At 68.0% G+C, this 55,982-nt stretch carries 54 protein-coding genes (1 of these 54 running past the window's edge); 24 read left to right on the top strand and 30 right to left on the bottom strand.

Annotated features, from left to right (window positions below; translation table 11 throughout):
- The 10 genes from DXK93_RS04960 to DXK93_RS04915 form a co-directional block, all read right to left on the bottom strand.
- Positions 1-9 carry the 5' end (the start) of a hydantoinase B/oxoprolinase family protein gene (locus DXK93_RS04960; RefSeq protein ID WP_054456622.1) on the bottom strand. The gene continues 1,662 nt to the left of window position 1, outside the view, so the window shows 9 of its 1,671 coding nt (coding positions 1-9); the start codon lies at positions 7-9; its stop codon lies beyond the left edge, outside the window.
- A gap of 10 nt (positions 10-19) precedes the next feature.
- Positions 20-520: a 3-isopropylmalate dehydratase gene (locus DXK93_RS04955; protein WP_054456621.1), complete on the bottom strand. Its 501-nt coding sequence runs from the start codon at positions 518-520 to the stop codon at positions 20-22.
- The gene (locus DXK93_RS04950) at positions 517-1,785 is read right to left on the bottom strand and encodes a 3-isopropylmalate dehydratase large subunit (RefSeq protein ID WP_119449514.1); all 1,269 of its coding nucleotides are present in this window, start codon (positions 1,783-1,785) and stop codon (positions 517-519) included. The genes DXK93_RS04955 and DXK93_RS04950 overlap by 4 nt, the downstream gene beginning before the upstream one ends.
- A 2-nt stretch (positions 1,786-1,787) precedes the next feature.
- Positions 1,788-2,498, bottom strand: a complete 711-nt coding sequence (locus DXK93_RS04945; protein ID WP_119449513.1) for an ABC transporter ATP-binding protein — start codon at positions 2,496-2,498, stop codon at positions 1,788-1,790.
- Entirely contained in the window at positions 2,495-3,250 is a 756-nt protein-coding gene (locus DXK93_RS04940; protein WP_119449512.1) for an ABC transporter ATP-binding protein, read from the bottom strand. Before DXK93_RS04940 ends, DXK93_RS04945 begins: the two co-directional genes overlap by 4 nt.
- Positions 3,243-4,214, bottom strand: coding sequence for a branched-chain amino acid ABC transporter permease (locus DXK93_RS04935; protein ID WP_119449511.1), 972 nt, complete (start codon positions 4,212-4,214; stop codon positions 3,243-3,245). The genes DXK93_RS04940 and DXK93_RS04935 overlap by 8 nt, the downstream gene beginning before the upstream one ends.
- A gap of 2 nt (positions 4,215-4,216) precedes the next feature.
- Entirely contained in the window at positions 4,217-5,089 is an 873-nt protein-coding gene (locus DXK93_RS04930; RefSeq protein ID WP_013393327.1) for a branched-chain amino acid ABC transporter permease, read from the bottom strand.
- Positions 5,090-5,091: 2 nt separating this feature from the next.
- Positions 5,092-6,297 carry an ABC transporter substrate-binding protein gene (locus DXK93_RS04925; RefSeq protein ID WP_119449510.1) on the bottom strand — a complete coding sequence of 402 codons (1,206 nt, stop codon included), beginning with the start codon at positions 6,295-6,297 and terminating at the stop codon, positions 5,092-5,094.
- 17 nt (positions 6,298-6,314) lie between these two features.
- The gene (locus tag DXK93_RS04920) at positions 6,315-7,112 is read right to left on the bottom strand and encodes a GntR family transcriptional regulator (RefSeq protein ID WP_054456615.1); all 798 of its coding nucleotides are present in this window, start codon (positions 7,110-7,112) and stop codon (positions 6,315-6,317) included.
- A 62-nt stretch (positions 7,113-7,174) separates the two neighbouring features.
- Positions 7,175-8,881 (bottom strand): sensor domain-containing diguanylate cyclase, encoded by a 1,707-nt coding sequence (locus DXK93_RS04915; protein ID WP_054456614.1) that lies wholly within the window; start codon positions 8,879-8,881, stop codon positions 7,175-7,177.
- Positions 8,882-8,998: 117 nt separating this feature from the next.
- On the opposite strand from DXK93_RS04915, the gene DXK93_RS04910 reads away from it, so the two are divergent.
- Both DXK93_RS04910 and DXK93_RS04905 read left to right on the top strand, forming a co-directional pair.
- Positions 8,999-9,628, top strand: a complete 630-nt coding sequence (locus tag DXK93_RS04910) for a hypothetical protein (protein WP_119449509.1) — start codon at positions 8,999-9,001, stop codon at positions 9,626-9,628.
- A complete protein-coding gene (locus DXK93_RS04905) occupies positions 9,621-10,727 on the top strand; it encodes a hypothetical protein (RefSeq protein WP_119449508.1) in 1,107 nt (368 codons plus the stop codon). Before DXK93_RS04910 ends, DXK93_RS04905 begins: the two co-directional genes overlap by 8 nt.
- Before the next feature lie 13 nt (positions 10,728-10,740).
- Here DXK93_RS04905 and DXK93_RS04900 read toward each other — a convergent pair whose 3' ends face one another.
- Positions 10,741-11,277: a YaeQ family protein gene (locus DXK93_RS04900; protein WP_119449507.1), complete on the bottom strand. Its 537-nt coding sequence runs from the start codon at positions 11,275-11,277 to the stop codon at positions 10,741-10,743.
- Between the two features lie 151 nt (positions 11,278-11,428).
- Between DXK93_RS04900 and DXK93_RS04895 the strand changes: the two genes are divergently transcribed.
- The gene (locus DXK93_RS04895; protein ID WP_119449506.1) at positions 11,429-12,070 is read left to right on the top strand and encodes a LysE family translocator; all 642 of its coding nucleotides are present in this window, start codon (positions 11,429-11,431) and stop codon (positions 12,068-12,070) included.
- A gap of 66 nt (positions 12,071-12,136) precedes the next feature.
- Here the strand turns inward: DXK93_RS04895 and DXK93_RS04890 are convergent, their stop codons facing one another.
- From DXK93_RS04890 to ggt, 5 genes are all read right to left on the bottom strand, one after another.
- Positions 12,137-13,996: a dipeptide ABC transporter ATP-binding protein gene (locus DXK93_RS04890; protein WP_119449505.1), complete on the bottom strand. Its 1,860-nt coding sequence runs from the start codon at positions 13,994-13,996 to the stop codon at positions 12,137-12,139.
- A 17-nt stretch (positions 13,997-14,013) separates the two neighbouring features.
- Positions 14,014-14,892: an ABC transporter permease gene (locus DXK93_RS04885; protein ID WP_054456608.1), complete on the bottom strand. Its 879-nt coding sequence runs from the start codon at positions 14,890-14,892 to the stop codon at positions 14,014-14,016.
- On the bottom strand, positions 14,889-15,833 hold the full coding sequence (locus tag DXK93_RS04880) for an ABC transporter permease (RefSeq protein ID WP_119449504.1): 945 nt from the start codon (positions 15,831-15,833) through the stop codon (positions 14,889-14,891). The genes DXK93_RS04885 and DXK93_RS04880 overlap by 4 nt, the downstream gene beginning before the upstream one ends.
- Before the next feature lie 126 nt (positions 15,834-15,959).
- Positions 15,960-17,471 (bottom strand): ABC transporter substrate-binding protein, encoded by a 1,512-nt coding sequence (locus DXK93_RS04875; RefSeq protein WP_119449503.1) that lies wholly within the window; start codon positions 17,469-17,471, stop codon positions 15,960-15,962.
- A 35-nt stretch (positions 17,472-17,506) separates the two neighbouring features.
- A complete protein-coding gene (ggt, locus tag DXK93_RS04870; RefSeq protein WP_054456605.1) occupies positions 17,507-19,135 on the bottom strand; it encodes a gamma-glutamyltransferase in 1,629 nt (542 codons plus the stop codon).
- Positions 19,136-19,228: 93 nt separating this feature from the next.
- Here ggt and DXK93_RS04865 point away from each other — a divergent pair, with 93 nt between their 5' ends.
- A complete protein-coding gene (locus DXK93_RS04865; protein ID WP_054456604.1) occupies positions 19,229-20,131 on the top strand; it encodes a LysR family transcriptional regulator in 903 nt (300 codons plus the stop codon).
- A 3-nt stretch (positions 20,132-20,134) separates the two neighbouring features.
- On the opposite strand, the gene DXK93_RS04860 is transcribed toward DXK93_RS04865, so the two are convergent.
- Genes DXK93_RS04860 through DXK93_RS04850 form a run of 3 tightly spaced genes read right to left on the bottom strand, consistent with a single transcriptional unit; the run spans position 20,135 to position 24,549 of the window.
- The gene (locus DXK93_RS04860; protein ID WP_054456603.1) at positions 20,135-22,306 is read right to left on the bottom strand and encodes a phosphocholine-specific phospholipase C; all 2,172 of its coding nucleotides are present in this window, start codon (positions 22,304-22,306) and stop codon (positions 20,135-20,137) included.
- A 35-nt stretch (positions 22,307-22,341) separates the two neighbouring features.
- Positions 22,342-22,524, bottom strand: coding sequence for a hypothetical protein (locus tag DXK93_RS04855; protein ID WP_054456602.1), 183 nt, complete (start codon positions 22,522-22,524; stop codon positions 22,342-22,344).
- Between the two features lie 18 nt (positions 22,525-22,542).
- The gene (locus tag DXK93_RS04850; protein ID WP_119449502.1) at positions 22,543-24,549 is read right to left on the bottom strand and encodes an alkaline phosphatase family protein; all 2,007 of its coding nucleotides are present in this window, start codon (positions 24,547-24,549) and stop codon (positions 22,543-22,545) included.
- 211 nt (positions 24,550-24,760) lie between these two features.
- Here DXK93_RS04850 and DXK93_RS04845 point away from each other — a divergent pair, with 211 nt between their 5' ends.
- The 9 genes from DXK93_RS04845 (at position 24,761) to gspN (ending at position 30,475) form a co-directional block, all read left to right on the top strand.
- Positions 24,761-25,195, top strand: coding sequence for a general secretion pathway protein GspC (locus DXK93_RS04845; protein ID WP_119449501.1), 435 nt, complete (start codon positions 24,761-24,763; stop codon positions 25,193-25,195).
- 133 nt (positions 25,196-25,328) lie between these two features.
- Positions 25,329-25,757, top strand: coding sequence for a type II secretion system major pseudopilin GspG (gene gspG, locus DXK93_RS04840; protein WP_054456600.1), 429 nt, complete (start codon positions 25,329-25,331; stop codon positions 25,755-25,757).
- A complete protein-coding gene (gene gspH / locus DXK93_RS04835; protein ID WP_119449500.1) occupies positions 25,729-26,217 on the top strand; it encodes a type II secretion system minor pseudopilin GspH in 489 nt (162 codons plus the stop codon). The genes gspG and gspH overlap by 29 nt, the downstream gene beginning before the upstream one ends.
- Positions 26,204-26,605: a type II secretion system minor pseudopilin GspI gene (gspI, locus tag DXK93_RS04830; protein ID WP_054456598.1), complete on the top strand. Its 402-nt coding sequence runs from the start codon at positions 26,204-26,206 to the stop codon at positions 26,603-26,605. Before gspH ends, gspI begins: the two co-directional genes overlap by 14 nt.
- A gap of 2 nt (positions 26,606-26,607) precedes the next feature.
- Positions 26,608-27,213, top strand: a complete 606-nt coding sequence (locus tag DXK93_RS04825) for a type II secretion system protein J (RefSeq protein ID WP_119449499.1) — start codon at positions 26,608-26,610, stop codon at positions 27,211-27,213.
- On the top strand, positions 27,210-28,148 hold the full coding sequence (gene gspK / locus DXK93_RS04820) for a type II secretion system minor pseudopilin GspK (protein WP_119449498.1): 939 nt from the start codon (positions 27,210-27,212) through the stop codon (positions 28,146-28,148). The genes DXK93_RS04825 and gspK overlap by 4 nt, the downstream gene beginning before the upstream one ends.
- Positions 28,127-29,137, top strand: coding sequence for a type II secretion system protein GspL (gene gspL, locus DXK93_RS04815; RefSeq protein ID WP_225590235.1), 1,011 nt, complete (start codon positions 28,127-28,129; stop codon positions 29,135-29,137). Before gspK ends, gspL begins: the two co-directional genes overlap by 22 nt.
- Entirely contained in the window at positions 29,134-29,721 is a 588-nt protein-coding gene (gene gspM / locus DXK93_RS04810; protein ID WP_119449496.1) for a type II secretion system protein GspM, read from the top strand. Before gspL ends, gspM begins: the two co-directional genes overlap by 4 nt.
- 1 nt (position 29,722) lies before the next feature.
- Positions 29,723-30,475, top strand: a complete 753-nt coding sequence (gene gspN / locus DXK93_RS04805) for a type II secretion system protein N (protein ID WP_119449495.1) — start codon at positions 29,723-29,725, stop codon at positions 30,473-30,475.
- A 36-nt stretch (positions 30,476-30,511) separates the two neighbouring features.
- Here gspN and gspE read toward each other — a convergent pair whose 3' ends face one another.
- Positions 30,512-31,939 (bottom strand): type II secretion system ATPase GspE, encoded by a 1,428-nt coding sequence (gspE, locus tag DXK93_RS04800; RefSeq protein WP_119449494.1) that lies wholly within the window; start codon positions 31,937-31,939, stop codon positions 30,512-30,514.
- Complete coding sequence (gspD, locus tag DXK93_RS04795) at positions 31,936-34,293, bottom strand: type II secretion system secretin GspD (protein ID WP_054456591.1); 2,358 nt, start codon at positions 34,291-34,293, stop codon at positions 31,936-31,938. Before gspD ends, gspE begins: the two co-directional genes overlap by 4 nt.
- Before the next feature lie 176 nt (positions 34,294-34,469).
- Between gspD and gspF the strand changes: the two genes are divergently transcribed.
- Positions 34,470-35,675, top strand: a complete 1,206-nt coding sequence (gene gspF / locus DXK93_RS04790) for a type II secretion system inner membrane protein GspF (protein WP_059374497.1) — start codon at positions 34,470-34,472, stop codon at positions 35,673-35,675.
- Between the two features lie 117 nt (positions 35,676-35,792).
- On the opposite strand, the gene DXK93_RS04785 is transcribed toward gspF, so the two are convergent.
- From DXK93_RS04785 to DXK93_RS04775, 3 genes are all read right to left on the bottom strand, one after another.
- On the bottom strand, positions 35,793-36,131 hold the full coding sequence (locus DXK93_RS04785; protein ID WP_013393295.1) for a P-II family nitrogen regulator: 339 nt from the start codon (positions 36,129-36,131) through the stop codon (positions 35,793-35,795).
- Between the two features lie 127 nt (positions 36,132-36,258).
- Positions 36,259-38,316 (bottom strand): NAD(+) synthase, encoded by a 2,058-nt coding sequence (locus DXK93_RS04780; protein WP_054456590.1) that lies wholly within the window; start codon positions 38,314-38,316, stop codon positions 36,259-36,261.
- Between the two features lie 90 nt (positions 38,317-38,406).
- A complete protein-coding gene (locus tag DXK93_RS04775; protein ID WP_119449493.1) occupies positions 38,407-39,756 on the bottom strand; it encodes a mechanosensitive ion channel family protein in 1,350 nt (449 codons plus the stop codon).
- Positions 39,757-39,891: 135 nt separating this feature from the next.
- On the opposite strand from DXK93_RS04775, the gene argH reads away from it, so the two are divergent.
- Entirely contained in the window at positions 39,892-41,310 is a 1,419-nt protein-coding gene (argH, locus tag DXK93_RS04770; protein WP_119449492.1) for an argininosuccinate lyase, read from the top strand.
- Positions 41,311-41,393: 83 nt separating this feature from the next.
- Here argH and DXK93_RS04765 read toward each other — a convergent pair whose 3' ends face one another.
- The 3 genes from DXK93_RS04765 to DXK93_RS04755 all read right to left on the bottom strand — a co-directional run bounded on the left by DXK93_RS04765 (position 41,394) and on the right by DXK93_RS04755 (position 43,125).
- A complete protein-coding gene (locus tag DXK93_RS04765; protein ID WP_054456849.1) occupies positions 41,394-41,813 on the bottom strand; it encodes a type II toxin-antitoxin system HicB family antitoxin in 420 nt (139 codons plus the stop codon).
- A 55-nt stretch (positions 41,814-41,868) separates the two neighbouring features.
- A complete protein-coding gene (locus tag DXK93_RS04760; RefSeq protein ID WP_119449491.1) occupies positions 41,869-42,054 on the bottom strand; it encodes a type II toxin-antitoxin system HicA family toxin in 186 nt (61 codons plus the stop codon).
- 162 nt (positions 42,055-42,216) lie between these two features.
- A complete protein-coding gene (locus DXK93_RS04755) occupies positions 42,217-43,125 on the bottom strand; it encodes a LysR family transcriptional regulator (protein ID WP_119449490.1) in 909 nt (302 codons plus the stop codon).
- Positions 43,126-43,233: 108 nt separating this feature from the next.
- Between DXK93_RS04755 and DXK93_RS04750 the strand changes: the two genes are divergently transcribed.
- On the top strand, positions 43,234-44,427 hold the full coding sequence (locus DXK93_RS04750) for an MFS transporter (protein ID WP_119449489.1): 1,194 nt from the start codon (positions 43,234-43,236) through the stop codon (positions 44,425-44,427).
- A gap of 66 nt (positions 44,428-44,493) precedes the next feature.
- Here DXK93_RS04750 and DXK93_RS04745 read toward each other — a convergent pair whose 3' ends face one another.
- Complete coding sequence (locus tag DXK93_RS04745; protein ID WP_119449488.1) at positions 44,494-45,303, bottom strand: helix-turn-helix transcriptional regulator; 810 nt, start codon at positions 45,301-45,303, stop codon at positions 44,494-44,496.
- A 148-nt stretch (positions 45,304-45,451) separates the two neighbouring features.
- On the opposite strand from DXK93_RS04745, the gene DXK93_RS04740 reads away from it, so the two are divergent.
- The 8 genes from DXK93_RS04740 to DXK93_RS04705 all read left to right on the top strand — a co-directional run bounded on the left by DXK93_RS04740 (position 45,452) and on the right by DXK93_RS04705 (position 53,696).
- Positions 45,452-47,152, top strand: a complete 1,701-nt coding sequence (locus tag DXK93_RS04740; RefSeq protein ID WP_119449487.1) for an FAD-dependent oxidoreductase — start codon at positions 45,452-45,454, stop codon at positions 47,150-47,152.
- Positions 47,127-47,333, top strand: coding sequence for a hypothetical protein (locus tag DXK93_RS04735; protein WP_054456585.1), 207 nt, complete (start codon positions 47,127-47,129; stop codon positions 47,331-47,333). The genes DXK93_RS04740 and DXK93_RS04735 overlap by 26 nt, the downstream gene beginning before the upstream one ends.
- A 17-nt stretch (positions 47,334-47,350) precedes the next feature.
- Complete coding sequence (locus tag DXK93_RS04730) at positions 47,351-47,932, top strand: VOC family protein (RefSeq protein WP_119449525.1); 582 nt, start codon at positions 47,351-47,353, stop codon at positions 47,930-47,932.
- A gap of 35 nt (positions 47,933-47,967) precedes the next feature.
- Positions 47,968-48,927 carry an MBL fold metallo-hydrolase gene (locus tag DXK93_RS04725; protein WP_054456584.1) on the top strand — a complete coding sequence of 320 codons (960 nt, stop codon included), beginning with the start codon at positions 47,968-47,970 and terminating at the stop codon, positions 48,925-48,927.
- Positions 48,928-48,983: 56 nt separating this feature from the next.
- Positions 48,984-50,018, top strand: coding sequence for a fumarylacetoacetate hydrolase family protein (locus DXK93_RS04720; protein WP_119449486.1), 1,035 nt, complete (start codon positions 48,984-48,986; stop codon positions 50,016-50,018).
- 12 nt (positions 50,019-50,030) lie between these two features.
- A complete protein-coding gene (gene maiA / locus DXK93_RS04715) occupies positions 50,031-50,699 on the top strand; it encodes a maleylacetoacetate isomerase (protein WP_119449485.1) in 669 nt (222 codons plus the stop codon).
- Between the two features lie 217 nt (positions 50,700-50,916).
- A complete protein-coding gene (locus DXK93_RS04710) occupies positions 50,917-52,104 on the top strand; it encodes an MFS transporter (RefSeq protein ID WP_233564506.1) in 1,188 nt (395 codons plus the stop codon).
- 38 nt (positions 52,105-52,142) lie between these two features.
- Complete coding sequence (locus tag DXK93_RS04705) at positions 52,143-53,696, top strand: fumarate hydratase (protein ID WP_119449483.1); 1,554 nt, start codon at positions 52,143-52,145, stop codon at positions 53,694-53,696.
- 61 nt (positions 53,697-53,757) lie between these two features.
- On the opposite strand, the gene DXK93_RS04700 is transcribed toward DXK93_RS04705, so the two are convergent.
- Positions 53,758-54,576, bottom strand: a complete 819-nt coding sequence (locus tag DXK93_RS04700) for a tRNA U-34 5-methylaminomethyl-2-thiouridine biosynthesis protein (RefSeq protein WP_119449482.1) — start codon at positions 54,574-54,576, stop codon at positions 53,758-53,760.
- Between the two features lie 16 nt (positions 54,577-54,592).
- Complete coding sequence (locus tag DXK93_RS04695) at positions 54,593-55,519, bottom strand: tRNA U-34 5-methylaminomethyl-2-thiouridine biosynthesis protein (RefSeq protein ID WP_119449481.1); 927 nt, start codon at positions 55,517-55,519, stop codon at positions 54,593-54,595.
- Between the last annotated feature and the right edge of the window lie 463 nt (positions 55,520-55,982).

Here is a 55,982-nt window from a genome sequence, read left to right as displayed (position 1 = left end):
GTCAAGCATGATGTGGTTCCTAATGAGTCTTGCGCTGTTTCAGCAAATTCAGCAGTCCGCCGGCCTGCACCATTTCCAGCAGGAAGGCGGGCACGGTGTCGCAATGCAGTTCCGCAGGTTCTCCCGCGGCGCGGCGGATGCGGCCGGCGGCGGGATCCAGGGCGATGCGCTCGCCCTCTTGCAGGGTTTCGGCCTGTGGGCAGGTCAACAGCAGCAGGCCCACGTTGAAGGCGTTGCGGAAATACAGGCCGTTGAAGGACGGCGCGACCACCGCGGCGATGCCCAGGCGCACCAGCGCCGCGGCAGCCTGTTCGCGCGAGGAGCCGATGCCGAAGTTGGGACCGGCCACCAGCACGTCGCCCGGCCGCGCGCCGGCGGCGAACTCGGGCCGAACGCGCTGCAGGCAGTGGCGCGCGATCTCGTCGATGCCGAATTTCATATACGCGCCCGGCGCCAGCGCGTCGGTGTCGATATCTGCGCCCACGCGCCAGACGCGGTGCGTCACGGACTGCTCGGTCATGCCATGAACTCCCGCGGATCGGCGATGCGGCCGGCTATCGCCGATGCCGCCACCGTATAGGGTGAAGCCAGATAGACCTGGGCCGTCTCCGAGCCCATCCGCCCCTTGAAATTGCGCGCCGTGGTGGCGATGACGCTGGCGCCGTCGGGGATGGACCCGCCGTAGCCCGCGCAGGCTCCGCAGGATGTGGCCAGCACGTCCGCGCCGGCATCGCGCAGCGCCTGCATCACCCCTTCCGCCTCGGCCTGGCGCTGGTCCTGCCGGCTGGCCGGCGCCACCATCAGGCGCATGCCGGCGGCCAGCCGGTGGCCGCGCAACACGCTGGCCGCGGCGCGCAGGTCCTCCAGCTTGGCGCCGGTGCAGGCGCCGATATAGGCCACTTGCAGCGGCACGTCGCCATACTGGTCCACGTCGCGCGCATTGGCCGGGCTGTGCGGCGCGGCGACCTGCGGCGCCAGCGCCGCGGCATCGAAATCGTGCCATTCGGCCTGCGCCCCTTCGTCGCTGCGCCAGCGCGCCAGATCGATCTCGTCCGTGACGCCTGCCTCGCGCAGGTAGGCAACGGTGGTGGCATCCGGCGCAATCAGGCCGACCTGCGAGCCCAGCTCCGCGCTCATGTTGGACAGGGTCATGCGTTCCTGCATCGACAAGGCGCGCACCGCTTCGCCGCAGAATTCCACCGCCTGGTAGCGGCCGCCGTTCATGCCGTAGCGGCCTATCATGTGCAGCATCATGTCCTTGGCGGTCACGCCCGGCGCCAGCCGGCCGCTCCAGCGCATCATCAGGGTTTGCGGCACCTTCACCCAGATCTGCCCGGTGACGGCCACGCCCAGCATCTCGGTGCTGCCGATGCCGAACATGTAGGCGCCGAATGCCCCGCCGGTAGGCGAATGCGAGTCCCCGCCCACGCAGAACATGCCGGGGCGGATATGCCCATGCTGCGGCACCACCACGTGGCAGATGCCGAGCGAGTCATAGACGTTGGGCAAGCGCTGTTCGGCCGCCCAATCGCGCGCGATGCGCACGATGCGGCGCGACTCGTCATCGGATTCGGGCACGTAGTGGTCTATGACCAGCACGATCCTGGATGGATCCCACAGCGTGGCGCCCAGTTCCTGCAACATAGGCTGCAGGCGGCGCGGACCGCTGGAATCATGGGACATGGCCAGGTCGACCGCACAGGTGACGATTTCGCCCTCGGCAACGGAAGCACGGCCGCAGGCCGCCGCGATCAGCTTCTGCGCCAGCGTTTGAGGCTCGGCCATGGCTACATCCCGAGATAGGCCCGGCGCACGTCGTCGCTGGCCATCAGTTCCGGACAGGCGCCGCTATAGCGCACCGCCCCGTTTTCCAGCACGTAGGCGCGCTGTCCCGTCTCCAGGGACTGCCCCACGTTCTGCTCCACCAGCAGGATCGCCAGTCCCTCGCCATGGAGACGCGCGATCAGGCCGAACAGCTCTTCGACCATCAGCGGCGACAGGCCCAGCGACGGCTCGTCCAGGATCAGAAGGCGCGGCTCGGCCATCAGGCCGCGGCCGATGGCCAGCATCTGCTGTTCACCGCCGGACATGGTGCCAGCCAGTTGCGCCAGGCGTTCGCGCAGGCGCGGGAAGATGTGCAGCACCTTCTCCAGATTGGCGGCGCGGCGCTCGCGCGCCCGGGTGAATGACCCGAGTTCAAGGTTTTCGCGGACGCTCAGGTTGGGGAACACGCGCCGGCCTTCCGGCACCTGGATCAGCCCGGCCTTGACCACGTCGCGGTAATGGCGGCCGGTCAGGTCCTGGCCCTCGAAGCGGACCGTGCCGCCCCAGGGCCGGCACAGACCGCAGACCGTGTTGTTCAGCGTGGACTTGCCCGCGCCGTTGCTGCCCAGCAGCACCACGATCTCGCCCTGGTCGACCCGCAGGTCGACGCCGCGCAGTACTTCCATGCGGCCGTAACCGGCGCGCAATCCCTGGACTTCCAGCAGCGCGCTCATGCCGGCGCTCCCTGCGCGGCCAGCCTGGCCGCCGCGCCCTGGCCCAGATAGGCCTCGACCACCGCCGGATCGCGCGTGACCTCGCCCGGCGTGCCCGAGGCGATAAGGCGGCCCTGCGCCAGCACCCATACATGTTCGGCCAGGCTCATCACCGCGCGCATCACGTGTTCGATCATCAGCACGGTCACGCCGTCTTCGGCCAGCTTCTTCACCACCGGTATCATCTCGTCGATCTCGCTGGGGTTGAGCCCCGCCAACACTTCGTCCAGCAGCAGCAGGCGCGGCCGCGTGGCCAGCGCGCGCGCCAGCTCCAGGCGCTTGCGGCCGGCCACCGTCAGATCCGCCGCCGGCCGGTCCAGCAAGGCCCCCAGATTGACCCGCGCCGCAACCTCTTCGGCCGCTTGCAGCGCCTCGCGGCGATTGCCCAGGCGCAAATGCGCGCCCACGGCGATGTTCTGGCGCACCGTCTGCGCGCCGAAGGGCTGCACGATCTGGAAGGTGCGGGTCAGCCCGAGCCGCGCCGATTCGTGCGGCGGACGGCCGGTGATGTCGGCGCCGGCGAAATGCACCGAGCCGGAACCGGGTTTGAGAAAGCCCGACAGCAGGCCGAACAGCGTGGTCTTGCCCGCGCCGTTGGGACCGACCAGGGCCGTCAGCGAACCCTGGCGCACGTCCAGGCTCACATCCTGGACCGCCTTCAGGCCGCCGAAAGTGATGGAAAGATTGCGCGCTTGCAGCAGGATCTCAGACACGGGCGCGCTCCTTGGCACTGAACAGCCGGCCCAAAGCCTGGCCGCTGCCGGTGATGCCGCGGGGCAGGAACATCACGATCACGATGAGCACCACGCCGTAGATGACCATGCTGATGCCCGGCAGTTCGCCAAACAGGTTGCGCGTCAGGTCGCTCAGCGCATGCAGCGTGACCGCTCCCAGCACCGGCCCCCACAAGGTGCCCAGGCCGCCGACGATGGCGCCGACCAGGGCCTCCACCGACACGGCCGAGCCGAAGGCGATGCCCGGATCGATGTACTGGAACACCTGCACGTAGAAGGCGCCCGCGGCGCTCATGAAGGCCGCAGACAGCGCGATGCCGCCGAGCTTGACCCGCAGCGGATTCACGCCGATGGCGCGCGCCGCGTCCTCGTTGTCGCGCACGGCTTGCAGGTAGGCGCCGAAGCGCGAATGGCGCAGCCATGCCGTGACCACCAGCGCCAGCAGCACGAAGCCCAGCAGCAGGTAGATGTAGCCGCGGCGCGAACCGAACTGCATGTTCGCCACGCCCTCCTGCAACGGCACCATCAGGCCCACGCCGCCCCCGGTGAACGACACCGACAACGCCAGGATGCGGAACACTTCCGCAAACGCCAGCGTCACCAGCGCGAAGTAAGAGCCCTTCAGGCCATAGCGGAACGTCAGCCCGCCCACCGCCAGCCCGACCAGTGCGCCCAGCGCGATGGCCATCGGCAGCGCCAGCCAGGGATTGATGCCCAGGTTCAGCTGCCCCAGCGCCTGGGCATAGGCGCCCACGCCGAAGAACAGCGCATGGCCGAACGACAGCTGGCCGCCATAGCCGCCCAGGATGTTCCAGGCCTGCGACAACAGGGCCGCGTACAGCGACATCATGACGAACGTCAGCGCCACGCCCGATTCGGTCAGCGTGGCGGCGGCCGCCAGCGCCGCGCCGAACAGCGCGATAGTCAAAAGATCCTTGCCCATGCTCAGCCCCTCGCCCCGAACAGCCCCTGCGGGCGAAACAGCAGCACCGCGATGAAGATCGCGAATATGCCCATCTGGCCCAGCGAGTCGCCCAGGAACAGGCCCCCGATGGACTCCACCACCCCGATCAGCAGGCCGCCGACCAGCGCGCCCACGAAGCTGCCCATGCCGCCGAGCACCACGATGGTGAAGGCCACCAGCACGAAGCCGCCGCCGACCTGCGGATTGACGTAGTAGGCCGGCAGCAGGAAGCAGGCCGCCGCGCCCAGGCAGGCCATGCCGATGCCGAACGACAATGCATAGACCTTTTCCACGTCTATGCCCATGAGCTTGGCGCCTTGCTTTTCCTTGGCCACCGCGCGGATCGCCCGGCCCAGGTCGGTGCTGCGGATGATCCAGAACAGCACCGCCGCCACCGCCAGCGCGCCACAGAAGGCGATGACCTTGGGCAAGGCGATCATGGCCGGCCCGATCTCCACGGTGGACAGCGTGTAGGCCGTGTCGATGGTGCGCGTATCCGACTTGAACCACACCAGCGCCAGGTTCTCCAGCACGATGGCCAGGCCCAGCGTCACCAGCAGGATGTTCTCGTCCTTGCCGTGGCTGGCGCGGTTGATCACGTAACGCTGCAAGGCGTAGCCCAGCGCGAACATGCCCGCCACCACCAGCGGCAAGGCGGCGTACGGGTCGATGCCCAGGCGGTCCTTCAGCAGATACACCGCGTACAGCGCCACCATCAGCGCCGCGCCATGGGCGAAGTTGATGATGTGCAGCACGCCGTAGATCAAGGTCAGGCCCAAGGCGATCAGCGCGTACACCGCGCCCGTGGTCAGGCCGTTGAGCACCGACGAAAAGAGGATGGCGGGATCGAGCACGCTCAGGCCTTCAGCGGAAAGATGGCGTCGGCCTGGCGGTAGTCGGCCGGGATGACGACCTTGATGTCGCCGCCGATGACCTGCGTCAGCAGGGGCTGCGCGCCGGTGTTCTGGCCGTTCACGAACTTGGTCGGGCCGTAGGGCATGATGTGGTCCGAGAAGGTGCTGGAAGCCAGCGCGTCGATGATGGCGGCGCGGTCGGCCGACTTGGCGCGTTCCAGCGCGTCGGCCAGCAGCAGCACCGAGGTGTAGGTCATGAAGACCTCGTAGCTGAAGTAGGCGCCCTTCTCTTCGACGCGCGCCTTCAACGGGGCCACGCGCGCATCCTTGGGGTTGAACCAGTGGTTGCAGTCGAGGATGCCATTGGCGATGTCGGGGAATTCCTTCAGGAACTTGTAGCTGGAGGCCGCGCCGCCCAGCACCGAGTAGATCGCCTTGGGCTGCACCTTCTGCTGCTTCATGGCGCGCAGCAGCAAGGCATATTCGTTGTAGTAGTTGGCCGGGATCACGATGTCCGGATTGAGGGACTTCATGCGCAGCACGATGTTGTTGAAGTCGCGGGTGGGGTTCGGGTGCTTGACCACGTCCTTGACCTCGAAGCCATGCTGCGGCAGCGCCTTGGACAGCAGCGCCGCGGTGCCGGTGCCGAACAGCGAATCCTCGTGCACGATCATCACGGTCTTGGCGGGCTTGCCTGCCGCGTCGTTGAGCGCGGCCAGGTCGGTGATGGCGCGTTCGCTACAGGCGCGATAGCCCGGGCCGAAACGGAAAGTGTTCTTCAGGCCGCGCTCGACGATCTGGTCGGCCACGCCCACGTCCACCACGTGCGGCAGGTTGTACTTGGCGGCGGTCTGCGTGGTGGCCAGGCAGATCGCCGACGCATAGGCCCCGACAATGGCCGACACGCCCGCCTCGTTCATTTTCTCGACCTCGGCCGACCCCGCCTCGGGGCGCGACTGCGCGTCGCCCAGCATGGCTTCCAGCGGCGCGCCGCCCAGCGACTTGATGCCGCCGGCCTTGTTGATGTCCTCGATCGCCAGCAGCGCGCCCAGGCGGCATTGCTGGCCCGAATAGGCCAGCGCCCCCGTCACCGGATGCAGGATGCCGACCTTGACGGGTTTGGCGCCCTGGGCGCGTACCACCCATGGCGCCGACACCAGGGCAGCTGCGGCGGCGGATTGATAGAGGAAAGTGCGGCGCGAGTTCATGGGCGATCTCCGAGAGTTCAATGGAATTGGGCGGACAGCTCTTCGCTGACCCATACCTTGGCGTCGATGCTGCCGACGCGTGACAGCTGCAACTGGTACTGATAGCGATCGGGGCGATACAGGCCTTGCAGCAGCTGCACGGGCCGCTCGTTCACGTCGCGCACGATGCGCGTCACGGCCAGCAGCGCGGAGCCCACGGCCACGTCCAGATGGCGCGCCACCTGCGCATCGGCCAGCCGCGCCGAAATGGTCTGGGTAGCGCCGCCGAACTCCACGCCGGCCGCTTCCAGCAACATCAGCAGGGGTTCGCGCTCCAGGTCTTCGCGCGTGAAATCGGCCACGGCCTGCGGCACGTAGGTCGTGATGTGGGACAGCGGCCCAGCTTCGGTGCTGCGCACCCGCAGGCTCTTGTGCACGGGCGCGCCGGGCGCGAGGTCCAACGCTTCGGCCACCACGGGCGGCGCCGACACCAGGGCGCTGTCCAGCACCTGCACCGAGGTGCGCAGGCCCATGTTGACGATGTTTTCCAGCAGGCCGGTCAGATGGGCCTTCTGCGGCGGATTGGCCTTGGGCGCGCTGGCCGGAGTCGCCGGCGCGCGCAGCGGCCAGGTGCCCAGGCCGGGCCGGCGCGACACCAGCCCGTCGGCCACCAGCATCTCCATGGCCTTGCGGATGGTGATGCGGGCCACGTCGAACTGGTCGGCCAGCGCGTGCTCGCCTGGCACGCCGTCCTGATCGAAGCGCCCTTCCTGCACCTGTTCGCGCAGGACGAGGTAGATCTGGTGGTACTTCGGCAGAGGTAATGAGGTTCCCATGACGGGAACTCTAGGAGTGTCCTAATGTACCGTCAATGGAACAAATGGCTTTGAGGGTTGTTCTATCGGGAAAACACTGAGGGCGCGGATTCGATCCGATTACGCCCGCGCTGCTTGGCGTAATACAGGGCGCGGTCGCTGCGGCTGAGCGCCAGTTCGGCGTCCGCGTCCATGGTGTGCATGGTCGAGATGCCGATGCTGACCGTCAGCGGAATATGACGGTCGTCGCCCAGCGAAAACGGCGCCGCCGCGATGCGCTGCTGCACCCGCGTGGCGAAGGCGTGCGCGCGCTCGATGTCGGTATCCGGCAGCACCACGGCGAATTCCTCGCCGCCGATGCGCCCCACCAGGTCGACCGCCCGCAGCTGGGCCCGCAGCGTGTTGGCGAAGTGCTGCAGCACGCCGTCGCCAATGGCGTGACCCCAGGTGTCGTTGATGCGCTTGAAATGGTCCAGGTCACACATCAGCACGGCGGCGCAATCGCTGCCCTGGCGCTTGATCCGGGCCAGTTCCGCGGCGATGCGCGACATGAAGTGGCGGCGGTTCGGCAGCGTGGTCAGGGCGTCGGTGGCGGCGAGTTCACGCAGTTCGAAATCAGCGCGCTTGCGGTCGGTGATGTCGGTCACGAAGCCGTGCCAGACCACGGTGCCGTCGGCCGCCTTGCGCGGACTGGCGTCGCCCTGGCGCCAGCGCAGGCCCTGCTGCGGCAGGCACACCCGGAACTCCAGGTGCCAGGGCGTCTGCGCCGCGGCCGCGGCCTGCAGCGAGGCGTGGTAGGTCGCCAGGTCCTCGGGATGGACGCGCTGCTCGATCGCCGCGGGGCTGGTGCGCACCTCGTAAGGCGTGAGTTCGAACATGTCCCAGATGCCCGCGCTGACGTACAGGAAGCGCGACCCGCCTCCGGGCCGCTGGCCGCACTGGAATACCATGCCCGGCACGGCGTCGGTCAGGTTGACCAGCAGGTCCGCCGTGCGCCGCAGGCGCTCCGACATCGCGCGCATGGCGCTGATGTCAGTGGTGGTGCCCATCATGCGCAAGGCCCGCCCCTGCGCGTCGCGGCTGACGACCTTGCCGCGGCTGCAGATCCACTTGTAGCTGCCGTCCTTGCAGAGGATGCGGTGCTCGACCTCGTAGCTCTCGGTCTTGCCCTCGAAATGCGCCTGCATGGCGGCGCGCACATAGTCGGCATCGTCTGGGTGCAGGCGCTTGTAGGAGTCTTCGATGCGGTTGGTGACTTCGGATTCGGCGTAGCCCAGCAGGGCCTTCCAGCCCGGCGAATAGGTGATTTCGCCGGTTACGACGTTGCGATCCCAGATCCCCGTGCCACTGCCTGCGATGGCCATGGAGAGGTTGCGCGCCTCGGTGCGCCAGCCGTCTTCCGCCGCCCGCTCCGCCGCCAGGGCCTCGCGCTTCTCGACGGCCGCGACGGCCAGCTCGGCGAAATCGTGCAAGGCATCCAGGTCTTCGTCGCCGAAATCCCGCGGCTGGGCATGCAGCAGCCGGAACGTGCCCAGCCGGCGGCCATCGCTGGCGCGCAGCGGGCAATCCACGGAGAAAGGGAGCGTACCGGCCGCGGTTGCGGGCAAGGCGCCCGCCTGGGCCTGCCAGACGCCATCGGCGTCGCTGCAGGCGACCAGCGCCATGTCCACGCCGAACTGCCGCCTGGCCAAGCGGACGAGCCGGTCCAGGGGGCCGTCGAGCCCGGCTTGCACATTTTCCGCGCCGCCGGCCGGCGCGCTTGCAGGAGGAACGTCACCTGTTGCTGGCATGTCTGGACCTGACTCAACACGAGATTCATAAACATGGCCATGCCGGTGGCCATGTCTGACATTTTGTCACGCTCTGCACCAAAATAGCATCATTTTGAACGATATGATCACCGGCCTATGGAACACCCTACCCGCGTGCTGCAACGCGCCTGGCTACTGCTGCTGGCCTTGCTGATCACCCTTCACGGCGGCCTGGCCCACGCCCAGGCGTTCGATCGCCAGGCGGAGAACGCCCGTTACCGGCAATGGCTGGAAGACTTCCGCGCCGACCTCCAGCGTCTGCGGCAATCGCCCGATCCGGCCAAGGCCGACATCGACAGCCTGTTCGCGAAGACCATCGTGCCGGGTTCCCGCGGCACCCAGCTGGTCAGGACGCTGGCGCAGGCGCCGGGCGACTCCACCAGCGGTGAGATCCACTACGCAGGCTTGCAACGTGTCTTCCTGGCCGCCCTGGCCGACGCCGTGGTGGCGGGCGACGGCGGAGACTACCCGGATACGCAGGCCAAGTATCAGAAACAAGTATTGCGCGTGCGTTACATGCACGTGGATGGCGGCGGCCGTCTGGAATCCTTTTTCAACGACCCCGAGCACTTCAAACCCTACCGCCTGCCCGCGCCCGGCACCCTGGAGCGCGACGCCTACCCCTTCCTGCTGTTCGAGGAACATGACGGCAAGCTGCGGCTGGGCGGCGTGTCCAAGGAATTCTGGGAGCTGGTGAGGTTCATGGATACGCTGCAATATGCCTAGGCGACTGGTCCTGCTGCTGGCGGCCATCGCGCACGCCGGCCCGGCCCTCGCGGCCTGCGGCCCGGCCGCCGTCGATTTCACCGCGCCCGTGCCGCTGAAGGCGGTGCCCGTCTCGGTCGGCCTGGGCGGCGACCGTGTCCTGCTGGGCCGACAGGGCGAACGCATTGCCGCCCGCAACCAACCGGTATGGGTCGACGAAACCGGAGATCCACTGCCCCGGACCTGGATGGACAAGGTCGACTGGTCCGCTTACCGGCTGGACAACGTCTCTCGGGCGCCCGCCAGGCTGTATTTCGACGGCGATGGCCGGCTGTGCCGCGCGGAATCCTATGAACTTCCCCGGCGCGGCGACGGCCCACCCTTTCTGTCGGGCGGTTACACCCTGGAGTACGACGGCGCCGGCGCCCTGACGCGGGTGGTCGAGTACGAACAGACCGCGGTCCGCCGGCCCGCCACCTACGAGGCAAGCGGCCAGGCCTGCCTGAAACGCGATGCCCGGGGCGCGCTGACCGCCTTCACCAATGAGGCTTGCGAAGACAAGCAACAGCCGGCCGCCGGCCGGTTCTACGCGCGCGACGCCGCGGGCCGCCTGCTGCGCGCCATCGATATCGCCGCGCAAGGCGGCGCGTTCCAGGTCCAGACCTATGATGCCCAGGGCAAGCCGGACCAACGTTATGTGCGCCGCCATTCCCCCGGGGATGGCGCCAGATCCTACGCCCATGTCGCGCACGCCTCCCCTGACTCCCGCCCTTATCCGGTGCACCGGGAAGAGTTGAACCAGCTGTCCACCGAGGTGCCAGGCAATGACTGGCGCATCGTCAGCATCGCCGACGACGTGCCGCTGGACGACACGGACATGCAGTCCTGGAATCCGGACACGCAGACCATCCTGGCCCAGGGCGTGACCGATGCGCAAGGCCGCGCGCTGCTTGCGGCGGACGCGCAGGCGCGCGTCTGGCAGGCCATGCGCGACAAGCCTGGCAGGATCTTCTGGTACTCGGACTTGATGAGCCGGGTGCTGCTGCTGCCTGCGATGGACGAGGCCCGCTGGCGCGCCTGCGCCGATCCCGCGAATCAGGCCGCCGACGCCTGCAACTGAGGCAGCCGGGAGCCTAGCGCCAGGCTTCCGGTTCGACGCTGACCTCGCCCTTGTCGGCCGAGAAATACACCACGCCGTCCGAAATATTGGCATTCAGGCGCATGGTGCGCTCGGCCAGCTGGGCCAGCGCACGGGTCTGTTCCGAGGGCAGGTTCACGATCTTGAGGTTGCGCGTGCGTTCCAGCTTGTTCTTCACGCCGTCCCACCAGATCTTGCTGGCGGAACCACCGTAGCAATAGACGATGACTTCGTCGGCGCGGCCACAGGCGCGCAGGATGCGGCGTTCTTCGGGCTGACCGACTTCGATCCAGAGCTTGACCGCGCCGGTCAGGTCCTTGACCCACAGGTCGGGTTCGTCGGTGTCGCTCAGGCCTTTGGTGAAGGCCAGCTCTTCCTGAGCGTGCAGGGCGTAGGCGACCAGCCGCACCATCATGCGCTCGTCGGTTTCCGAGGGATGGCGGGCGACCGTCAGCGCGTGGCTGCCGTAGTAGTGGCGGTCGGTGTCGGCGACGTTGAGCTCGGCCTTGTAGATGGTGGCGCGCAGGGCCATGGCGTAAATCCGGTGAATGTAGCGAATTGCTGAAGGCCGCCATGATAACGCCTGCGGCGCTGCGGCACGTCCACAGACGGCTGCAGGCGCCGGCCCGGCGGCGCTACACTGAGCGGCTCCGCTTCGCCGCGCCCGCCACCGGATCCCGCCCATGACCGCCACCGCAGCCCTGCTCGCCTTTACCCTGGCCGCCGCCATCCTGACCGTCACGCCCGGCATGGATACCGCCCTGGTGCTGCGCACCGCCGCCGTCGAGGGGGGCCGCCGCGCGCTCATGGCCGGCCTGGGTGTCGCCGCCGGATGCCTGGCGTGGGGCGTGGTGGCGGCATTCGGCCTGGGATCGCTGCTGCTGGTATCGACCCTGGCCTATGACACGCTGCGCATCTGCGCGGCGCTGTATTTGTTCTATCTGGGCGTGAAACTGCTGTGGGGCGCCCGGCCAGGCAAGCAGGCCGCACCCGATTCCGCGCCGCCCGCCCCCGCCGCGGCAGCCAGCGCTGGCGGCTGGTTCATGCGCGGCTGCCTGACCAATGCCCTCAATCCCAAGATCGGGATCTTCTACATCACCTTCCTGCCGCAGTTCATTCCCGCGGGCGCGGACGTGCTGCGCTTCAGCCTGCTGCTGGCAGGCATCCACGCGATGCTGGGGATACTGTGGTTTGGCGTGCTGGTGGCAGCGACGCGCCCGCTGGCGCGCTGGCTGTCGCGGCCGGCCGTGATGCGCGGCCTGGACCGCATGACGGGCGCGGTCTTCATCGCCTTCGGGCTGAAGCTGGCGCTGGAAAAGCGCTAGTTTCGGCCCCCGCGCGCAGCGGGGGGATGCAAGCGGCCACCGGCTGCCTGCGGGCGGCCACCTGCCTCAATAGACCCCGATCGAATGGCGGGCCACGAAATGGCCCTCGCCCACGGCGACCAGCGGCTCGACCAGCGGATCGTCGCCCAGCTTGCGCATCGGGCTGGGGATCTCGTCGACCAGCAGCGAGCGCTCGCGGTGGCGGCGCTGCGGGTCGGCGATGGGCACCGCCGCCATCAACTTCTTGGTGTAGGGATGCTGCGGGTTCTCGAAGATGGCCCGGCGCGGGCCGATCTCGACGATCTGGCCCAGGTACATCACCGCCACCCGGTGGCTGACGCGCTCGACCACCGCCATGTCGTGCGAGATGAACAGGAACGACACGCCCAGCTCGCGTTGCAGGTCCAGCAACAAGTTGACGATCTGCGCCTGGATCGACACGTCCAGCGCCGACACGGATTCGTCGGCGATCACCACCTTGGGGTTCAGCGCCAGCGCGCGCGCGATGCAGATGCGCTGGCGCTGGCCGCCCGAGAACTCGTGCGGATAGCGGTCGATCATTTCCGGCAGCAGGCCGCACTTGTCCATCAGCCAGCGCACCCGGTCCTGGGCCGCCTTGCCGCGCGCCACGCCGTGGATCAGCAGCGGTTCCATGATGGAATAGCCCACCGTCATGCGCGGATCCAGCGAGGCGAACGGATCCTGGAAGATGAACTGGATGTGCTGACGCAGGGTCTGCATAGCACTGCCGCGCAGCGCGCCGATGTTCTTGCCGTCGAATTCGATGCTGCCGGCCTTGCTCTTGACCAGCTGCAGCAGCGAACGGCCGGTGGTGGTCTTGCCGCAGCCGGACTCGCCCACCAGCGACAGCGTCTCGCCCGGATACAGGTCGAAGCTGACCTTCTCCACGGCGTGCACGCGCTTCTGCACCCGTCCCAGGATGCCGCCGGTGATGTCGAAGCTGGTGGTCAGGTCGCGCACCTTCAGCACCGGGCCGTTCTCGCGGCGCACGGTGGACGCGGCCGCGACGGGCGCGGCGGCGGCTTGCGGTCGCGCCGTGGGGTCATCCACGCGCAGCAGCGGGAACGGCGCGGGTTCGTCCGTGCCCTGCATGGCGCCCAGCCGCGGCACCGCCGACAGCAGCGCGCGCGTATAGGCGTGCTGCGGGCGGGCGAAGACCTCGTCCGAGCTGCCCTCTTCGACCTTGTCGCCGCGGTACATGACCAGCACGCGGTCGGCGACTTCCGCCACCACGCCCATGTCGTGCGTGATGAAGATCACGCCCATGTCCATTTCTTCCTGCAACTGGCGGATCAGCTGCAGGATCTGGGCCTGGATGGTCACGTCCAGGGCCGTGGTCGGTTCGTCGGCGATCAGCAACTGGGGCTTGCACGACAGGGCCATGGCGATCATGACGCGCTGGCGCATGCCGCCCGACAACTGGTGCGGATAGCGGTCCAGGATGGCGCGGGCTTCGGGGATGCGCACCCGCTCCAGCATGCGCAGCGTCTCGGCGCGGGCCGCGGCGGCGTCCAGTCCCTGGTGCAGCTGCAGGGCTTCGGCAATCTGGTTGCCGGCCGTGAAACTGGGGTTCAGGGACGTCATGGGTTCCTGGAAGATCATCGCCACGTCCGCGCCGCGCACGCGCTGCAGCGTGCTGTCGGGCGCGTTGAGCAGATCCAGCACTTCGCCGCTGCGCCGGCGCAGCAACATGCCGCCATTGACGATCCGGCCGCCGCCATACTCGACCAGGCGCATCAGCGCCAGCGAGGTCACCGACTTGCCGGAGCCGGATTCGCCCACGATGGCCAGGGTTTCGCCGCGGTCGACGTGGAAGGAGACTTTGCGCACCGCTTCCACGGTGCGCTCGGGGGTCTTGAAGCGCACGGTCAGGTCGTTGACCTGGACGACGCGCTTGGGGTCCATTGTTGTTGCCATGGTGATTACTTTTCCTGACGCGGATCGAGCGCGTCGCGCAGGCCGTCGCCCAGCAGATTGAAGCCCAGCACCACCAGGAAAATGGCCGATCCGGGGAAGATGGACATCCAGGGCGCCTGGGTCATGAAGTTCTTGGCGGTGTTCAGCATCGAGCCCCAGGACGGGTTCGGCGGCTGCAGGCCCAGGCCCAGGAACGACAGGCTGGCCTCGGCGATGATGGCCGTGGCGATGGTGATGGTGGCCTGCACGATCAGCGGCGGCATCACGTTGGGGAACACGTGCCGGCCGATGATGCGCAGGTCGGACGCGCCCAGGGCGCGCGCGCTCTGCACGTAATCCTCGTTCTTGACTGCGAGCACCTGTCCGCGCGTGAGGCGGATGAACTTGGGCGCGGCCGAGACGCCGATTGCGATCATGGCGTTGGTCAGGCTGGGGCCGAGAAAGGCGGCCAGCGCGATGGCCAGGATCAGGAAGGGAATGGCCAGCAGCGCCTCGGTGGCGCGGGAAATGATGCTGTCGGTCCAGCCGCCGAAATAGCCGGCGGCAAGACCGAAGGGCACGCCCACCGCCAGCGCGATCAGGACCGACACCAGGCCCGCCATCAGCGAGGCGCGGGCGCCATAGACCATGCGGCTGAAGATGTCGCGGCCCAATTCATCCGTGCCCAGCCAGTAGGACGCCGAAGGCGCCTTGCGGATCGTGGTGAAGCTGGTCTGGAAGGGATCGTGGCTGGCGATCAGCGGCGCCAGGATGGCGATCACGACAAAGAACAGCACGATCCCCAGGCCCAGCATGGCGATGTGGTTGCGCTTGAATTTGCCCCAGGCGCGGTTGCGGCTGCGGGGCGGCGTGACGGCTGCGGCCGTTGCAGGAATTGCGCTCATGAGTGCCTCAGGCGGGGATTGACCAGGATGTACAGGATGTCGGCCAGCAGGTTCATGATGATGAAACCCACCGCCACGCAGAGCACCACGCCCTGCACCACCGCGTAGTCGCGCGTGAAGACCGCGTCGACCACCAGCTTGCCGAAGCCCGGGATCGTGAAGACCTGCTCGGTCAGCACGGCGCCCGCCAACAGTTCCCCGAACAGCAGCGTCACCAGCGTGACAATGGGCATCAGCGCATTGCGCAAGGCATGGCGCAGCACCACGCTGCGCGGAGATACGCCCTTGGCGCGGGCGGTACGCACATAATCGGCCGACAAGGCTTCCAGCATGGCCGAACGGGTATGGCGCATCAGATACGCGGCGATGGCCGTGGACAGCACCAGGGACGGCATCAGCATGGTCTTGATCGACAGCCAGAAGTCCTCGGACGGCGACACATAGCCCGAGGCCGGCAGCAGCTTCCATTGCACCGACACCACCATGATGAGAATGATGCCAAGCCAGAAATTGGGGATGGACATGCCGGACAGCGCGGCGATGTTGGCGCCCATTTCGATGGGCTTGCCCTTGCGCACCGCGGCGACGATCCCCATGGGGATGCCTATCAGCAGCGCGAAGAACATGGCCATGGCGGCCAATTGCAGCGTGACCGGCAGCTTCTGGCCGATCAGCGTGGTGACGGGTACGTCGGTGCGCAGCGACTTGCCCAGGTCGCCTTGCACGACCTGCGTGGCCCAGGCGGCGTACTGCACGGGCAGCGGATCGTTGAGGCGGTACTTGTCCCGCAGGTAGTCCAGGACGGCGGGATCGCGTTCTTCGCCGGCCAGTGTCAGCACCGGGTCGCCGGGCAGGATTTTCTGCAGCATGAAGACGATCATCGACACCAGTATCAGTGTCGGTATCGCGACGAGCACGCGGCGCAAGATGAGTTTAAGCATATGAGAAACCGTAAGACAGGAACGGCGGACGGGACGCGCAGGATAAACCGCGCCCTGCCGCCGCAAACGACAACCGGACGCGCAAGGCGCGTCCGGCTGGCGCGGCGCTTGACTGCCGCGCCGCGATCACTTCTGCGCGTAGGTCACGCCTTTCAGGCGGATCATGCCGTCAGGATAAGGCGTGAAGCCCTTGACCTTCTTGGCCATGGCGAAGGGCCAGGGCTGGTAGTAGTTATACACCCCGGGCAATTCGTCCTGGATGATGGTCTGGGCCTGGTCGTAGATAGCGCGGCGCTTGGCCTCGTCGGGCACGGTGCGGGCCTCGTTCAGCAGCTTGTCCACTTCCGGGTTGCAGTAGTGGCCGTCGTTCAGCGCGCCCTTGCAGGTGACGAAGGCGTGGATGTTGCCGTCCGGATCGACCCGGCCCGACCAGCCCAGCATCACGACCTGGAAGTTGCCTCCGGCCGATTCCTTTTGCAGCGCGGCGTACTCGGTCGGGCGCAGCGACAGGTCGAAGCCCGCCTCGGACGCCATGGCCTGCACAATCTCGGCGATCGAGGACGTGGTGGTGTTGTTGCCGAACATGACCTCGGCCTTCACGCGGTCAAAGCCCGCCTGCTTGAGCAGCGCCTTGGCCTTGGCGACGTCGCGCTTGGTCGGCGGGAACTTGTCGCTGTGGTAGGGGCTGGCGGGCGGGAACGGCTGCTGCGCCGGATCGAAGATGCCGCCGCCGGCCACTTCGCTGATGGCGTTGCGGTCGATGGCGTACTGGAACGCCTGGCGCACCAGCTTGTTCTTGAACGGATTGTCCTCGGCGCGCTTGCCGTTGGCGACGTTGAACATGAACTGCTGGAAGCCCAGGCCGGCCACCGGCGCGAAGGTCAGGCTGGCGTCGCTCTTGACCTGCGGCACGTCGGAGGGATTCAGGCGCTCCAGCATGTCCAGGTCGCCCGCGCGCAGGTTGGACAGGCGCACGGTGGTGTCCGGGATCGGCAGGAAGGTCACGCGCTTGAAGGCGAAATCCTTGGCGTCGTAGTACTGGTCGAATTTCTCCAGCACGATGCGGTCGTTCTGGATGCGTTCGACGAACTTGTAGGGACCGGAACACACGGGCTTGCGGCCCACGGCGGCCACGTCGTCGCTGAAGGTCTTGGGCGACAGCATCATGCCGGCGCGGTCGGACAACTGCGCCAGCAGGGTGGCGTCGGGCTTTTTCAGCGTCAGCACCAGCGTCGTGACATCAGGCGCGTCGACCTTTTCGACCGAGGCCAGTTCGCCCTTGCGCAGGCTGTCCGGCAGGGACATGGCGCGTTCCAGGTTGGCCTTGGCCGCGGCGGCATCGAACTTGGAGCCGTCATGGAACAGCGCGTCCTCGCGCAGCTTGAAGGTCAGCACCTTGTTGTCGGGGCTGAACGACCACGAGGTGGCCAGTTGCGGCACGAAGTGCAGCTTGGGATCGATGTCGATCAGCTTGTCGCACAGCGAGGTGAAGACGATGCGGCCCACGTACGTGCGCGCCCGGTGCGGGTCCAGCACGTCCGGATCTTCCTGCAGGCCGATCCGGATGTTCTGGGCGGAAGCCGCGCCCGCGGCCAGCGCCAGCAGGCTGGCGCCGAAGGTCAAGGTCAAGCGTTTCATTATTTAGATTCCCCTTGTGGCTGCGCTATTGCGTATTAGAAGCCGACCGCCTGACCGTCGCGCCGGCTGTCGCTGGCGGCGACGTAGCCAAGCTCGTTGTCGTTTTCGGACATCCGCCAGATGAACTGGCCCGCGCCGAAATCCATGTACGGATCGTCGACCGACTTCAAAGCATGCCCGAGGTCTTTCAGGCCCGCAATGGTGGAAGCCTTCATATTGGTCTCGATGTCCAGCGTGAAATCGCGGTTGACCTTCCAGCGCGGCGCGCAGCAGGCGGCCTGCGGATTCTGGTGATAGTCCAGCATGCGCACCACGGTCTGCATGTGGCCTTGCGGTTGCATGTCGCCGCCCATCACGCCAAAGCTCATGACCGGCTTGCCGCCGCGGGTCAGAAAGCCCGGGATGATGGTGTGGAACGGACGCTTGCCGCCTTCGACCACGTTGGCCGACTTCGGATCCATCGAGAAGCCCACGCCGCGGTTCTGCATGCTGATGCCGGTGCCCGGCACCACCACGCCCGAGCCGAAGCCCATGTAGTTGGACTGGATGAACGAGATCATCATGCCGTTTTCATCGGCAGCGGTCAGGTAGATGGTGCCGCCGGCGTGCGGACGGCCCGCCTCGAAATGGGTGGCGCGGTCCAGGCGGATGAGCTTGGCGCGGCTGTCCAGGTAGGCGTCGGACAGCATCTGTTCCGGCGTCACCTGCATGGAACGCGGGTCCGCCACGTACTTGTACAGGTCGGCGAAGGCCAGCTTCATGGCTTCGATCTGGATGTGCTGCGACTGTACCGAATCGACGGGGATGTCGGCCATGTCGAAGCGTTCGACGATGCCCAGCGCGATCAGCGCGGCGATGCCCTGCCCGTTCGGCGGGATCTCGTGCAGCTCGTAGCCGCGGTAGGACTTGGAAATGGGCTTGACCCATTCCGGGCGGTAGTTGCGCAGGTCTTCCAGGGTCATGGCGCCGCCGCATTCCTGGCTGAAGGCGGCAATGCGCTCGGCCAGTTCGCCTTCGTAGAAGTCGCGGCCCTTGGAAGCGGCGATGCGGCGCAGCGTGTTGGCGGCGTCCGGGAAGCGGAAGTGTTCGCCGACCTTGGGCGCGCGGCCCTCGGGCAGGAAGGCCTGGGCGTAGCCCGGCTGCGATTTGAGTTCTTCGGCGGCTGCGGCCCACTTGTGCGCCACCACCGGCGGCACGGCGTAGCCGCGCTCGGCGATCTCGATGGCGGGTTCGAACAATTGCTCGAACGGCAGCTTGCCCAGTTTTTCATGCAGCGCGGCCCAGCCGGCCACCACGCCCGGCACCGTCACGGCGTCCCAGCCGCGCTTGGGCTGGATCGCCAGGCCGTCGGCGCCCACGCCGTGCTTGCGCTTGAAGTATTCGGTGCTCCAGGCCGCGGGGGCCACGCCCGAGGAGTTCAGGCCGTGCAATTCCTTGCCGTCCCAGACGATGGCGAAACAGTCGCCGCCCAGGCCGCAGGACACGGGTTCGACCAGGACGATGGTGGCGGCCGCAGCGATGGCGGCGTCCACGGCATTGCCGCCCTTGAGCAGCATGCGCAACCCTGCCTGCGCCGCCAGCGGATGCGACGTGGACACCACGTTGCGGGCGAACAGCGGAATGCGGACGGAAGGATACGGGTTGCCCCAGTCGAAGGATTTCATGTGGCTAGTCTCATAACGGGTAAGCGGCCGAAGTTACTCCCGTGGTTTAATTAAATCAATTTGAAATTTTGTTCCGTCATAAAAGAGATTTTTGTGAGTACCATCCGTTTTCTGCGCACTTTCCTGGCGGTCGCGCACCACGGTTCCTTCTCCGAAGCGGCCGAACAGGTGGCGCTGACCCAGGCCGCGGTCAGCTTCCAGATGCGCTCCCTGGAAACGGAACTGGGCCGCGAACTCTTCGACCGCAGTGGACGGCTCGCCATCCTGAATGCCGCCGGCCGGGAATTACTGCCGGAAATCAAGCACTTGCTGGATCTTTACGACCGCATGCGGCTGCCGCGCACCGTGCCCGGCGAGCTGGCCGGGTCGGTCGCCGTGGGCAGCATCGTGTCGTGCATGGGGACCCTGTCCAAGGTCGTGTCGGGCATGAAGAAGCAGCACCCCAAGCTGGACGTGCGCATCCTGTCGGGCAAGGCCAGCGAGCTGGCGGGCAAGGTCGAGGACGGCGAGCTGGACGCGGCCTTCCTTGTGGAGGCCGGGCGCAAGATGGCCAGCACCCGCTGGACCGCGCTATATGAAGAGCAGCTGGTCGTCATCGCGCCGCGCTCGGCGCCGGGCGAAGACGCGCGCCAGGTACTGGCGCAGAACCCCTTCCTGCGCTTTGACCGCACCCAGCGCACCGGCCTGCAAATAGACCGGCTGCTGCGCCGCCTGGCGGTGCCGCTGAACGAATACCTGGAACTCAACGCCATCGAGACCCTGGTCGAGCTGGTGCGCCAGGAGGTCGGCGTGACGCTGCTGCCGCTGATCAACGGCTCCAACTGGCAGCACAGCCCGGAACTGCGGATTCTGACCCTGCCCCAGGACCTGGGACCGATGGCGCGCGCCATCGGCATGCTGGAGCGGCGCGAGCATGCGCGCCAGGGCATCACGGCGGCGATCTGCGAGGCCTGCGCCCAGGCGTTCCAGGCGCGCGAACCGCAGACCGCCGCCTGAGGCTTACAGCCCCATCGCCGGGTCCGTCACCGACGGGCGGCCGGTTTCCACGCGGCCGGCAAAGCGGCGCAGATAGGCAGGATCTTCGGCCAGGCGCACGGTGAAGTCGTACCAGCCCTGGCTGCCTTCCAGCGCCCAGTGCTGTTCGACCTGGCCGCCCGCGGGCACCGTGAACTTCCAGCGCTCGTGGTTGGCGTAGTAGGCGTTGGGCGCGACTTCGAAGGTGCAGGGATTCTTGCCGCCATTGATGAAGCTGACGTAGACGTCGCCCTTGGCGATTTCGTAGCAGACGCGGATCTCCGGCGCCAGCGCCGACGTGCGGGCCTGGGCCAGGTCGCCCGCGAAATGGCGGTGGTAGCCGTTGGGGCCCAGCACCCACAGGTCGTACTTGCCGCCGTCGGCCGCCGTGTCCCAGTTGCCTTCCAGCTGCTTGTCCGGCTCCACCGTGTAGCGGCGCGGCAGGCGGTCCAGGTGCAGGCGGTCATAGACGTGGAACACCGCCGCCTGCTTGCCCGTGTTGGAAAACACCAGGCGCATGGCGCCCGTGTCCGGCTGGGCGCGGGCGCTGGTGTGCAGTTCGTAGGGCAAGGCGCGGGAATAGCGCACGCCCTGCTCCTGCACCGGCTTGGCCTGGGTGCTGGGATCGGGCAGCGGCACGGCCTTCAGCGCTTCCTGCGCGCTGCGCTCGCTGTCCGAACCCGCGCGGGTCAGCAGGTTCAGGTCGGGCAGCTTTTCGTTGTTGGGCGTGGCGAAGTTGAAGGCCGAAGTCAGGTCGCCCAGCACCGCGCGGCGCCAGGGGCTGATGTTGTCCTCGGCCACGCCGAAGCGGGCTTCCAGGAAGCGCAGCACCGAAGTGTGGTCGAATGCCTGCGAGTTGACCCAGCCGCCGCGGCTCCACGGCGACACCACGTACATGGGGACGCGCGGGCCCGGGCCGTAGACGCGGTCGTCGGCGGCGTCCTGGGCGGAGGCATGGGTATGGCGCTCCAGGTCGGTGTTGACGGTGGAGGCGCCGGCCATCGAGCCGTCCGGGTTCAGCGAGGGCGCGGCGGGCGGCGGCAGGTGGTCGAAATAGCCGTCGTTCTCGTCGAAGTTGATGAGCAGCACGGTCTTGCTCCAGACCTCGGGGTTGGCCGTCAGCGCGTCCAGCGTTTCCTGGATGTACCAGGCGCCCTGGATCGGGCTGGACGGGCCGGGGTGCTCGGAATACGTGGCGGGCGCCACGATCCACGACACCTGCGGCAGCGTGCCATTGACGGCGTCCTCGCGCAGCGCCTTCAGGAAGCCGCCGTCGGGCATGGTGTTGGCCGTGCCCTTGTACAGCGGGTTGGCGGCGTCCATGGACGGCGTCCAGGCCGGATACGGCGCGCCGTTGGCGCTGTTGCCGGCCAGCTCGTTGGCGCGGCGGTATTGCTTGAAGCCGGCCAGCGGGTTGTCGCCGAAGTTTTCGGGCAGGTTCTGGTAGACCTTCCAGCTGACGCCGGCTTCCTGCAGGCGCTCGGGATAGGTCTTCCAGGTCCAGCCGGTCGACGAGGCGCCCAGGCTGTCCCACTGGTTGCGGGTCGAGGGGCCGTTGCCCAGGGCCAGCGGATCGTTGGTGCCGGTCCAGTGGAACAGGCGGTTGGTGTTGGTGCCGCCGTGGGTAGAACAGTGATAGGCGTCGCACAGCGTGAAGGCTTCGGCCAGCGCGAACTGGAACTCCACCTCTTTCTTCTTGTAGTAGCCCATGGACTGGTTCTGCTTGTAGCGCGGCCAGTGGTCCATGCGGCCGCCGTCCCAGGCCATTTGCGCGTCCACGTAGTCGTGCGGCGTGCCGGCCACGCGCTGGGCGTTGCCCTGGCTGCTGTCCAGGTGATACGGCATCACCACGCGGGTGCCGTTGCTCTGCTCCCAGACCGAACGCTTTTCAGGCAGCGGAATGGTGATGCGGTCGCCGAAGCCGCGCACGCCCTTGAAGGTGCCGAAGTACATATCGAAGGAGCGGTTTTCCTGCATCAGGATGACCACGTGCTCGACGTCATTGATGGTGCCGGTGCGGTTGTTGGCGGGGATGGCCAGCGCGCGGCGGATCGCCGGCGGGAACATCGACAGCGCGGTCAGGCCTGCGGTCGAGGCGGCGGCGTTGCGCAGGAAGCGGCGCTTGCCGGCGTGGACCTGGTCTTTATCGAACGTCACGGATTCTATTCCTATGGATCTGGAGGGAGCGCCGCTCAAGGCGCGCAACGCAATTCGGGTTTGACGGGCTCGGGCTTCGGCGTTTCGGGCTGGCCGGTGCCGGGGTCCTTGCCACCGTCGTCGTCGCCGTCATCGCCGCCGCAGGCAGCCAGCGTGGCGCTCAGCATCAGCACCGCGCCCAGGCGCAGGAAACCGCGCAAGATCATGGACATGCTCATTTTTTTATCCTCGGTACATCAGGGAAACAGTTCGGAAACGGACTTGCCGGACAGGGCGAGCGACTTCACTTCAGCTTCGGTGAGCGCGCGCGACCAGTACGCCAGGTCGTCGAAATACATCGTGTAGGGACCCTTGGTGCCGGCGCAGCACACGCCATAGGTGCCGCGTCCGTCTTCGTTCAGGCCCAGGTGCGGCCCGTAGACGCCGGCGATCTTGGTCAGGTCGACCGAGCCCGTGCCGATGGTGCGCTGCGAGAAGCCCAGTTCGCTGTCGTAGACGGAGGCCGTCAGGGTCTTGGCCGTCTTGTTCACGGTCATCGCAACGTAGACCGGCTTGTTCGGGGTGAACTTGACATTGTTGATGTCGACACGCGAGCCGCCGCCAGCCAGGTTGAAATACAGCACCGGACCTGCCCACTGCGCGATGGTGATGCCAGGGTTGCCGCCGGAGTTGTAGTCCTTGTTGCCCAGGATGGACCGGTCGTTGGCGGTGCCGTCGGACTGGTACCAGAAGCCGATGGTGAAGGCCTGGGCCGCGTCCAGCATGCCTGCCGGATAATCCAGCTTGAAGCCGCCCAGGGCCGCCGCGCTGCGGTCGTTCTTGAACATCTTGCCGAACACGCCCGTGTCGGCGTAGGCCGGCGCCTGCGTGCCGTCGAACGGCGTGATGGCTCCGCCGCCCGCGGCGATGTCGGTCATATTGCCTTCGAACGGGAACAGCATCGTCAGGCCAGTGCGCAGCGAAGCCAGCAGCGGCAGCGGTTTGGTGTAGGCCACGGTGGTGCGCGCGGCGCTGACCGCGTTGCCGACCGCCACGCTGTAGTTCAAGGTGTGCACGCCCTCGGTGTCGAACTTGAAGCCCTTATCCACATACTCGGCGACCGTGCCGGCCACGCGTGCGATCTCCACGCCGTCGCGGCTGACCACGATGTCGCCGGCCGGCTCGCCCACGCGCACCCAGCTCAGCGTCACGCTCTTGTTGTCGGTCGAGGTGCGGGCCGCGGTGTGGCGCAGTGCCAGCTTGCCGGCAAGCGAGGTGCCCGCCATGTCGTACTTGGCGGCGGCAGGCAGGACCTTCAGGTGGTCCAGCACCGTCGGCGCCACATCGGCCGCGCTGGGCAGCGCGTACCAGTTGTTGTCCCACAGGCCGTCGAACGACGCGTCGTCGGCGCTGCCGCCCAGCAGCGCAGGCTGGTTGGCGGCCAACAGGATGGTCTTGTTCGACGACATGGGACGGCCATCGCTGGCGCCGGTCTTGCCCAGGCCGTGGCTGGAAGCCACGATCACCAGCCACTTCTCGCCGGGGTGCTCCGCCTTGCGGTCGGCGATCTGCTTGGTCAGCGCGCCGATGGCGGCGTCGGCCTGCCGGATCGCGCTGTCATAGGCCGAGCCGAAGCCGTTCTCCGAGGCAATCCGTTCCGGCGCGCCGAACTGCGCCACCACCACGTCATAGCCTTCGGTGATGCGGTCGCGCGCCTGGGCGGCGACGCAATCGTCCGCGCCGGCGCAGTCGGTCAGCGACTGCAGATAGCCCGCGTCGCGCTGGCCGGCGATAAGGCCGGCCACCACGGTCGAATTGAAGGCGGCGGCGGTGCGCGCTCCGGGGCGCGCCTGCTTGATGCGCTGGAACAGGGTCGGCGATTGCAGCGTTTCGCCCTGCACGCTGTAGCGCACGCCGTGCTGGTCGGCCCATTGCCCGGTCAGCAGCGTCGCCCAGCCCGGCGCCAGCAACGTGGGCTGCTGCGTGGGCGCGTCCGTCACGCCGCCGGTCCAGGCGCGCGTGGCGTTGAGCTGCGCGAGGTTCGGCAAGGCCTTGTCGGCCACGCCGCGGCGCATCGCGTCATAGGTCAGGCCGTCGACGCCGATGAACAGCACCTTGTCGGCGGGCGTCGGGTCCGGCTGGGTCACAGGCGGCTGGGTCGGCGGCGCTTCGGTGTCGTCGTCATCGTCGCTGCCGCCGCAACCCGCCAGGGCACTGGTCGCCAGCAGGGCCGCGCACCATCTTCTCCAATTCAATGCTTGCATGCTTCTCTTCTCTAGTCATGAACAGGGTTTTATGCAGGGCCACATGATGGCCAGCCAAGGTGAAAGCCCCGTGAAGCAAAGAAGAGAAACCTTGATCGACGGATCAGGATTCTTTTGCGCGCAACCATGGCGCAGGCGCCGCGCATCGCGGGCTTGTCATGTGCGGCGGCTATAGTCGGCGCGGTCTCAACCCGCCACGCACGTTCAATCCATGCCCCTGTTCCTGCGCCCGACCCTGCCCGCCGCATTCCGCATACTCGCCGTGCTGGCCCTGGCCGCCGGCCTGGGCGTATGGGCGTCGATCCTGCTTGCGCCCAAGGCTGGCGCCCTGCCTCCCGCGGTGTCGGCGCAAGCGCCGCGCGCTGCCGACAACACGCCCGTGGCGTTGTGGTTCGGCAAGGACGAGGCCATGCGCACACAGATCTCCGTGCTGGGCGTGATCGCCGCAGGCGCCGATGGCGCCGCCGTACTCAGCATCGACGGCGGTCCGCCGCTGGCCTGGCGCGCGGGCGGCGAAGTGGCCCCCGGCATCGTGCTGCGCGAAGTCGCCGTGGACGCGGTGACGGTGGAACAGGCTGGGCGCGCCAGCCGCCTGCCGGCCCCGGCCGCCCTGCCCGCTCCCGCCGGCATATCGCGCGAAAAGTGAGCCGCACCGCAGGCGCTGCGACGCGCGCCCCGGGCGCAGACCGGACCTGCCCGCATTTGGCCGTGCCGTCACTATTGCTGTCATATTTCATGTCCACAATCCTCCGCTCCTACTGAAAGACCGGAGTCATCAAGTGCGTCAGTTACCGCGCGGGCTTGCCCGCCAGCAAGGTTTCACCCTCATCGAGATCATGGTGGTGATAGTGATCATGGGGATACTTGCGGCGCTGATCGTCCCCCGCGTGCTGGATCGTCCCGACCAGGCCCGCCAGGTCGCCGCGCGCCAGGACATCGCCGGCATCATGCAGGCGTTGAAGCTGTACCGGCTGGACAATGGCCGCTACCCCAGCACTGCGCAGGGCTTGCGCGCGCTGGTGCAGAAGCCCGAAGGCGTGAACAACTGGCGCGGGTACCTGGACAAGCTGCCCAACGATCCCTGGGGCCATCCCTACCAATACCTGAGCCCTGGCGTCAAAGGCGATATCGACGTGTTCTCGTTCGGCGCCGACAACAAGCCCGGCGGAGAGAGCGGCGATGCCGACATCGGCTCCTGGGAACTCTGAACGCGGCTTCACGCTGGTCGAAGTCCTGGTGGTGCTGGTGATCGTGGCGATCGCGGCCAGCATGGTGAGCCTGTCCGTGGGCCGCGGCGAGAACCGCTTGCGCGGCGACGCCCTGCGCCTGGCCGACGCCTTCACCGTGGCCCAGAGCGAGGCCCGCAGCGACGGCCGTCCCATCCGCTGGCTCGCCAACGGCCAGGGCTGGTCGTTCGAACGCCAGGGGCGGCTGCCAGGCCCGAACGCCGAGGACGACAGGCCGCTGCCGCCGGACCGGCTGGAGCGCGACGAGGTGCTGCGCCCGCAATCCTGGTCGGCGGCGCCGGTGGCGCTACGGCTCGATCCGGACCGGCCGCTGGTGTTCAACACGGAATGGGTCGCCGCGCCGGTCACGCTGACGCTGAGCGCGGGCGATGCCCGCGTCACCTTGCAGCGCGACGCCGCGGGCCGCTATGAAATTCAATGAACCGCCCCGCCCGCGCGACCGACAGCGCGGGTTCACGCTGATCGAAGTGCTGGTGGCCCTGGCCATCATCGCCGTCGCCATGGGCGCCGCCCTGCGCGCGACCGGCGTCATGGCGGAAAACAACCGCGCCCTGCAGGACAAGACGCTGGCGCTGCTGGCTGCGCAGAACGCGCTGGCCCAGTTGCGGCTGGAACAAGCGCTGCCGCGCGCAGGCACGCGCAGCGCGCCCTGTGCTCAGGGCGGCCGGGCTTTGCAGTGCGAAATGGAGTTTACGAATTCGATGAACCGCAGCTTCCGCCAGGTGTCGATCAGGGTGCGCGACGCCGGCGCCGCGCAGGCGGACGCCGTACTGCTGCAGCTGGATGGCCTCTTGTCCAGCCTGAGATAGCCATGCGCCGCCCTCCCCGATCCCAAGCCGGCTTCACGCTGATCGAAGTGCTGGTGGCCCTGGCGCTGATGGCGCTGGTCAGCCTGATGGCCTGGCGCGGCCTGGCCAGCGTGTCCGGCGCGCGCGAGCGGATCGAGGAACAGGCCGAGGACATCGACGCCATCGTCCGCACACTGGGCCAGATGGCGCGCGATGTGGAGCTGTCCTACACCGGACCCGGCTTCGAGCCGGCGGGTCTGGACGCGCAGGCCTACACCAGCGGCCTGCGCCTGCTGCGCCGTGCAGGCGGCGGGCCCGTGTTCGAGATCCTGCGCCCCGACCCTGACGGCAACGGCCAGTGGCAGCGCGTGCAATGGCAGGTGCGCAAGGACGGCCTGTGGCGCGCCAGCGGGCCATCGGCGGCGCGCACTCCGCTGCCCGCGGCGGACAACGGCATCCTCCTGCTGCCCGGCACGCGAGCCTTGACGCTGCGCGCCTGGGTGCCGGGTACCGGTTGGGTGAATGGCGAAGGCAATCAGGCCGCCGCCCCGACCGGCCTGGAGATCGTGCTGGAACGCGGCGCCCCGGGATCCCCCGAGCGCTATACCCGCGTGCTGGAGCTGCCATGAGACGCCCGAGTAACGCAGAACGCGGCGCAGCGGTCATCAGCGCGCTCATCATCGTCGCCATCGTCGCGGCCTTGACCACCGGACTGTTCCAGCGCCAGACCGCCAGCACGCGGCGCGTGGAAAACGAGATGGCGCGGGTGCAGGCGCGCGCCATGCTGGCGGGCGGCATAGACTGGGCCCGCCTGATCGTGCGCGACCACAGCAAGCGCGAATCCATCACCCGCGGCGACCAGATCTGGGCCACCCCGGTGCTGGACACGCGCATCGAACGCCCCGGCGACGAACGCGTCGCGGTGTTCTCCGGCCGCGTGCAGGACGAACAAGGCAAGTACAACCTCTATAACCTGGCGAACAATGGCGTGCCGCAGCCCGAGCAGGAACGGGTGCTGCGCCGCCTGCTGAACACGCTGCAACTACCCGACACCTTGGCCGCGCGCATGGTGGACATCATGTCGGCCGCGCAGCCCGTGGCGCCGCCGGCGGATGCGCCGGCGGCGCCACGGGCTGCGCCCGACGCCCGCGCCCCTTTGCCGCGCGGCGTGGACGAAGTGGCGGCCCTGCTGGCGCTGGAGCCGTCGGCTCGCAACGAGCTGCGCCGCACGATGACGGTGCTGCCCGTTTCCACCAGCGTCAACGTCAACACCGCGCCCGCGGAGGTGCTTGCGGCACTGGTGCCCGGCCTGTCGCTCAGCCAGGCGCGTTCCATGGCGGGCGAGCGCGACCGCGGCAACTGGTTCAACAATTCCGGCGATTTCGCCAATCGCCTGGCGGGCGCGGGGGTCAAAGCGCCTGCGCCCGCCGTCGCCACCACCAGCGGCTGGTTCCTGGCCAGCGGCACCGTGGCCTATGAGCGGGCGCGCATCTCCATGCAGGCGCTGCTGCGCAGTTCACCGCCCGCCGCCCCCGACACCTTATGGACCAGAGAAATACCTTGAAGAACATCCTGCGCATCGCGCTGCCGCCGCTGGACGAGTTCGGCGCCGGCTCTCTCCTGCCCTATGCCTGGTTCGACCGGCGCGGCCGCTGCGCCCGCCAGGGCGAGCTCGCGCTTGAGGCGCTGGGCCATGCCTATCCCCACGCCGCGTGCGAAGCCGTGCTGCATCCCGCCGATGTGATCGCCGCCAGCGTGCAGATCCCCGCGGTGGCGCGAGCCCGATTTGCCGCCGCGGTGCACAGCGCCCTGGAGCCGCTGGTGCTCAGCGACCTGGACGCGCTGGCCATCGGCCACGGCCCGCGCTCGACCGACGGCACGGTGCCGCTGGCCTGGGCCGCGCGCGAACCCGTGCGCCGCGGCTGGAGCCTGCTGAATGCGCAGGGCTTGCGCACGCAGGCGCTCATCGCGCCGCAAGCGCTGGCGGCCGAAACCACGGCGCCATTGCGCGACCCTGCCGATCCTCGCTGGCAGGCGCCCTCGCCTTCGTGGTCGCTGGCCATGCCCCAGCTGGCGCCGGCCCGCGTCTCGGCCTGGCGCCCCGCCTGGCGCTGGGGCGCGGCCGCGGCAGTGGTCTGGATAGGCGGGCTGAACCTGTACGCCTCGCAACTGCAAGCCGAAGCCGACGCGTTGCGCAACGGCATGCACGCGCAGGTCCTGGCCGCGTTCCCCGACCTGCCGGTGGTCCTGGATCCGCCGCGCCAGGCGCAGCAAGGCCTGGACGCGCTGCAGGCGAACCGCGGCGCGGCCAATGCCGCCGACTTCCTGCCCCTGGCGCGCGCCGCGGCCCAGGCCCTGCCCTTCGCCGCCGACAAGGTAGCCCGCCTGGGCTACGCCGAACAGGCGCTGACGCTGCAACTGGCGGATGCCGGCGAGCAGTCGCAACGCGTGGCTGAGACGCCCGCGCTGATCCAGCAAGCCGCCGCCCTGGGCCTGAAGCTCGAACGCGGCGACAACGACACCACCTGGCGCATCGTGCGCGCACAACCATGAAACTCCCGCAAGCCCTGCATGCGGCCAGACAGTCGCTGGCCAAGACCCTGACTCCCGCGCTGGCGCGCGCCGGACTACGCTACCAGGCGCTGGCGCCGCGCGAGCGCCGGCTCGTGACCACGGCCGGCCTGCTGCTGGGCGGCGCGCTGGTCTTCGTCACCCTGATCGAACCGCCCCTGAACACGCTGCGCAAACTGCAGGCGGAATTGCCGGCGCTGCGCGGCCAGGCGGCCACGGTCGCGGACCTGACCGCCCAAGCCACGGCGTTGCGGCGTAAATCCGCGGTGCCCGCCGGCGCCTTGCCCAGCGCCGCGGAAATCGGCGCCTCGCTGGAGCGCGCCGGACTCGCCGCGGAACAGTGGGCGCTGGGCGAGCCCGAACACGGCCCGGGCGTGCTGCTGACGCTGAAGCAGGCGCCCTCTTCGGCCTTGCTGCGCTGGCTCGACGGAGCAGCGCGCGATTGGGGCCTGGCGGTCAAGGAAGTGCAGCTCACCCGTGCCGCCAATGTCAACGGGCGGCCGCTGCCCGGCCTGGTCAATGGCAAGGTGAGCCTGATGGCGCCGCAAGCTTCGGAGCGTGGCTGAGATGTCCGGCTTCCCGCTTTCCAAACGTTCCGCCGCCCTGCTCCTGGCCGGCGCCGTCTGCGCCGCCGCGGCCGCCGTCACCGTGCTGCCCGCGCGCTGGCTGCTGGCCCTGCTGCCGGACAAGGCGCCGGTCACGTTGGCCGACGCCAGCGGCACCTTGTGGCGCGGCAGCGCCTGGATCGCGCTGGGCCCGCCTGGCGCGCGCCGCATGCTGCCGCAACCGGTGCAATGGCAATGGCGCTGGGACGTGCTCGCTCTGGATATCTCCCACCCCTGGCTGCAAGGTCCCTTGCGCGCCACGCCCGGCTGGAACGGCGTGTCCGTGCCGGCCCAGTCGCTGCGCGCGCCCGCCTCCATCCTGTCCGCGCTGGGCGCGCCGTGGAACACCATTGCCCCCCAGGGCACGCTGGAAGTCCGCTGGCAGCCGCTGCGGCTGGGCGCGCCCCTGCCCGCCGGCCCCGTGGCCGAACTGCGCTGGCGCAACGCCAGCACCGCGCTGACGCCGGTGGCGCCCGTGGGCTCGTATCTGCTGCGGGTACAAGGCGGCAAGTCTGGCGCCACGCTGGCGTTGAGTACGGAAAGCGGCCTGCTGGACGTCAGCGGCCAGGGCAGCGCGGGCGGGCGCGGCGGCCTGAAGTTCCAGGGCCAGGCAACCTACGCCGGCGCCGCGCGCGAGGCGGATCGGGCGGCGCTGGACGGACTGTTGTCGGCGCTGGGGCGGCGTTCGGGGGATGTGGCGTCGTTCGGCACCTAGGCACAGCGACAAGTCGCTGGCGTTCCCCATCGTCCGCTAGGCGTCCCGCGTCACCCGCAGGATTTCCTCCGGCGAGGTCTGCCCGCTATCCACCCAGCGCTGCCCGTCCTCACGCATGGTGCGCATGCCTGACGCGGCCGCCGCGCGGCGCAGTTCGCGTTCGTCACGCCCTTCGTGGATCAGCCGGCGCGCCTCGTCGTCCACCGTGAAGAGTTCGTGGATGCCGGAACGCCCGCTGTAGCCGGTATGGTTGCAGGCGTCGCAGCCCACCGGATGGAACACGCGTGCGCCGTCCTGCGTGGCGGGTTTCTTGCAGGCCGGGCAGAGCTTGCGCACCAGGCGCTGCGCCAGCACGCCCAAAAGCGATGACGCCAGCAGGAAAGGTTCCACGCCCATGTCCGTGAGTCGGGTCACGGCGGACACCGAGTCGTTGGTGTGCAGCGTAGCCAGCACCAGGTGACCGGTGAGCGAGGCCTGCACCGCGATCTGCGCGGTCTCCAGGTCGCGGATTTCGCCGATCATGATGACGTCGGGGTCCTGCCGCAGAATCGCGCGCAGGGCCAGCGCGAAGCTCATGTCGATCTTGGCGTTGACCTGCGTCTGGCTGATGCCGGCCAGGTCGTATTCGATCGGGTCCTCGACCGTCAGGATGTTGCTGGTGGACGCGTCCAGGCGGCTCAAAGCCGCGTACAGCGTGGTGGTCTTGCCGCTGCCGGTGGGCCCCGTCACCAGCACAATGCCGTGCGGCTGGCGGATCAACCGGTCCAGCTGGCCCAGCACGCCCGCGTCCATGCCCAGCTTCTCCAGCTGCAGGCGCCCCGCTTCCTTGTCCAGCAAGCGCAGCACCGCGCGTTCGCCGTGCCCGGTGGGCAAGGTGGACACGCGCACGTCTATGGGTCGTCCGCCCACGCGCAGCGCGATGCGGCCGTCCTGCGGCAAGCGCTTTTCGGCGATGTCCAGGTGCGCCATGATCTTGATGCGCGAGATCAGCGCGGCGTGCAGCGCCTTGCGCGGCGACACCACGTCGCGCAGGGTGCCGTCGACCCGGTAGCGCACCACAGAGTGGGTCTCGAAGGGTTCGATGTGGATGTCGCTGGCGCCGTCGCGCGCCGCCTGGGCGAACAGCGCGTTGATCATGCGAATTACGGGCGCGTCGTCCTGGGCCTCCAGCAGGTCCGCCACCTCGGGCATGTCCTGCATCAGGCGGTCCAGGTCGATCTCGTTCTCGGCCACGCCCATCACCGAGGCCGCATCCTCCGAATGGCTGTAGGCCGCGGTCAGCAAGGTTTCCAGCGCCTGGTCCTCGACCTGCGCCCACTCGATGTCGCCGTGGCAGCGGCGGATCTCGCGCACCGCCCATTCCGGCGTGCGCGGGCTGACGGTCAGCCGGGCCTGACCGCCGCGCAGCGACAGCAGCGCGCGCTGCGCCCGCGCCCAGGCATAAGGCAAGGGGTGCGCGCTCATAGCAGCGTATCGGGGTCCACGGCCACGCTGTGCATCAGCGTGCGCGACACGCGGATGGCGCCCGAGGCGTCGCGCGCGGGTTCCATGCCGGCATACTGGCGCACGGCGAAGGACTGAGCCGTGACCGGCGCCGGCCGGCGCAGCGTTTCAGCCTGATGTTCCGGACGCAGGTCATAGGCGTTGTTGGACACCGAGGGCGCGGAGCCCGGCGGCGGCAGCATCGGCGCCTGCATGTCGGGCAGCGCCCAGTGCTGGCCCGGCTGCACCGCCGCCTGCGCGCGGCGCATGTAGTCGTAGCGGTCCATGGTGACGCCCGCCGTGCGGTTGGCGTCGCGCACCACGTAGGGGCGCAGGAACACCATCAGGTTGGTCTTGGTGCGCTTGCGCGTGTCGTAGCGGAACAGCGAGCCGATCACCGGCAAGGATCCCAGCAGCGGCACGCTGTTGGTGGAGAGCGTGACGTTGTCTTCCAGCAGGCCGCCCAGCACGATGATCTGGCCGTCGTCGATCAGCACGCTGGTGTCGATGGCCCGCTTGTTGGTCACGATGCCGGTAGTGGAGTTGGAGCGGCTTTCGTCGATGCTGCTGACTTCCTGGTAGATGTCCAGCTTTACCGCGCCGCCCTCGGAAATCTGCGGCCGGATGTTCAGCTTCAGGCCCACGTCCTCACGTTCGATCGTCTGGAATGGATTGGTGCTGCCGTTGCTGCCCGAGGTCACGTACTGCCCGGTCACGAACGGCACGGTCTTGCCCACCAGGATGCTGGCCGACTGGTTGTCCAGGGTCAGCAGGTTGGGCGTGGACAGGATGTTGGCTTCGCCAGTGTTCTCCATGGCACGGGCCAGCACGCCCAGGTTGATCACCTTGTTGCCCAGCACGTCGACCGTGCCCTTGACCACCCCCAGGCTCAGGCCGCTGCCGATGCCGTCGATGGTGGTCGGCCCCTTGCCGGTGATGCCGCTGCCGCCCAGGTTGGTGCCGCCGATGAAGCTGGTGCCGTCGCTGTTGATGTTGCCGGCGCCCGTCATCCACTGGATGCCGAACTCCGCCGCCTTGGCCTCGCTGACTTCGACGATCAGGCTTTCCACCAGCACCTGCGCGCGGCGCTGGTCGAGCTGGTCGATGACTTCGCGCAGGCTGCGGTACAGCGGCTCGGGCGCGGAAATGATGAGCGAGTTGGTAGCCGGATCGGCCTGGATGGTGGCGCCGCCGGCCGAATACGACACGGCCTGCGTGCTGTTGTCTTCGCGCGAGATGCGTTCCTGTTCGCCCGACAATCCGCCCGTGTTCGAACCGGACATGCCGGCCATGCCCGCTGTCGCCTGGGCCGGCATGCCAGCCGCGGCGTTCTGCGTGCGCGCTCCGCCCTGCGCGCCCGTGCCGCCGCTGGCGCCGCCCGTGGCGCCGGGCGCGGAATTCGCCTGCCCCGTCAGCAACCCGCCCAGGACCTCGGCGATGCGCGTGGCCTGCGCGTTGCGCATGTAGACCACGTGCAGGTTGCCGGCGCGGTTCTGCTGCGCGTCCAGCTTCATAATGAGATCGCGCGCCAGCCGCGTGCGCGCCGGGCTGCCGGAACGCACCAGCACGCTGTTGCTGCGCGGATCGGCCACCACGGCGATGCGCTGGGTCGGGTCGCTGCTTTGCGTATCCAGCAGTTGCGAGGCCAGGATGGCGAGGTCGGTGGCCACGGCCGAACGCACCGGCACCACGTCGGTGTCGATCGAACTGGGCACGTCGATGCGCGCGATGACCTGCGCGATCCGCTCCAGGTTGTCGGCGTAGTCCGTGACCACCAGCGTGTTGTTGCCGGGATAGGCGTTGATCGGGTTGTTGGGCGGCACCATGGGGCGCAGCACCGGCACCAGGTTGGCGGCGTTTTCGTACTTCAGCGGGAAGACGCGGGTCAGCATTTCGCCGCTGCTGCCCTTGGCAAACGCGGACACTGGCACCGGACCGCGGCCCGCGCCGCCCACGGCTTGCGCGGGACGCGCGCTGCCCGCGACCACGCTGCCTTGCAGCTTGCCGTCGGCCTCGGGCACCACGCGCGTCACGCCGTCGACCTCGACGATGGCAAAACCCTGCATGCGCAGCGCGCCCGTCAGCATCGACAACGCCTGCGCGCTGTCCACGGGACGGTCCGACACCAGCGTCAGCTTGCCCTTGACGCGCGGATCCACCAGGAAGTTGCGCTGCGTGAACAACGACAGCGCGCGCAGCACGGCGGGGATGTCGGTGTCGACGAAATTCAGACTGACGCGATTGTCGGTCTGTTGAGCGTGAGCCCTGCTGGCTGCGGGTCCGAGCTGGCTTGCGGCGAGCAGTACCGCAAGGCTGAATTGCGCAATATGACGCATGACGGGATAGGTGCCTGAAACGTGAAATCGTGTGAAAAAACGTGAAAGCGCGTCGGAGTATACGTGGTGACAGTGCAACACTACGGTCATAATCCGCAGGCATCGTAGCGGCCTTGAAACCCTTTAAATTCGGGGCTTTGCGCGCTTTTTGAATGCGCGCTGGCCATGCTTTCCAGATGCCTTCCTTCCGTTACGAAGCCACCGACGCACTAGGGAAGATCGTGCGCGGCACGATCGACGCCGACAGCGAACGCGGCGCCCGCAACCAGCTGCGCGGCCGCGGCCTGCTGCCGCTGTCCACGTCCCTCGCGGCGCGCGCCGAAGGGTTCGGCGCATCGCTGCGCACGCGCCTGTCGGATGCGGATCTCGCCTGGCTGACGCGCCAGCTCGCCAGCCTGCTGGCCGCGAGCCTGCCGCTGGACGCGGCCCTGAGCGCCACGCTGGAGCAGGCCGAGAAAAAACATATCGCCGCCACCCTGGGCGGCGTGCGCGACGACGTGCGCGCGGGCCACAAGCTGTCGACCGCCCTGGCCGCACGGCCGCGCGACTTTCCGGAGATCTATCGCGCGCTTATCGGCGCTGGCGAGGAATCGGGCGATCTCGCGCAAGTGATGGAGAAGCTGGCGGACTACATCGAGGAGCGCAACGCGCTACGCAGCAAGGTGCTGACCGCGTTCATCTATCCGGCGGTGGTGGCCTGCGTGTCGGTGATCATCGTGATCTTCCTGCTGGGCTATGTGGTGCCGCAGGTGGTGTCGGCGTTCAGCCAGGCCAAGCAGGAACTGCCGCTCTTGACGCGCATCATGCTGGCGTTGTCGGACTATGTGCGCGAATGGGGCGTGGCGACGGGCGCGGCGTTGGCGGCGGCCGTCGCGCTGTGGCGGTATGCGTTGCGCGCGCCCGCTGCGCGGCGGGCCTGGCATGCGCGCGTGCTGAAGCTGCCCTTGGCGGGACGCTTCGTGCTGGGTGTGAATGCCGCGCGCTTTGCTTCCACGCTGGCGATACTCTCAGGTAGTGGCGTGGCATTGCTGACGGCGCTGGAGGCGGCGCGCCGCACCCTGGGCAACGATGTGCTGCGCCAGGCGGTGGACGAAGCCTCTGCGCGCGTGCGCGAAGGCGCGTCGCTGTCGGCCTCGCTGGGCGCGCAAAAGGTGTTTCCGTCGCTGCTGGTGCATCTGATCGCCAGCGGCGAGAAGACCGGCCGCCTGCCCGAACTGCTGGACCGCGGCGCGCAGAACCTGTCGCGCGATCTGGAGCGGCGCGCCATGGCCATGACGGCCTTGCTGGAGCCGGCGCTGATACTGCTGATGGGGGGATTCGTGCTGCTGATCGTGCTGGCGGTGATGAGCCCGATCCTGGAGATGAATCAGCTCATCCGCTAGGCTGGAAAATGCGTTGCGGGCTTGGTGCGGCAGCTTCCCCGCCGCGCCAAGCCCGCAATATCCTGCTGCGGTCTCGCGGCTGCCGGCGGATCCGGCCAGCCGCAAGTCCCCAGGAACTTACAGCGCCTCTTCGTCGCTTTCGCCCGTGCGGATGCGGATGGCCTGTTCGACCGGCGTGACGAAGATCTTGCCGTCGCCGATCTTGCCGGTGCGGGCAGCCTTGACCACGGCTTCAATGGCGGCTTCGACCTGGCTGTCGGGCAGCACCACTTCAACGCGGATCTTGGGCAGGAAGTCCACCACGTACTCGGCGCCGCGGTAGAGCTCGGTATGGCCTTTCTGGCGGCCGAAACCCTTGACTTCGGTAACGGTCAGGCCGCTGACGCCGACTTCGGCCAGCGCTTCGCGGACTTCGTCGAGCTTGAAGGGTTTGATGATGGCGGTGACTTGTTTCACGTTGGTCGTCCTGGGTTTTTGATCTGTTGCGTCGCCCTGACACGGCATGGCTGCAGGGCGCATCGGATAAGAGAATACCACCCGCGGGGGCCCGGACGCCGGGTCCCCCTTGGGCGGGAAATCCCGGTCAGGCCTCGTCGGGAATACGTTCGGCGTCGCGCATCCACACCGCCGACTCGGAGTCGCTGGGCGCGCGCCAGTCGCCGCGCGGCGACAGCGAACCGCCGGAGCCGACCTTGGGCGCGTTCGGCACGCAGGTACGCTTGAACTGGCTGAGGCGGAAGAAACGGTCCAGGAAAATCTTCAGGTTGCGCTTGATGGCCGCCAGATCGTACTGGTTGCGGGCCACGTGGCCGCCCTCGGGCCAGGCGCCGGCCTCGCGGTCGCGCCAGGCCGCCAGCGCCAGGAACGCCACCTTGGTCGGCGCAAAGCCGTAGCGCAGCGTGTAGTACAGGTTGAAGTCCTGTAGTTCATAGGGACCGATGGAGTCTTCGCTCTTCTGCACGGGCTTGTCGTCCGCGCCGCCCGGCACCAGTTCGGGGCTGACGTCGGTGCCCAGCACGTCCAGCAGCACCTGCGCGCCTTCGTCGCCCAGGCGGCCGGATTCCGCGACCCAGCGCACCAGGTGGGTGATGAGCGTCTTGGGCACGCTGGCATTGACGCTGTAGTGCGACATGTGGTCGCCCACGCCGTACGTGCACCAGCCCAGGGCCAGCTCGCTCAGGTCGCCGGTGCCGATGACGATGGCGTTGTTGAAATTCGCGATGCGGAACAGGTGGTTGGTGCGTTCGCCGGCCTGCACGTTCTCGAAGGTGATGTCATAGACCGGCTTGCCGTCGGCATAGGGATGGCCCAGGTCCTTGAGCATCTGCAGGCAGCTGGGCCGGATGTCGATCTCGGAAGCCGTGCACCCCACCACCTCCATCAGCTTGCGCGCCTGCTGCAGCGTGCGCGAGCTGGTGGCGAAGCCCGGCATGGTGACGGCCAGGATGTTGGAGCGCGGCAGGTCCAGCGCGTCCATGGCCTTGGCGCAGACCAGCAGCGCATGGGTGGAATCCAGCCCGCCGGAAATGCCGATGACGACCTTGGACATGCGGCTGGCCGACAGGCGCTGGACCAGGGCCTGGACCTGGATGCTGTAAACCTCCTTGCAGCGGGCGTCGCGGCGCTGCGGGTCGGCCGGCACATAGGGAAAGCGCGCCACGCGCCGCTCCAGCGGCAGCTCGGCGTCTTCCAGCGGCGGATTCACGGGGACCGCCACGCTGCGGAATTTGCGGACTTCGTCCTGGTGGCGACGCACGGACTGGCCGAATGTGGTCTGGCGCATGCGTTCGCGCGACAGGCGTTCGAGGTCTACGTCCGCAAACAGCAGGTGGGAATGGCCGAGGAAGCGTTCGGATTCGCCCAGCAGTTCGCCGTTTTCGTAGATGAGCGCCTGGCCGTCCCAGGCCATGTCGGTGGACGACTCGCCCCGCCCGGCGGAGGTGTACATGTAAGCCGACAGGCAGCGCGCCGACTGCTGCGCCACCAGTTGGTGACGGTACTCCGACTTGCCGACCACGATGTTGGAGGCCGACAGGTTCACCAACACGGTGGCTCCCGCCAGCGCGGCGTAGGAAGACGGCGGGATCGGCACCCAGACGTCTTCGCAGATTTCGACGTGGAACTGGAACAGCGGCAGCTTTTCCATCTGGAAGACCAGCTCGGACCCGAACGGCACAGTCTGCCCCAGCAGGCGGATCTCGGATGCGGTGGCGCAATCGCCGGCGCTGAACTGGCGCGCTTCGTAGAATTCGCCGTAGTTGGGCAGGTAGCTCTTGGGCACCACGCCCAGCACGCGGCCGCCGGCGGCGACCACGGCGCAATTGAACAGCTGATGGGCCACGCGCAACGGCGCGCCGACCACGACGGCGATGTCCATTTCAGCGGTTGCCGCCACCACCTGGGCCAGCGCGGCTTCGCATTCGTCCAGCAGGGCCTTCTGGTGGAACAGGTCGTCGCAGGTATAGGCGGACAGGCCCAGCTCGGGAAACGCCGCCAGCACCGCGCCGCCCTGGGCGGCCTGCTGCGCCAGCGCGATGGTCTGGGCGGCGTTGAAGGCGGGGTCCGCGACCTTGCATTCGGGCACGCCGACAGCCACCCGGGCAAAGCCGTGGGAATACAGGTTGAAGAACGGGTTCGACATCGGGTCTATCGCCAGGGATTTCAACGCCTGGATTATCTCACGGGGCCACCCGCCGGCCCCGCCCCCACGCCTTGCCGCGCCTGCTGTCCGCTAGCGCGGCATCTTCTCGTCGGTCAGGCCGCGTTCCGACGGCGCGGCCAGGCCCGGACGGCCGCCTTCGCCCGCCAGCGCGGCCTGCAAGGCGCCTTCGCGCAGGTGGACGCCCATTGCGCCGATATCGGCGCCGGACGGCTGTTGGTACAGGCGCAGGCCCAGTTCGGGCAGGATGGCCAGCAGATGGTCGAAGATGTCGCCCTGGATGCGCTCGTACTCGACCCAGGCGGTGACGGCGGTAAAGCAATAGACCTCGACCGGGATGCCTTCGGAGGTGGGCTCCATCATGCGCACCATCATCGCCATGTCCTGGCGGACCTCGGGATTCTGTTTCAGATAGGCCAACGCATAGGCCCGCAAGGTGCCGATATTGGTCAGGCGGCGGCGGTTGGCGGGCACGCTGGCCAGTTCGCCCATGGTCTGGTTGGCCTGGGCGATATCGTGGGTCTTGGCCTGCAGGTAGTCATGCAAGAGGCGAAAACGCATCAGCCGCTGCGCCTCGTCGTCGGTCAGGAAGCGCACGCTGGCCGAGTCGATGCGCACGGTGCGCTTGATGCGCCGTCCACCCGATTCGAACATGTGGCGGTAGTTGCGGTAGCTTTCCGAGAACAGCTTGTAGGTGGGCACCGTGGTGACGGTGTTGTCCCAGTTCTGCACCTTGACCGTGTGCAGCGCGATGTCCTTGACGAAGCCGTCGGCGTTCGATTGCGGCATCTCGATCCAGTCGCCGATGCGCAGCATGTCGTTGCTGGTCAGCTGGGTGCTGGCCACCAGCGACAGCAGCGTGTCCTTGAACACCAGCAGCAACACGGCGGACAGCGCGCCCAGGCCGGAAATCATCCAGAGCGGCGAGCGGTCGATCAGGATGGAAAGCACCAAAACGGTGCATACCGCCATCAGGATCAGCTTGCCGATCTGGATATAACCCTTGATGGAGCGGGTCTGCGCCCGGGTGGTGGCGGAATAGGTATCCTGCCAGGCGCTCAGCACCCCGGAAAACGCCACGAACACGCAGATCCAGGCGCCGGCATGCGCCAGCCGGCCGACGATGGTCACCGCCCGCTCGACGTGCGGCACCAGGCCTATGCCCAGCGACACCACGGCGAACGGCACCGCGTACCAGAGGTTCTGGTATGCCCGGCGGCGTTGCAGGGCCTTGTCCCAGTCGCCCCGGCCGCTCAGCACCAGCACGCGATGGGCCAGCAACAGCACGACCCGGGCCACGACCCACTGGACGAACAGCGCCGTCAGGATCAGCGCGGCGATTCCGATCAGCGTCTGCGCCCAGGCTTCGCGCGGCAGATGGGTATCCAATTGGGTGACCAGCTCTTCCCATTCCAGGGGCATAGACTCTCTTCCTGCTCTAAGGTCTTGAAACTAATCCAGGATTATCCGACAAAGGCCGGGCCGGAGGGTTCGCCCCCGCGGAACCCGCGCCCGGCGGCGCGGCCTTGCGCGCCAGGGCCTATAATTCCGCCCATCATGGCAAACACTCCCTCCCCCGATCAAAACCAGTTCGCCAACAAGGCGCAGGCCTGGTCCGCCCGGTTCTCGGAACCGGTTTCCGAACTCGTCAAGCGCTATACGGCGTCCGTGGATTTCGACAAGCGCCTGGCGCGCTACGACATTCAGGGTTCGCTCGCGCACGCGGACATGCTGGCCGCCCAGGGCATCATCGGCGCCCAGGACCTGGCCGACATCCAGCGCGGCATGACACAGATCCTGTCCGAAATCGACGCCGGCAGTTTCCAATGGCTGCTCGACCTCGAAGACGTCCACCTGAACATTGAAAAGCGCCTGGTGGAACTGGTGGGCGACGCGGGCAAGCGCCTGCACACCGGCCGTTCGCGCAACGACCAGGTCGCCACCGACATCCGCCTGTGGCTGCGCGCCGAAATCGACAACCTGCTGGAGCTGCTGCGCCAGCTGCGCCACGCCCTGGCCACGGTGGCCCTGGACAACGCCGGCACCATCATGCCCGGCTTCACGCACCTGCAAGTCGCCCAGCCCGTCACCTTCGGCCATCACCTGCTGGCCTACGCCGAAATGTTCGGCCGCGACGCCGAGCGCCTGGCCGACTGCCGCCGCCGCGTGAACCGCCTGCCGCTGGGCGCCGCAGCCCTGGCCGGCACGTCCTACCCGATCGACCGCGAGCGCGTCGCCAAGACCCTGGGCTTTGACGGCGTGTGCCGCAATTCGCTGGACGCCGTGTCCGACCGCGACTTCGCCATCGAATTCTGCGCCGCCGGCGCGCTGATCATGACGCACGTCTCGCGCCTGTCCGAAGAGCTGGTGCTCTGGATGAGCCCGCGCGTGGGCTTCATCGACCTGGCCGACCGCTTCTGCACCGGCAGCTCGATCATGCCGCAGAAAAAGAACCCCGACGTGCCCGAGCTGGCCCGCGGCAAGACCGGCCGCGTCAACGGCCACCTGGTCGCCCTGCTGACCCTGATGAAAGGCCAGCCCCTGGCCTACAACAAGGACAACCAGGAAGACAAGGAAGGCCTGTTCGACACCGTCGACACCGTGCGCGACACGCTGACGATCTTCGCGGACATGGCCGGCGGCATCAAGGTCAAGGCCGACAACATGCGCGCCGCCGCCCTCCAAGGCTTCGCCACCGCCACCGACCTGGCCGACTACCTGGTCAAGCGCGGCGTGCCGTTCCGCGACGCCCACGAAGTCGTGGCCCACGCCGTGCGCGACTGCGAACAGCGCGGCTGCGACCTGGCCGACCTGTCGCTGGACGAACTCAAGGCCTACCACGCCAGCATCGGCGACGACGTGCACCAGGTCCTGACCCTGGAAGGCTCGGTCGCGGCCCGCAAGCACGTGGGCGGCACCGCCCCCGAGCGCGTGGCCGAGGAAGCCCGGCGCGTGCTGCAGGAAACTGCGGAGTAAGCCTGGTTTTCCGATGCAAGATGATCGGCCCCGTTAGCGGGGCCGATTTTCATTGACATGCGGGACTTGCAGGCTTGCCAGCCTCAGGCAATCGACACGTCCAGGCGGCGCCCAAGCTGCCCGAGAGCGGATTCGACTTGCTCGATCCGGGATGCGTGTCGCACGTTGAGCAACCGGTCCACTTGCGGCATGTGAACCCCCATGCGCCTCGCCAACTCGGCCTTGCGCACCCCCTGAAGAATCATCTCGTTCGACAGAAAAACCTTGCTGGTGACCAAGGCGGGCAAGGTTACTGACGCCTGGCCCTTGGCAGGTTTGGAGGGCATGGGAATGGGGCGACGCGCCTCGAAGTAGATCTCCAGCGCAGCTTCGAGCGCCTCTTCGGCGTTGATTGCCGCCTCATCGACGTCCTGCCCTACGGCTAGCGCTTCTGGAATATCGCGAAACCGGACTAGCCACGTATCGTTGGAGTCGCGAGTCAGGGTATAGGGATAGGTCAGCATTTGGGCTTCCGTTTGATGAATGTGCCAGGCAAGGCTGTCCACGTGACGCACGGCGTCATTTCAAACCGAGCTGTTTCTTGATTTCGCTTTCCAGATGCTTGCCCATTTCCTTGGACCCATGATGTGGAAAGATAGTGGTCACGCCGTTCAAGGTAACCCGGTAATGGCTGCTGCCTGACTTATGCGGCACAAACACTGCCCCTTGTCGTTCCAGCCATCTCTTGAATTCGCTGTATTTCATGACCGATGGTCACGGCCTGATTGAGCATAAACAAAAATGTTGAATAAATAAACAGAACTGTTTACTTGAGCCGTCCTCCTCCCACCATGAGCGTAGAAGACGTAGGAACAGCGCGGCGCAGGGCCGTCACTTTCTCAGACCAAACGATATTGCGGCCGCCCGCTACACGATGCTGAGCGACTCCCCCAGCATTTCCACCACCGCATCCACCTTGGGCAGCAACTGCTTGCCCAGCGGCCACGCCAGGTACAGCGACAGGCCTTCGGTGGCCAATTGCGGCAGCACCTCGACCACCCGGCCGTCGCGCAAGGCGTCGGCCGCCAGCCAGGTCGCCAGTTGCGCGATGCCGAAGCCGGCGGCGACGGCGTCGACCTGGGCTTCGGCGCTGTCCAGCATCATCACGCCGTCGATGGGCCGCAGGCTGGCGGGCCCGGCGCCCTGCGCGATGCGCCACACCGGGGACTCCCCGTCCGCGCGGCCGTAGGCCACCGCGTCATGCTGCGCCAGGTCGTCGGCGGTAAGCGGGGTGCCGCGTTGCGCCAGGTATTGCGGCGAGGCGCAGAAAATCACGCGTTCCGAACCCAGGTAACGGTGGCCCAGGCCGGGCGCCCACTGCTGCGGCCCGCCGATGCGCACCGCCACGTCTATGCCTTCGGCGGCCAGATCGACATGGCGGTCCGTGAAGGACACCTGCGGGCGCAACAGCGGATGGCGCTTGAAGAACTCCAGCAGCAGCGGCAGCGCGACCCGGCGGCCGAAGGTCGCGGGCAGGTCCAGGCGCAGGCGGCCGGCCGGCTCCTGGCGCTGCGCCGCCAACACCGCCTCGGCGTCCTGCAATTCGGCCAGCACGCGCACGCAGGTGCGGTAGTAGGCGCTGCCCGCGTCCGTCAGCGCCAGACGGCGCGTACTTCGTTCAAACAAGCGGGTGCGCAGGCGGGCTTCCAGACGCGCGACGCTCTTGCCCACGGCCGACGCAGTGAGGTGGAGCCGGTCGGCGGCGGCGGTGAAGCTGCCTGCGTCCGCGGTGGTGACGAAAGCTTCGATGCCTTTCAGGCGTTCGGATGGAATCATGGCGGCGAATATTAAGGAATCAGATTCCTTAATTCATGGAATAAATACCCGAGATAAGAAATTCTATCTCCAATATCGTTCAAGACCGTCTTCCTCTTGAACCCATCCATGCTTGAAACTTCCCTCGCATCGCCATCCGTTTCCACCCGCTCCGGCGCGCTTTCCATCGCCATCCTCGCCGTCGCGGCCTTCGTCATCGTTTCCACGGAGTTCCTGATCGTCGGGCTGCTGCCCGAACTGGCACGCGACCTGTCCATCTCGGTAACCGCCGCGGGCCAGCTTGTGACCCTGTTCGCGTTCACGGTGATGCTGTCCGGACCGCTGCTGACGGCGGCGGTGTCGCACCTGGAGCGCAAGCGCCTGTTCGTCGCGATCCTGCTGGTCTTCGCCGCCGCCAATGCGCTGGCCGCGGTCGCGCCCAACATCTGGGTGCTGGCGCTGGCGCGCTTCATACCCGCGCTCGCCCTGCCGGTGTTCTGGGGCACCGCCAGCGAAGCCGCCGCGCAACTGGCCGGCCCCCGCAGCGCCGGACAGGCGGTGGCGCGCGTCTACCTGGGCATCTCCGCCGCCCTGCTGTTCGGCATTCCGCTGGGCACGCTGGCGGCCACGTCCATAGGCTGGCGCGGCAGTTTCTGGGGACTGGCCGCGCTGTCCCTGGCGCTGGCCGTCTTGATGTGGGCCTGCATGCCGGCCTTGCCGCGCCCGCCGCGCGCAGGCTTGCGCGAGCAGGCGCGGATTCTGCGGGATCCGCGCCTGCTGGCCCACGTCGCCCTGTCCGTCGCGGTGTTCACCGCGATGTTCACTGCCTACACCTATCTGGCCGACGTGCTGGAACGCATCGCCGGCGTTCCGCCGGCGCAGGTGGGTTGGTGGCTGATGGGCTTTGGCGCGGCGGGCCTGGCCGGTAACTGGCTGGGCGGACTGGCGGCGGACCGCAATCCGTTGGCCGCGACCCTGGCGTTCACCGTGCTGCTGGGCCTGGGCATGATGGCCACCGCGCCGCTGGCGGCGACGCTGGCCGGGCTGCTGCCGGCGCTGGCCGCCTGGAGCATCGCCAACACCGCGCTGTATCCGGTGTGCCAGGTGCGCGTAATGCAGGTCGCGCCGCAAGCCCAGGCCATGGCAGGCACGCTGAACGTATCGGCGGCCAATGCCGGCATCGGCGCCGGCGCCATGCTGGGCGGATGGGCGATCGCGCAATGGGGGCTGGGCAGCGTGGGCTATATCGCAGGGGCCGTGGCGCTGCTGGCGGCGCTGGCGGTTCCTGCCATCGCCCGGCTGCGGCCATCCGCCGCGGCCTGACCGCGGGCAAGCGCTACCCGACGCCCGCGAGCCGGCGCCGAAACCCGGCAGCAGCAGCCCCGACGCTCAGCGCCCGCCCGCCTCCGGCATACAGGCCGGCACGGCGCGCGCGGCCGGCGCCTTGATCAGGAACTCCTTCAGGCTGGCCACGTTGTTCTTCTTGAAGATGCGGTTCTTGTAGGTGACCACGGTGGTGGGCGACAGGCCCAGTTCGCGCCCCACTTCCTTCGCCGTATGGCCCTGGCGCAGCAAGTCCGCCACCTGGATCTCGCGCAACGACAGGCCGCTGCACCAGGACGGCGCGCGCGGCGCGTCCGTTTCCGCGCGGCACAACTGGTGATGACGCCGCGCCAACGCGATCAGCAGGGGCGCTCGCCCGCGCATCAGTTCGGCTACGTCCGGCGAATGGGCGTGCGAGAAATACAGGTTCAGGTAGCTGATGCCCTCATCGCGGCAGCCGATGAGCGAAATCTTGCTGGCAAAGCCCGGGCGCTCGAACAATACGCGGCGGTACTCGTCATCCGCGATGCGTTCGGGCGACGCGGTCTGGACGACCAGGTCGGGATGGTGGCCGGGCCGGCACGCCATGTCGCGCAGCAGTCCGTAATTGGGGTCGCGCCGGTAGAACTCGTTGTCCACGAACACATTCGTGGTCCATTCGATCAGGGACTGGTTGAGCAGGCTGGCGGCCGACGAATACTGCACCGAGCCCTCGTGGCCGTAGAACACGTGCGACACGTGGTCGGCGGCCACGGTTTCGCGCAACGCCAGCAACAGCGCGGCATGGAACATCGGACCGCCCAGGTCCATGACGGCGGACTCGGCCCAACGGTCCGGCCCCCCGCCCGCGGGCATAGGGTTGTTTGTCTCTTCCATGGTGTCGTTTTCCCCCGCTTGCGCGTGTTTTCCCGATTCTAAGGTCATCCCCCGCCGCCGCGATGTCCTCTTCCGTGAGGACATGACGGACCCGCGCGGCGCTCCTAGAGTGGGGCCTGCAACAAACCACATCGAACTAGGGAAAACGATGAAAGAGCTTCCCATCTATCCATACGTCAGGCCCGAGGAAATGGACCGCCCGCGCCGCGATCCGCATCCGGTGGCGGTCGTGGGGGCCGGATTGACCGGGTTGACGCTGGCGCTGGATCTGGTACGGCGCGGCATCCCCGTGGTCGTGCTGGACGACGACAACACCGTCGGCGTGCGTGGCCTGGCCTCGCGCGGCATGGTCTGGGCGCAGCGCACGCTGGACATCTTCGACCGGCTCGGCATGGCCGGCGACGTGGTCGGCAAGGGCGTGCGCTGGAACGTGGGCCGCGTGCTGTGCCGCGACATGGCGGTGGCCTCATTCACGCTGCAAGACCAGCCCGACATGCGCCACAACGGCTTCGTCAACCTGCAGCAGTACTACCTGGAAGCCTTCCTGGTGGACGCGCTGATGCGCGAGCCGCTGGCCGAGCTGCGCTGGTTGAACCGCGTCGCCGGCATCGAACCGCAAGCGGACGGCCCGGCGACGCTGCAGGTGGAGACGCCCGACGGCGTCTATCTGTGCCGCGCGCAATGGGTCGTCGCCTGCGACGGCGCGAAGAGCGCGGTGCGCGGCATGCTGGGCCTGAGTCCGCGGGTCTACGACCAGACCGAGGACCGCTGGATCATCATCGACATCGTGCTGCGCGACACCACCTGGCCGGAGGAACGCTGGACCTGGCTGGACGCGCGCAGCAACCATGGCCGCGCGGTCTGGCGCCACAAGATGGCCGATGACACCTGGCGGCTGGATTTCCAACTGCGCGCGGACGAAGACCCGGCCGAGGCGGCAACGGACGCGGCGATGCGCCAGCGCGTGTGGGACCTGCTGGGCGAACGCGTGGAATTCGACATCGCCTGGCACGGCGTCTGGGCCTACCGCCATGAATGCCTGGACAGCCTGCGCCACGACCGCGTGCTGTTCGCAGGCGACTCGGCCCACCTGGTCGCGCCCTTCGGCGCGCGCGGCGGCAACGGCGGCATCCAGGACGCCGACAACCTGGGCTGGAAGCTGGCCCTGCTGCTGCAAGGCCGCGCGGGCGACTCCCTGCTGGACACCTACAGCGTGGAGCGCAAGCACGCCGCGATGGAGAACATCCGCCAGGCGCGCCGCTCCTCGCGCTTCGTCTACCCGGGCGCGGCCCGCTCGGCCGCGCTGTGGCGCGACGCCATCATCGACCTGGCGCCGCGCCACGCCGTCGCCGCCCGCATGATCAACACCGGCCGCCTGTGCATGCCGGCCATCTATCCCGAATCTGCGCTGGCTTGCGGCCCGCACGTCCTGGCCGGGCGCGCGCTGCCCAACGTGGTGCTGCGGCAAAGCGACGGCCTGACGCTGCACGGGTTGCTTGGCCCCTGGTTCACCGTCCTGGTGTTCGGCGATGCCCTGCCGGCCGGCGTAGAGGACGACGACGGCCTGCTGCGCTGGACCGCCGTCGGGCCGCTGTGCGATGAGCGTGGACGCGCGGCTCTGGCGCACCAGCTCGGCCAGACGCTGGACGGCCAGGCCTGGCTGCTGCGCCCCGACCAGCACGTCATGGCCGCCGCCACACCCGAGACGCGCGATCCCCAGGCCGTGCAGGCCTGGATCAGCGCGGCGCTGGATGCGCCCGGCGCCCGTACCGCCCCCCTATCCGAGGCCCGCGGCCTCTACCGCTCAACCGGAGGCGCCAGCCATGCCGCTATCCCAGCAACAGCTTGACGACCTGCTCGAGCGCCTCATTGCACTGACCAACGTGCCCGACCCCGCGGCCCAGCGCGACAGCCTGGCCCGGCTGTCGCTTCTGCTCATCGAAGCCGTGGACGACGCGGCCCGTGTGCAGGCGGCGGTCGACGAGATGCTGGCGAGCCAGCCCGGTTCGCCCGCCTTGAACATTCCATGAACCACGGAGACGGCGCCATGACGCTGCAACACCCCCCTGCCTGCCCCGCCATCCAGGGCCTGCACCACTTCGCCTGGCGTTGCCGCGACGCGGAAGAAACCCGGCATTTCTACGAAGACATCCTGGGCCTGCCGCTGGTGCACGTGGTCAAGGAAGAACGCGTGCCCTCCACCGGCGAGCACTGCCCCTTCGTGCACCTGTTCTTCGAATTCGCCGATGGCTCCCACATCGCCTTCTTCGATCTGGGCGACAACGGACTGAGCCAGCCCGATCCCGCCACGCCGCGCTGGGTCAACCACTTCGCCATGGAGATCCGCGGCGAGGCCGAGCTGGAGCGGATGCGCCAGCGTCTGCTGTCCCACGGCGTCGAGGTGGTGGGGCCGACCGACCACCACTTCATCCGCTCCATCTATTTCTTCGACCCCAACGGCATCCGGCTCGAACTGACCCTGCGCCTGCCCGTGGACGACTACGTGGCCCGCAAGCGCCGCAGCGCCCACGACGACCTGGCCGCCTGGACCCGCGACAAGGCCGCCGGGCTGATGCCCGGCGCCACCGGCACCAGCAGCCAGCAGCGCGGCCAAGTCCACGCCAGCTGAACCGCCGCCCACTTTCCATTCATTAAAGGAACACCATGAGCAAACCCTTCGCCTCCCAGGCCGACCTGGCGGAAAAGAAGATCTCCTTCGAACGCCTGTCCGACAACGCCTACGCCTACGTTGCCGACGGCGACCCCAACTCGGGCGTGATCATCGGCGACGACAGCGTGATGGTGGTCGACGCGACCGCGACGCCGGCCATGGCGCAGGCGCTGATCCGCGCGATCCGCGGCGTCACGGACAAGCCCATCCGCCACGTGGCGCTGACGCACTACCACGCCGTGCGCGTGCTGGGCGCGTCGGCCTTCGCCGCCGAGGGCGCGGCCAACGTGTACGCCAGCCGCGGCACGCATGAGCTCATCGTCGAACGCGGCCAGGCCGACATGGACTCGGAGATCGGCCGCTTCCCGCGGCTGTTCCAGTCCGCCGAGACCATACCCGGGCTGACCTGGCCCACCGTGGTGTTCGAGCGCGAACTGACCGTGTTCCTGGGCAGCCTCGAAGTGCGCATGCTGCACCTGGGCGCCGGCCACACCCGGGGCGACTCCATCGTCTGGATTCCGTCGCAGGGCATCTGTTTTTCCGGCGACCTGGTGGAATTCAACGCGGGCGTGTACACGGGCGATGCCTATTTGTCCGACTGGCCCGCCACGCTGGACGCCCTGCAGGCGCTGGAGCCGCGCCAGATGGTGCCGGGCCGCGGCCCCGCGCTGACCACGCCCGCCGCCTGCCGCGAAGCCATCGGCTACACGCGCAGCTGGGTCGAAACGCTGTACGGCTGCGCGCGCCAGGGCGTGGAGCAAGGCAAGAGCCTGAAGCAGGTCTATGAGGACACGCGCCGCGTCATGGACCCCGAGTTCGGTCACGTCGTCATCTACGAACACGCCATTCCCTTCGATGTTTCGCGCGCCTATGACGAGGCCAGCGGCATCGCCGATCCGCGCGTCTGGACCGCCCAGCGCGACCGCGACATGTGGGCTGAACTCACCGCCTGATCCCGCACGACAAGGCCCCAGCGCGGGCCTGCCTATCCGATACGGAGTACCTGAAGATGAAACTCGCCACCCTGACCAACGGCGCCCGCGACGGCGTCCTGGCCATCGTCAACCGCGACCTGACCCGCATGCGCGCCGTGCCGCACATCGCGGCCACCTTGCAGCAGGCGCTGGACGACTGGGCCCGCGCCGCGCCGCTGCTGCAGGCCGAATACGAATCGTTGAACGCCGGCGACGGCGCCAGCCTCCCCTTCGACCCCGCCCGCTGCGCCGCCCCCCTGCCGCGCGCCTACCAATGGCTGGATGCATCGGCCTACCTGAACCATGTAGAGCTGACGCGCCGCGCCCGCGGCGGCGAGATGCCGCCTTCGTTCCTGACCGATCCGCTGATGTACCAGGGCGCCTCGGATGACTTCATGGGCCCCTGCGAGGACATCACCGCCGCCAGCGAGGAACTGGGCGTGGACCTGGAAGCGGAGATCGTGGTGGTGACCGACGACGTGCCGCTGGGCGTGGACGCCGACACGGCGCTCGAACACATCGTGCTGCTGGGCCTGGTCAACGACGTGACCCTGCGCAACGTGGTGCTGCCAGAGCTGTCCAAGGGCTTCGGCTTCCTGCAGGGCAAGCCCGCCTCGGCGCTGTCGCCCGTGCTCGTCACGCCTGATGAGCTGGCCCCCTACTGGCGCGGCGGCAAGCTGCACCGCGCCATGCAAGTGTGGCTCAACGGCCAACAGATCGGCCGGCCCCAGGCGGGCGAGGAAATGCAGTTCCACTTCGGCGAACTGATCGCGCACGCGGCCCGCACGCGCCGCCTGGGCGCGGGCACGCTGGTGGGCAGCGGCACCATTTCGAATGCCAGCGACGCGGCCGGCGTGTGTTGCCTGGTCGAGGCGCGCGTGCGGGAGAAGTTGCGCGACGGCGAAATGCGCACGCCCTTCCTCAAGCATGGCGACCGTGTGTGCATCGGCATGCGCGACGACGCGGGCGCAAGCCTGTTCGGCGACATCGACCAGCAGGTGCGCATTCCCGGCACGCGCCCCTTGCCTGGCACCGTATCGGCCGACGCTTCTGAGCCCGCCGCTGCCTGACCGGAGACCGCCATGGCCGATACGCCTGCCCTCACCCTGCACAGCTACTGGCGCAGTTCCGCGGCCTACCGGGTCCGCATCGCCCTGGCCTTGAAAGGCCTGCCTTACCGGCAGGTCACCTGGCACATGGTCAAGGGCGAGCACCAGCAGCCCGCCTACCGCTCGCTCGCGCCCTTCGGCCTGGTGCCCATGCTGGAAATCGACGGCCTGCGCCTGCAGCAGTCGCTGGCCATCATCGAGTACCTGGACGAGCGGCATCCCGGCGCGCCGCTGCTGCCGGCCGATCCGGCGCTGCGCGCGCAGGCCCGCGCGCTGGCGCAACTGGTCGCCTGCGAAATGCATCCGCTCAACAACCTGCGCGCGCTCAAGCGCCTGCGCGCCCAGTTCGGCGCGGATGACGAACAGATCCAGGACTGGTACCGCCACTGGTGCGCCGAGGGCTTCCAGGCCTTCGAGGCGGCGCTGCCCGTGGCGCAGGACGGCGGCTACGCGCTGGGCGCCGCGCCCACGCTGGTCGAGTGCTATCTGATCCCGCAGGTCTACAACGCCTTGCGCTACGGCGCGGACCTGACGCCCTTCGAACGGGTCCGCGCCATCGTCCAGGCCTGCGCCAGCCTGCCCGCGTTCGTAGCGGCCCGTCCGGAAAACCAGCCCGACGCGCCGCAGAGCGCCGCGGCCTAGGCAACGCCTCCCAATAAGAAGCTGAATCGCCGCATCCCCCCACGGAGACAACCATGCAGACAGAAATTCCCGCCGACGGCGCCGCCGTCGCTTCCGCCCGCCGGTCCGCATCCGGCCCGCTGGTCAGCGCCGACGACCGCAAGGTACTGGCCGCCACCTGGTCGGCTCGGCCATCGAGTGGTACGACTACTTCATCTACGTCCAGGCCGCGGGATTGGTGCTGGGTTCGCTGTTCTTCGCGCCCTTCGCCAAGGAAAATCCCGAGCTGTCGCTGATCCTGTCCTTCGCGACGGTGGGCGTGGCCTTCCTGTTCCGGCCGCTGGGCGCCATCGTCTGCGGCCATCTGGGTGACCGCTACGGCCGCAAGCGGGTGCTGGCGGCCACGCTGATCCTGATGGGCGTGTCCACCGCGCTGATCGGCGTGCTGCCCACCTACGCGCAGATCGGCATCTGGGCGCCGGTGATGCTGGTGACGCTGCGCGTGCTGCAAGGGTTCTCCGCCGGCGGCGAATGGGGCGGCGCGGCGCTCATGGCGGTCGAGCACGCGCCGCGCGACCGGCGTTCGCTGTTCGGCGCCTTCCCCCAGATCGGCGTACCGCTGGGCATGATCGTCGCCACCGGCGTGCTGTGGTGCATTACCTCCCTGGTCGGCCCCGACAACTTCATGGCCTGGGGTTGGCGCGTGTCTTTCCTGCTGTCCATCGCGCTCATCATTGTCGGCGTCTTCATCCGCCGCGCAGTCGAGGAATCGCCGGTGTTCCTGGAGATGCAGTCGCGCCGCAGCCATTCCTCGGCGCCGCTGGGCACGCTGTTGCGCAAACATCCGCGCCAGATCCTGCTGACCACGCTGATCTTCGTGGGCAACAGCACGGCGGGTTACCTGCTGGTCGGCTTCTTCATCAGCTACGGCAGCCGGGCGCTGCGCATGCCGCCACAGCAGGTGCTGATGATCTGCACGCTGGCCGCGGCCTGCTGGCTGGGCACCACGCTGCTGGGCGGCTGGCTGGGCGACCGCATCGGCCGCGTGCGCACCTTCCAGCTCGGCTACGTGCTGCTGGCGCTGTGGGCCATACCGATGTGGTCCTTCGTCGACTCCGGCGACGTCATGCAATTCGCCTTCGCCCTGGCCGTGCTGTCGGTGCCGCTGGGCCTGACCTACGGCCCGCAGGCCGCGCTGTACGCCGAGATGTTCCCGGCCGACGTGCGCTACTCGGGCGTGTCGGCAGGCTACGCGCTGGGCTCCATCCTGGGCGGCGCCTTCGCCGCGATGATCGCGCAGTCCATCATCACCGCCACCGGACAGTCCTGGCACGTAGGCGTCTACGTCATCGCCATGGCCGTGGTGTCGTTCGTCGCCGTGAGCCTGGTCAAGGACCGGCCCGGCGTCACGCTGCACGCCGATTGAACTTGATCCTCTGCCAAAGTCACCTGCCCTCGCACGCCATGAGCACCTTCATCCGCCAGGACGACCTGATCGAATCCATCGCCAGCGCGCTGCAGTACATCAGCCATTACCATCCGGCCGATTACATCGCGCACCTGGCCCGCGCCTATGAACGCGAAGCCAGCGCGCCGGCGCGCGACGCCATGGCTCAGATCCTGGCCAGCTCGCGCATGGCCGCCATCGGTAAGCGGCCGATCTGCCAGGACACCGGCATCGTCAACGTCTTCCTGGAGGTCGGCATGGACGTGCGCTGGGAGGGCTTTGGCGGCAGCCTGGAAGACGCCGTCAACGCCGGCGTGCGGCGCGCCTACCTGGACCCGGACAATCCGCTGCGGGCCTCGGTGGTGGCGGACCCGCTGTTCAGCCGCGGCAATACCCGCGACAACACGCCCGCCGTTATCAACACACGCATCGTGCCGGGCGCAAGCGTGGCCGTCACGGTCGCGGCCAAGGGTGGCGGTTCGGAAAACAAGGCGCGGCTGGCCATGCTGAACCCGGCCGACAGCATCGTCGACTGGGTGCTGGCGCAGATTCCCGCCATGGGCGCCGGCTGGTGTCCGCCCGGCATGCTGGGCATAGGCGTGGGCGGCACCGCCGAAAAAGCGGTGCTGCTGGCCAAGGAAAGCCTGATGCAGCCGCTGGACATGCACGAACTGCAGGCGCGGGCGCAGCGCGGCGATGCACTGACGCCCGAGGACGCGCTGCGGCTGGAACTGCACGAGCGCGTCAACGCGCTGGGCGTGGGCGCGCAGGGCCTGGGCGGCCTCACCACGGTACTGGACGTGAAGATCAAGACCTACCCCACGCATGCGGCCGCCAAGCCCATCGCGCTGATCCCCAATTGCGCGGCCACGCGCCATGCAAGCTTCGTGCTGGACGGATCCGGCCCCGCACACCTGGCCCCGCCCTCGCTGGATCTCTGGCCCGACCTGGGACCCGGGCGCGGATCCAGCGCCGGTCGGCGCGTGAACCTGGACACCCTCACCCGCGAGGAGGTCGCGTCCTGGCGCGCCGGCGAAACCTTGCTGCTAAACGGCCGCATGCTGACCGGACGCGATGCCGCGCACCAGCGCATCCGCGAAATGCTGGCCCGCGGCGAGCCCCTGCCCGCCGACTTCTGCGGCCGCGCCATCTACTACGTGGGCCCGGTGGACGCCGTGCGCGACGAGGCCGTCGGCCCTGCCGGCCCGACCACGTCCACGCGTATGGACGGCTACACCGACATGATGCTGGAGCGCACGGGACTGCTGACGATGATAGGCAAGGCCGAGCGCGGCCCGCAGGCGGTCGAGTCAATCCGACGCCACCGGGCGGCCTACCTGATCGCCGTGGGCGGCGCGGCCTATCTCGTCTCCCGCGCCATCCGCAGCGCCCGGGTGGTCGCGTTCGAGGACCTGGGCATGGAAGCGATCCACGAGTTCGAAGTCCAGGACATGCCCGTGACCGTGGCGGTGGACGCGGAGGGGGGCAACCTGCATGTGTCGGGGCCGGCGCAATGGCGCCGCACGGCGGGGACCAGGGAGATACCGGTGGCGCTGGCGGGCGCTGCCTGACCACGGGGATTGGCGCCCCCTCGAAGGCGCCGCGCGGTATGCGCCACGGCTCGGCGCGTGTTCAATCCAGCTTGAATTCCACCACGGCTCCACCGCTGCCATAAAGCGGCGCATATTCCAGCACATTGGCGCCGCGGAACCGATCGCCCACCGCGCCCAGCAGCCAGGACATGTGCTTGAAGCCCATCTCCGCCTTGGCCTGCCCGGCGTACTCGGGCATGAGTTCACGCAGTTTTCCGGCGTCGCCGCTTTCCAGCAGCGCCAGCATGCGGCGGTTCCAGTCGTCGAAGGTCTGGGAGATCAAGCGGTCGGATTCCGGCGCCACAGGCTCGCGGAACATGGTGTTGGACAGGCCGCCTATGCCGATGACCGCCGCCCGCTTGCCCTGGGCCGCGGCCGCCTGCAAGGCGATGCGGCTGAGCTGCTCCGTCTGCGCGTTGTCGTGATACAGGTTATTGGCCGCCAGCGTCACGGGCAGCTTGTCGGTGCCGAAGCCCATCAGCGTGCTGACCGTGATGGTGCCCGTATCGATGGGAAACTGGTCGTAGTCCACGCCGCGCGCATGGATGCCGGCGTCGCGGCAGCCCTGCACGCAGGCTTCTGCCAAGCCCGTATCGCTGGCGATGTCAAAGGGCAGCTCGCCGTACTCGTGCCAGTTCTCGTCCACGTGCACACCGGTGCTGCGCGCGCGGGTGATCCACAGCTGGTCCAGCACCGCCATCCACTGCGTCGAATACACCAGCACCACGTCGGGCCGGGAAGCGGCCAGCGACTCGCCGGCCGCGCGCAGCGCCTGATGCAGCCGCCCCCAGGGCGCCACGTCGCTGCGCAACTGCGGCAGCGGGCTGCCGGGAACGAGAAATGCGGAAACGAGGGTCATTGCATGTCTCCAACGGCTAGGCCGTAACGCCAGCGGGGGCTTCAAGGCGGGACAGCCCGGCCTCCTGCAGATTCCATTCCATCACCGCGTTGCCGGTGCCGATCACGGTGCCGTAGCCATGGAACTTGCCCGCCAGCTGCGGATAGCCCATGGCCGCGTGCATCCAGGTGAACGCGCCGGATTTCACTTCGGCGAAGGCTTCGTCGATGAACTGGGGCAGGAGTTCGAACACCTCGCCCATCCTGCCCTTGCGCATCAGTTCGATCATGCGGATGTCCCACAGATAGCCGTCGTAACGCGCCGGATGCTCCTTGGACATGTCCTCGGGCACCTCGGGCTGCTCGTGGAAATGCCAGTGCGACAGCGTATTGCTGGCGAGCAGGACCGCCCGCCGCCCGCTCTTGCGTATGGCTTCGCGCGTGGCCCGGCCCAGCAGGTCCATTTCCTTCTGCCCCTCTTTGGTGTCGAGGTAGTACGGCGTGTTGTTCGCCGACAGCCCCACCACCGGGATGTCCCATTGCGGCCGCACCATGTGCAGCGTGGTGATGGTGCCGTAGTCCACCCTGAACTTCGGATTGCGCATCATCTTGGTGACCAGGCCCAGCTTGCTGCCTTCCTCGCAACAGGCTTCGGCCAGTTCCACGTCCACGTCCATGCCGAAGTCGTAGCGGAACAGGTCGGGAAAGATCGGATCGACCGAGCGGCCCGCCAGGCGCGGCACGCCCAGGAAATGGTGGCCCACCTGGGTGATCCAGTGCGGCGAATGCACCAGCAGCACGTCCGGCTGCAGGCGTTCGATGCTCTCTCGCACGTGGTCGTAGGCCCAGCGCAGGCTTTCCCAGCCGCCGCGCGAGCGCGGCTCGTTCTGCGGCGGGTTCTCGCCGTACACCAGGTGCGGCGGGTGGGGAGCCAGGAATCCGGAAAGAATTTCGCCGTCCTTCATTGCTTACTCCTTTGCGAGAGCAGTGGGAACCCGTTAGGCCGGTGCGACGCCTGTCATTTTGTACGTATACGTACTGGATTCGAGTATCGATTCGTGCAAGGCCGCTGTCAACGGGCGGCGCGTCCTCAGAAGATAGGGAGTTTCCCCGAGCGGCCACGAAAAAAAGGAGCAGCGATGGCTGCTCCTTTGAAAAGACCCTACGAAAAAACCGTTTCCATCATCGCGTGCGGAGATGGCCGGTTTCTCGCGGCGCCGGCGGGCGCGATATAGCCTTGGGCGGCATTACACGCCATCTTTGGCCCCATGCATATCACTGAAATTGGGTATTTTGCGTCCGGCAGCAACGTCAACGCATAGTTGGCCACATCCAGAAACAACCGCCCGCGCCACTCCGATATCATCGCGGCTCCCTGCGCCCCGCCCGCCCGTCCATGCGTCCCTCACCCTGTCTCTTATACACATC

This window comes from Achromobacter sp. K91 (assembly GCF_003576205.1).
In the GTDB taxonomy this organism is placed as follows: domain Bacteria; phylum Pseudomonadota; class Gammaproteobacteria; order Burkholderiales; family Burkholderiaceae_B; genus Achromobacter; species Achromobacter aegrifaciens.
This window is presented reverse-complemented; position numbering and strand designations above follow the sequence as displayed.

Excerpts from the sequence above, each read along its gene's own strand:
- gspE (WP_119449494.1), bottom strand. The coding sequence starts at position 31,939 with ATGAGCGCGCACCCCTTGCCTTATGCCTGGGCGCGGGCGCAGCGCGCG.
- DXK93_RS04700 (WP_119449482.1), bottom strand. The coding sequence starts at position 54,576 with ATGACCCTCGTTTCCGCATTTCTCGTTCCCGGCAGCCCGCTGCCGCAG.
- DXK93_RS04695 (WP_119449481.1), bottom strand. The coding sequence starts at position 55,519 with ATGAAGGACGGCGAAATTCTTTCCGGATTCCTGGCTCCCCACCCGCCG.
- DXK93_RS04755 (WP_119449490.1), bottom strand. The coding sequence starts at position 43,125 with ATGATTCCATCCGAACGCCTGAAAGGCATCGAAGCTTTCGTCACCACC.
- DXK93_RS04745 (WP_119449488.1), bottom strand. The coding sequence starts at position 45,303 with ATGGAAGAGACAAACAACCCTATGCCCGCGGGCGGGGGGCCGGACCGT.
- DXK93_RS04900 (WP_119449507.1), bottom strand. The coding sequence starts at position 11,277 with ATGGCCCTGCGCGCCACCATCTACAAGGCCGAGCTCAACGTCGCCGAC.
- DXK93_RS04885 (WP_054456608.1), bottom strand. The coding sequence starts at position 14,892 with ATGAGCGCAATTCCTGCAACGGCCGCAGCCGTCACGCCGCCCCGCAGC.
- DXK93_RS04730 (WP_119449525.1), top strand. The coding sequence starts at position 47,351 with ATGACGCTGCAACACCCCCCTGCCTGCCCCGCCATCCAGGGCCTGCAC.
- maiA (WP_119449485.1), top strand. The coding sequence starts at position 50,031 with ATGGCCGATACGCCTGCCCTCACCCTGCACAGCTACTGGCGCAGTTCC.
- gspF (WP_059374497.1), top strand. The coding sequence starts at position 34,470 with ATGCCTTCCTTCCGTTACGAAGCCACCGACGCACTAGGGAAGATCGTG.
- DXK93_RS04705 (WP_119449483.1), top strand. The coding sequence starts at position 52,143 with ATGAGCACCTTCATCCGCCAGGACGACCTGATCGAATCCATCGCCAGC.
- gspM (WP_119449496.1), top strand. The coding sequence starts at position 29,134 with ATGAAACTCCCGCAAGCCCTGCATGCGGCCAGACAGTCGCTGGCCAAG.
- DXK93_RS04955 (WP_054456621.1), bottom strand. The coding sequence starts at position 520 with ATGACCGAGCAGTCCGTGACGCACCGCGTCTGGCGCGTGGGCGCAGAT.
- gspK (WP_119449498.1), top strand. The coding sequence starts at position 27,210 with ATGAGACGCCCGAGTAACGCAGAACGCGGCGCAGCGGTCATCAGCGCG.
- ggt (WP_054456605.1), bottom strand. The coding sequence starts at position 19,135 with ATGAAATCCTTCGACTGGGGCAACCCGTATCCTTCCGTCCGCATTCCG.
- gspL (WP_225590235.1), top strand. The coding sequence starts at position 28,127 with ATGGACCAGAGAAATACCTTGAAGAACATCCTGCGCATCGCGCTGCCG.
- DXK93_RS04845 (WP_119449501.1), top strand. The coding sequence starts at position 24,761 with ATGCCCCTGTTCCTGCGCCCGACCCTGCCCGCCGCATTCCGCATACTC.
- DXK93_RS04760 (WP_119449491.1), bottom strand. The coding sequence starts at position 42,054 with ATGAAATACAGCGAATTCAAGAGATGGCTGGAACGACAAGGGGCAGTG.
- DXK93_RS04890 (WP_119449505.1), bottom strand. The coding sequence starts at position 13,996 with ATGGACCCCAAGCGCGTCGTCCAGGTCAACGACCTGACCGTGCGCTTC.
- gspN (WP_119449495.1), top strand. The coding sequence starts at position 29,723 with ATGTCCGGCTTCCCGCTTTCCAAACGTTCCGCCGCCCTGCTCCTGGCC.
- DXK93_RS04880 (WP_119449504.1), bottom strand. The coding sequence starts at position 15,833 with ATGCTTAAACTCATCTTGCGCCGCGTGCTCGTCGCGATACCGACACTG.
- DXK93_RS04825 (WP_119449499.1), top strand. The coding sequence starts at position 26,608 with ATGCGCCGCCCTCCCCGATCCCAAGCCGGCTTCACGCTGATCGAAGTG.
- DXK93_RS04850 (WP_119449502.1), bottom strand. The coding sequence starts at position 24,549 with ATGCAAGCATTGAATTGGAGAAGATGGTGCGCGGCCCTGCTGGCGACC.
- DXK93_RS04765 (WP_054456849.1), bottom strand. The coding sequence starts at position 41,813 with ATGCTGACCTATCCCTATACCCTGACTCGCGACTCCAACGATACGTGG.
- DXK93_RS04895 (WP_119449506.1), top strand. The coding sequence starts at position 11,429 with ATGACCGCCACCGCAGCCCTGCTCGCCTTTACCCTGGCCGCCGCCATC.
- DXK93_RS04945 (WP_119449513.1), bottom strand. The coding sequence starts at position 2,498 with ATGAGCGCGCTGCTGGAAGTCCAGGGATTGCGCGCCGGTTACGGCCGC.
- DXK93_RS04905 (WP_119449508.1), top strand. The coding sequence starts at position 9,621 with ATGCCTAGGCGACTGGTCCTGCTGCTGGCGGCCATCGCGCACGCCGGC.
- DXK93_RS04720 (WP_119449486.1), top strand. The coding sequence starts at position 48,984 with ATGAAACTCGCCACCCTGACCAACGGCGCCCGCGACGGCGTCCTGGCC.
- DXK93_RS04950 (WP_119449514.1), bottom strand. The coding sequence starts at position 1,785 with ATGGCCGAGCCTCAAACGCTGGCGCAGAAGCTGATCGCGGCGGCCTGC.
- gspI (WP_054456598.1), top strand. The coding sequence starts at position 26,204 with ATGAAATTCAATGAACCGCCCCGCCCGCGCGACCGACAGCGCGGGTTC.
- gspD (WP_054456591.1), bottom strand. The coding sequence starts at position 34,293 with ATGCGTCATATTGCGCAATTCAGCCTTGCGGTACTGCTCGCCGCAAGC.
- DXK93_RS04740 (WP_119449487.1), top strand. The coding sequence starts at position 45,452 with ATGAAAGAGCTTCCCATCTATCCATACGTCAGGCCCGAGGAAATGGAC.
- argH (WP_119449492.1), top strand. The coding sequence starts at position 39,892 with ATGGCAAACACTCCCTCCCCCGATCAAAACCAGTTCGCCAACAAGGCG.
- DXK93_RS04925 (WP_119449510.1), bottom strand. The coding sequence starts at position 6,297 with ATGAACTCGCGCCGCACTTTCCTCTATCAATCCGCCGCCGCAGCTGCC.
- DXK93_RS04875 (WP_119449503.1), bottom strand. The coding sequence starts at position 17,471 with ATGAAACGCTTGACCTTGACCTTCGGCGCCAGCCTGCTGGCGCTGGCC.
- DXK93_RS04725 (WP_054456584.1), top strand. The coding sequence starts at position 47,968 with ATGAGCAAACCCTTCGCCTCCCAGGCCGACCTGGCGGAAAAGAAGATC.
- DXK93_RS04775 (WP_119449493.1), bottom strand. The coding sequence starts at position 39,756 with ATGCCCCTGGAATGGGAAGAGCTGGTCACCCAATTGGATACCCATCTG.
- DXK93_RS04780 (WP_054456590.1), bottom strand. The coding sequence starts at position 38,316 with ATGTCGAACCCGTTCTTCAACCTGTATTCCCACGGCTTTGCCCGGGTG.
- DXK93_RS04855 (WP_054456602.1), bottom strand. The coding sequence starts at position 22,524 with ATGAGCATGTCCATGATCTTGCGCGGTTTCCTGCGCCTGGGCGCGGTG.
- DXK93_RS04915 (WP_054456614.1), bottom strand. The coding sequence starts at position 8,881 with ATGCCAGCAACAGGTGACGTTCCTCCTGCAAGCGCGCCGGCCGGCGGC.
- DXK93_RS04750 (WP_119449489.1), top strand. The coding sequence starts at position 43,234 with ATGCTTGAAACTTCCCTCGCATCGCCATCCGTTTCCACCCGCTCCGGC.
- DXK93_RS04935 (WP_119449511.1), bottom strand. The coding sequence starts at position 4,214 with ATGGGCAAGGATCTTTTGACTATCGCGCTGTTCGGCGCGGCGCTGGCG.
- DXK93_RS04920 (WP_054456615.1), bottom strand. The coding sequence starts at position 7,112 with ATGGGAACCTCATTACCTCTGCCGAAGTACCACCAGATCTACCTCGTC.
- gspH (WP_119449500.1), top strand. The coding sequence starts at position 25,729 with ATGCCGACATCGGCTCCTGGGAACTCTGAACGCGGCTTCACGCTGGTC.
- DXK93_RS04735 (WP_054456585.1), top strand. The coding sequence starts at position 47,127 with ATGCCGCTATCCCAGCAACAGCTTGACGACCTGCTCGAGCGCCTCATT.
- DXK93_RS04910 (WP_119449509.1), top strand. The coding sequence starts at position 8,999 with ATGGAACACCCTACCCGCGTGCTGCAACGCGCCTGGCTACTGCTGCTG.